The following is a 57,225-nucleotide window of genomic DNA, read 5'->3' as shown; positions in this document are numbered from 1 at the left end:
AGCCTTCTCGATGATCCGGCCGCACTTTCAGCGCGAGATGCTGGCCTTCGATCTGCGGCCTTCGGATTTTGCGGTGCTCAGCCTGATCTCCGCGAATCCAGGTCTGGCGCCAAAGCAGTTGGCCGAGGCGATCAACGTGTCGCCGCCCAATCTGGCGGCGGTGCTGGCGCGGCTGGAGGGACGTGAGCTGGTGGCTCGCGAGCGCGGCGCCACGGATCAACGCACCCAGTGCTTGCGACTCACGGCAACGGGCGAGGCGCACTATGCGGCGGCGGCCGACGTCGTCAGCCGCCTGGAAGCGCAAGCCACTGCGATGCTCGACGACACAGAACGTGCCGAGCTGCTGCGGCTGCTGCACAAGATCGCCGGCAAGTGAAGGCGACGGGGCCGGCCAGGCCGGCCCCGCGTCAGGCTCAGCGCACGGACAGCGTGTACGGGCCGTTGTCCTCGTCGATCGACGTGGCGTAGATCCTATATTCGCCTGGCTGCAGCGAGAGCGACAGACGCGCGTCGTAGTTGCCGCCGCTGTCGTCGTCTTCCTGATCCACGGTGTCGCCCACGATGCGCAGATACGAGTCGATTGTCTCGGAGCGCATCTCGATCGTGTAGCGCCCGGCGCGCGTCACGCGCAGACGGTACTCATCGCCCTCGGGTGAGGTGAGCTCGGCGCGCACCGTCTGGCCGACGGTGATGTCGCCGCCGCCAGGCTGCGGGGCTTCGCTCAGCGTGGTGGCCAGCGTGAAGAGGCCCGAACCGTTGTCGTAGCCGTTGGCCGTGATCGTGTAGGTGCCGGGCGAGAGCGTGCGCTCGATGCGGGCATCCGAGCCACCGCCGCTGTCATCATCGGTGGCGTGCACGCCCGGGCCGTCCAGCGTCAGGTAGCTGTCGATCGCGCTCGACTTCATGTCGATCACCACGCGCTGGCGCTCGGTGAGCCGCAGTTCGTAGCGCAGATCCTGGCCGCTGTAGAGGCCGGTCACGGTAGCGCCAGGTTGCAGCGGGCCGCCCTGCGACAGCTCCGTGCCGGCCGGCAGGGCCTGACGCTCCACGGACAGGCTGTACAGGCCCGCGTCGCCACGATCCAGGCCTGAGGCCTGGAGCTCATAGGTGCCAGCCTTCAGGAAGGCGGAGATCTTGGCGTCCGAGCCGCCGCCGCTGTCGTCGTCCTCCTGGGTCACGCCATTGCCCGAGAGTTTCAGGAAGGCATCGAAGTTCTGCGAGCGCAGATAGATGTCGTACAGGCCGTCTTCTTCGACCGCCAGTTGATAGGTGTTGTGGCCTCTGTTGGCGCTGTCGGCTGACGCCGACAATGCGCCCTCGAGCGTCTCGCCCGCTTTCACCGGACCGCTGTTGCGCACCTCGATGGCCTGCGTCACGACACGGAACGGGCCGTAGCGCGTGGCATCGGCACCGCTCACGCCCAGTTGATACTCGCCATCGGCCTCGGCCGTGTGGACGAGCGTGGTGCTGCGGCGCTGCGATCCGCTGCTGCTGCCACCGCAGCAGCCCGAGCTGCTCTCGCCAAACGACGAGTTTCCATTAGACACATTCAGTAGCTCACCCTCTTTATAGAGCGAGAGCACACCTTGCAGAGACCCTTCGAGAGAAATCTTCGTCGTCGTATTGCCCTTCAGGTTGACGGTGAGCACTGAGTAGCGGCTGCCATCGTTGATGTTCGTGGGGCTTTGTGTGGTCAATTCCCCGCGGAACGGCTCGCCCATGTTGACGACGGGCGGCTTGGCCGGCCCAGCCGCTGGGGTCTCCTTCTGCTGGCAAGCCGCCAGCGAGACAGCCAGCACGCTCAAGGCCAGGACGGTGGTTCGACGCAAGGAGGTAATCCCCATGATGACTCCGGAAGGTATGCAACTGAACATTGGTATTTTTCGAAGCGCGAGGGGCATGCCCTCAGCGCCCGCGCATTATCACGCCGGGATTTGTCAGACGTACCTCGGACCCGTTACCAAGATCCTTCATTGTGTGTCCGGAGTTTTCCTTGCAGCGGGGCTTGTCGGCATCTAGATCCCGTCACGGCGCAGTTCTTGCTGAACTTTACCTACCCGTCTGAGTCTGATATCTTATATCTTATATAAGACTACTGGAGCGCGACGCTGAGAACTACAATGCGCATAGTCGCAAGCGCGCGTCGACGATGGTAGATTTGACATGATTTCCTCTCGGAGCCCCAACATGCCGCACAACAGCTTCAGTACCCTCAAGTCCTTCAAGATAGGCGACAAGAAGACCGGGCAGTACTACTCCCTGCCGGCACTGGGCAAGGCCCTGGGTGTCGACATTTCGCGCTTGCCGGTGTCGATCCGCGTCGTGCTCGAAGCCGTGCTGCGCAACTGTGATGGCAAGAAGGTGACCGAAGAGCACGTGCGCCAGCTCGCCAACTGGCAGCCCAATGGCGTGCGCGAAGACGAGATCCCCTTCGTGGTGGCGCGCGTGGTGCTGCAGGATTTCACCGGCGTGCCCCTGCTGGCGGATCTGGCCGCCATGCGCAGCGTGGCCGCCAAGATGGGCAAGAACCCGAAGGCCATCGAGCCCCTGGTGCCCGTGGACCTGGTCGTGGATCACTCGGTCATGATCGACCACTTCGGCGGCCCCAAGGCGCTCGACTTGAACATGAAGCTCGAATTCCAGCGCAATCGCGAGCGCTACGAATTCATGAAGTGGGGCATGCAGGCCTTCGACACGTTCGGCGTGGTGCCCCCGGGCTTTGGCATCGTCCACCAGGTGAACCTGGAGTACCTGGCGCGCGGCGTGCACAACACGGCGGACAAGGTCTACTACCCTGACACGCTCGTGGGCACGGATAGCCACACCACGATGATCAACGGCATCGGCGTGGTGGGCTGGGGTGTGGGCGGTATCGAGGCCGAGGCCGGCATGCTCGGCCAGCCGGTGTATTTCCTGACCCCCGACGTCGTTGGCGTGGAATTGAAGGGCCAACTGCGCGAAGGCGTGACCGCCACTGACCTCGTGCTGCGCATCACCGAGATGCTGCGCCAGGAAAAGGTGGTGGGCAAGTTCGTGGAATTCTGTGGCGAGGGCACGTCCAGCCTGTCGGTGACGGACCGTGCCACCATCGGCAACATGGCGCCTGAATACGGCGCGACGATGGGCTTCTTCCCGGTGGACGACCGCACCATCGATTACTTCGTCAACACCGGCCGCACCAAGGACGAGATCGCCGCGCTGCAGGGCTACTTCAAGGCCCAGAAGCTGTACGGTGTGCCCAAGGCCAAGGACATCGACTACACCAAGCTGCTCACGCTGGATCTGTCCACGGTGGCACCCTCGCTGGCCGGCCCCAAGCGCCCGCAGGATCGCATCGAGATCGGGCACATCAAGAATACGTTCATCGATCTCTTCAGCAAGCCGATTGCGGACAACGGCTTTGCCCAGGCCCCCGAGAAGCTCGGCCAGGTCTTCCCCGCCGGCAAGAAGGGCAACCTGCGCAATGGCGACGTGCTGATCGCCGCCATCACCTCCTGCACCAACACCTCCAACCCCAACGTGATGCTGGCCGCCGGCCTGCTCGCGAAGAAGGCGGTGGAGGCCGGGCTCACGGTATCGCGCAAGGTGAAGACCTCGCTTGCCCCGGGCTCGCGCGTGGTGACGCACTATCTGGAGAAGACGGGTCTCCTGCCCTATCTCGAGAAGCTGGGCTTCAGCGTGGCGGCCTACGGCTGCACCACCTGCATCGGCAACGCGGGGGATCTGGCCCAGGAATACAACGACGCCATCGTCGAGAACGATCTGGTGTGCGCGGCCGTGCTCTCGGGCAACCGCAATTTCGAGGCGCGCATCCACCCGAACATCAAGGCCAACTTCCTCGCCTCGCCGCCCCTGGTCGTGGCCTATGCCATCGCCGGCAACATGACGGTGGACCTGATGACCGAGCCGGTGGGCCGCGGCCATGACGGCGACGTCTGGCTGGGCAACATCTGGCCGACCTCCGCCGAGATCCAGGCGCTGGTCACCAGCGCCATGACGCCCGAGGACTTCCGCAAGAACTACGCGCAAGTCCAGGGCAACCCGGGCAAGCTCTGGGAAAAGATCAAGGGCGTGAAGGGCGACACCTACAACTGGCCGTCGTCCACCTACATCGCCGAGCCGCCCTTCTTCGAGGATTTCTCGATGACGCCCAAGCCCATGCCGCCCGTGACCGGTGCGCGTGCCCTGGGCCTCTTCGGTGATTCGATCACGACGGACCACATCTCGCCCGCCGGTTCGATCAAGGAAACGTCGCCGGCCGGCAAATGGCTCAAGGAACACAACGTCCTGAAGCCCGACTTCAACAGCTACGGCTCGCGTCGCGGCAATCACGAGATCATGATGCGCGGCACCTTCGCCAACGTGCGCATCAAGAACCTCATGATCCCGGCGCGCGCGGATGGCACGCGCGTGGAAGGCGGCGAGACGCTCTTCCAGCCCACCGGCGAACAGATGTCGATCTATGACGCCGCCATGCGCTACATCGCCGAGGGTACGTCCACCGTGATCTTCGGCGGCGAAGAGTACGGCACCGGGTCGTCGCGCGACTGGGCCGCCAAGGGCACGCAGCTCCTGGGCGTGAAGGCCGTGATCGCCCGCAGCTTCGAGCGCATCCACCGCAGCAACTTGGTCGGCATGGGCGTGCTGCCCCTGCAGTTCAAGGGCGGCGACAGCGCGCAATCGCTCGGCATCACCGGCAGCGAGACCTACGACATCACGGGCCTGGAAAACGGCATTCGTCCGCAGCAGGACGTGAAGCTGCACATCCATCGTGCGGACGGCACCAAGCAGGAAGTGACCGTGCTGCTGCGCATCGATACGCCGATCGAGGTGGACTACTACCAGCACGGCGGCATCCTGCCCTTCGTGCTGCGTCAGCTGCTGGCCGATGCGGCCCAGGTGGACAAGGTTGCCTGAGTCGGCAGCCCCCCTGCCCGGCGCGTCTCCTCTGGAGAGCGCCGGGCCTGCGTGCCGCGTCACGGTCGTCTACACGGCCGATGACCTGGCGCGCGGGCAGTATCTCTTCTATCGCGCACAATTGCGGCGCCGGAGCACGTGGATCGCGTACGGAGCGCTCTGGGCCTTCGCGCTTGTGGTATTCGGGGCCCTGCAATGGCCCCTCACGGCTCCCGCCGTTGTCACCTTGCTGCTGATGGCCCTGCTGCTGCCGATTGTCATCGTCGGCCTACCTTGGCTCATCGTGCGTCTCACGGCGCGCTGGGGTGCGCGCCGCGCGCTGCGCAAGCAGATGACGCTGCCGGGTGGACACGAGTTTGCCTGGACGGCCGAGCGGCTGGCCATGCGCAGCCGCTACGGCACAGCCGACGTGCCGTGGAAGGATTTCGTGGACGTGGCGCAGAACGACGCGCTCTGGCTGCTCTTCATCTCGGATCGGATGTACTACCTGGTTCCGAGACGGGTGTTGTCGCCCGAGCAGATGGCCAGCTTCCAGCAGGCACTGGCCAGCGGGCGCGGCATGCCAACGTCGTCGCTGTCACCGGCAGAGCGCTGAAAGCACGTTCAGGCGCGCGCATGACGTGTTCCAGGCGCCGCAGACAAGCGGTATCGACCAGGCCCACATCGACACACCGCACCGACGTGCTTTGCGCATGTGCCGAGCGCTTCGTAAGCGCCCACGTGACGACGGCCGCCCGATCCCGGGCGGCCGTCGTGCATTCACGCCTGAATCAGCAACGCCAGGCCATCAGCCCGGCGCCCATCCTCAGACCTGCGTGACGAGCTTCGTGACGAGGTAGCCGTCGAAGGTCTCGCTGCCGCCTTCGCTGCCGATGCCGCTGTCCTTGATGCCGCCGAAGGGCAGCTCGGAGAGCGCAACGCCGAAGTGGTTGATGCCGATCATGCCGGCTTCCAGACCCGTCGACACCTGGTGTGCCGTCTGCAGGTTCGTGGTGAAGACGTAGGACGCCAGGCCGAACGGCAGGCTGTTGGCGCGCTTCAGCACTTCCTCGGTGGTCTTGAACTTCGTGAGCGGCGCGATGGGGCCGAAGGGCTCTTCGGTCATCAGGCGCGAATCGTCCGGCAGGCCGGCGATCACGGTGGGGGCGTAGAAGTAGCCCTTGCCGCCGCCCAGTTGCAGGCGCTCGCCGCCGGTGAGCACCTTGCCGCCCCGATCGTGGGCGTCGGCCACGAAGGACGCCATGGCGTCCACGCGGCGCTCGTGCGCGAGCGGGCCCATCTGCGTGCCCTTCTCCAGGCCGTCACCCACGCGGATCTTGCTCACCGCATCGACGAAGCGCTCGGCGAAGGCGTCGTACACGCCTTCCTGGATGTAGAAGCGCGTGGGCGAGATGCAGACCTGGCCGGCGTTGCGCGATTTGAACTTGGCCAGGTGCACGGCGGCGGTGTCGATGTCCGCGTCGTTGAAGACCAGTACCGGCGAGTGCCCGCCCAGCTCCATCGTGACGCGCTTCATGTGCTTGCCGGCCAGGGCGGCGAGCTCCTTGCCCACCGGCACGGAGCCGGTGAAGGAGATCTTGCGCACCACGGGCGATTCGATGAGGTAGCTCGAGACCTCGTGCGGCACGCCCCAAACGATGTTCAGCACGCCCGCGGGCAGGCCGGCGTCGTGAAAGAGACGGGCCATGGCGACCACGCCGCTCGGCGCATCTTCCGGGCCCTTCAGGATCAGGGTGCAGCCCGCGGCGATGGCAGCGGCGGCCTTGCGGATGGCCTGGTTGAACGGGAAATTCCAGGGGGTGAAGGCGGCGCACACGCCCACCGGCTCACGGATCACCATCTGGCGCACGTTCGGGTCACGCGAGGGCACCAGGCGGCCGTAGATGCGGCGGGCCTCTTCGGCGTGCCACTCGGCGTGCTCGGCGCAGCCCTGCACTTCGGCCACGGCCTCGGCAAGCGGCTTGCCCTGGTCCAGCGTCATGTTGCGCCCGATCTCCTGGGCACGCTCGCGCGCGAGCTCGCCCACCTTGCGCAGGATGCGCGAGCGCTCCAGCGGCGAGGTGCGGCGCCATTCGGCGAAGGCGCGCTCGGCGGACGCGATGGCGCGGTCCAGATCCTCGCGGCTCGCGTGCGGCAGCTTGCCGATGACCTCGCCCGTGGCGGGGTTCACGACGTCCTGAGACTTGCGGCCGTCGGCGACGAATTCGCCATCGATATAGAGTGCGAGGTTCTCGTATGCGGTCATGGTCTCTCCTTGTTCCTTGTGTCTGCGTGTCGTTCGCGGTGCGCGCAATCCGCCATCATGCAGAAATCGCCGGGCGTTGACAAACGCGGAGGCTGGGTTTTTGGACCTGCCGCGCGGCAGAGTACACTAAGCGGTTGACTCTAGAAGCCGCAACGATGCCTCGCACGCGCACCACCTCAGCCAGCCGTCCCCATCGCGACACCGAGCGCCTCGTGCAGCTCGCGCAGGCGTTGCACGCCTCCACCAGCCGCGTCGAAGACCGCTTCTGGGAGCGCCAGATCGAGACCACGCTCGAAAAGCTCTTCAAGGCGGGCCAGGATGCGCCAGTCGAAGGCGCGCTCGATCAGCTCCTCGGGGTGGAGGGCGGCGCCTATGACGTCCTCATCGAGATGTGCGAGACGCTGTCCGAATCCTTCGTCTTCGAGAAGGACGGCCAGCGCTACGAGGCGCTGCTCATCGTGGCGCCGCTCGCCGTCTGGACGCGCTACCAGATCCCCGCCAACAAGATCCGCCCCGAAGCCCTGGACGCGCTGCGCGCGCAGCTGCATGGTCACGTGCTGGCCCAGGATGCACAGCTGGCGCTCGTGCCCACGCTGCTGTCGGTCGACCAGATGCCGCGCACGTTCTCGGCCACCCTGCAATGGCTGCAACGCCTCACGATGCAGGCCATCGGCAAGAACACCACGCAGAAGGTCACCATCGCGCAGGATACGGAAATCGCCGGCATGCTGGCCGACAGCCGTTACCTCGCCGGCGTGGTGGTGGTGCCCGAAGGCGCGCCGATGTTCCGCTGGCAGGAAGCCCCGGACGATCCTCAAGCCACCCGCCTGGCCTGCCTCACCGGCTGGACGGCCCAGGCCGAGCCCACGCTCGCCAGCCTGCTGCCGGGCTGCGGCTTCGACATCCTGCTGCCGGACGCCTGGTATGTCGGCAACCGCGAAGCGGATCGCCGCGTGCGCCCGCTCTCGCTGCGCGCCGCCCTGGGCTGGCTCGAGACCGCTGCGGGCTTCCAGCCGGACGGCCTGCGCGCCGTCATCGCCGGCTGTGGCGAGCACCAGATCGACGAGTACCGCATCGGCTTCACGGCCCGCAACAGCAACGATGTGATCTATGGCTGCGTCTGGCCGCTCTTCGGCCGTGAAGACGCCGAGCCGGAGCTGCTGGGCGAGGAAGGCGCGCCCACCGGTGCCCTGGAAGAGATCGTGGGCCTTCTGAAGGCCCTGGGCATGACGGACATCCGTCGTCTGCCCGGCATCCTGCCGATGGAATTCTGCGAGGACTGCGGCGCACCGCTTTTTCCGGATCCCGTCGGGAACATGGAGCACGCCGAGCTACCGGAAGACGTGGACACCACGCCCAAACACTTTCACTGAACACGCATGCGCCCGGACGATGCCGCCGCCCCGCCGGACTCGCCACGACGCTATGCCGTCATTCTGAATACACGCTGGCACCAGGCCGCCCTCATTGCCAGCTTCTTTCTGGTGCCTGGCGGCATCATGGGTGGCGTGACGCTCGCTTTGAGCGTCCTGCGCTGGGAAGGCGCGGCGGCGGTCGTGGCGCTCGCGCTGTTGGGCGCGGTGCTCGGCGCCTTGCCGGTGCTCCTCGCCCGCCGTCTCATGCCACCCAGGCGCACCGTCGCCGTCTTCAGCGACCGAGTCGAATTCTCGGGCATGGACGCCCTGCCTTTCACGGCATTGTCCGGCTACGGCACCGATGACTACATCAAGCTGCATCGCCATTGCGGCGCCACACTACTCGTGTCTCACCAGATGCGCCACATCGCAGACTACGCGCCTTTGCGCCAAGCGCTGATCAGCGCGCTCGAGAACTGGCATGTCACGCACCCTCGCAGCGCCACACGCCTGCGCCGGCATCACTTCTACGGCTCGACGCGGGCACGCGCCGTGGGTGCCTTCCTGGTTGCCGCGAGCGTGATGCTGGGCGTCGCCTTGCTCGTCGTGCCCGGCGCGCCGGTGTCCGGCGCATTCATCGTGCTGTCGGGCTTGCTGTTCGGCGTGCGTCTCCTGATGAGCAAACCGCGTCTGGATCCGTAAAGCTGTCCGCAGCCGCCGTCATCTGACAGTAAAAAGGCCGCTCCATTGGAGCGGCCTTTCACGTACGACGATGGGCAGGGAAGACACCCCGCCCCTGAGGCTTACACGCGCTCGATGATGACGGCGATGCCCTGGCCGACGCCGATGCACATCGTGCACAGCGCGTAACGGCCACCGGTGGCCTCGAGCTGGTACAACGCCGTCGTCGCCAGACGCGCACCCGAGGCCCCCAGGGGGTGGCCGATGGCGATGGCGCCACCATTCGGGTTCACGCGCGGATCCTCATCGGCCAGGCCCAGATCACGGGTGACGGCCAGGCCTTGGGCGGCGAAGGCTTCGTTCAGCTCGATGACGTCCATCTGGTCCAGCGTGAGGCCGGCCTTGGCCAGCACCTTGCGCGTGGCCGAGATGGGGCCGATGCCCATGATGCGCGGCTCGACGCCGGAGGCGGCGGCCGCCACCACGCGGGCGCGCGGACGCAGGCCGAAGCGCTTGGCGGCGTCTTCCGAGGCGAGCAGCAGCGCGGCAGCGCCGTCGTTCACGCCGGAGGCGTTGCCGGCCGTCACGGTACCGTCGGGCTTGACGACGCCCTTGAGCTTGGCGAGTTGCTCGAGGGTGGTCTGCGGACGCGGGTGCTCGTCGGTGGACACGACCAGGGCATCGCCCTTCTTCTGCGGGATCGTGACGGGCACGATCTCGTTCTTGAAGAAGCCACGCTCATTGGCAGCGGCCCAGCGTTGCTGGCTGCGCAGCGCGAAGGCGTCCTGATCGGCACGATTGATGTTGAACTGCTCGGCCACGTTCTCGGCCGTCTCGGGCATGGAATGCGTGCCGAAGCGGGCCTTGAAGGCCGGGTTCACGAAGCGCCAGCCGATGGTGGTGTCTTCGACGCGGGCAGCACGCGAGAACGCGCTGTCGGCCTTGCCCATCACGAACGGGGCGCGGCTCATGCTTTCCACGCCGCCGGCGATGGCCAGCGAGAGCTCGCCGGACTTGATGCCACGGGCCACCACGGCCAGGGCGTCCAGGCTCGAGCCGCACAGGCGGTTGATGGTGCTGCCCGGCACTTCCTGCGGCAGACCGGCCAGCAGCAGCGACATACGCGCCACGTTGCGGTTGTCTTCGCCGGCCTGGTTGGCGCAGCCGTAGATCACGTCTTCGACGGCAGCCCAATCGACCGAGGCGTTGCGCTGCATGAGCGCGGCCAGCGGCACGGCGCCCAGGTCATCGGTACGCACGTGGGCCAGGCCACCGCCGTAACGGCCGATGGGGGTGCGCACGGCGTCGCAAATGAAAGCTTCCACGATAAGTCTCCTAGAGAAATCGGATGGGGGCCACGGCGCGCGTTATGCGCTCACCGTGTCACAGGCCGCGGCGGGATCGGTGTTCAGCGCTTCGATCTTCGCCTTCCAGACCTTGGGCCCGGTCTGGTGGACGGACGTGCCACGCGCGTCGACAGCAACGGTCACGGGCATGTCCTGCACTTCGAATTCATGAATGGCTTCCATGCCGAGGTCGTCGAACGCCAGCACGCGAGCCGAGCGGATCGCCTTGGACACCAGGTAGGCAGCGCCGCCCACGGCCATGAGGTAAGCCGCGCCGTGCTTGCGGATGGCCTCGATGGCCACCGGGCCGCGTTCCGCCTTGCCCACCATGGCGATCAAGCCGGTCTTCTCCAGCATCATGTCGGTGAAACCGTCCATGCGCGTGGCGGTGGTCGGGCCTGCGGGGCCGACGGCTTCGTCGCGCACGGCATCGACCGGGCCGACGTAGTAGATCGCGCGGTTGGCGAAATCCACCGGCAGCGATTCGCCCGCGTCGATCATCTTCTTCATGCGCATGTGCGCGGCATCGCGGCCAGTGAGCAGCTTGCCCGAGAGCAGCAGCGTCTGGCCCGGCTGCCACGAAGCCACTTCCTCGCGGGTCAGCGTGTCCAGGTTGACACGGCGCGACAGCTCCGTATCCGGGGCCCACGAAATGTCCGGCCAATCCGACAGCGCCGGCGGCTCGAGATTGGCAGCACCACTGCCGTCGAGCTCGAAGTGCACGTGACGCGTGGCCGCGCAGTTCGGGATCATCGCGATGGGCTTGGAGGCCGCGTGCGTGGCAAAGGTGTTGATCTTGATGTCGAGCACGGTGGTCAAGCCACCCAGGCCTTGCGCACCGATGCCCAGGGCATTGATCTTGTTGTAGAGCTCGACGCGCATGGCTTCGACCTCGTTGGACGGACCGCGCGCGAGCAGCTCGGACATGTCCAGATCGTCCATGAGCGACTGCTTGGCCATCAGCATGGCCTTCTCGGCCGTGCCGCCGACACCAATGCCCAGCATGCCCGGCGGGCACCAGCCGGCGCCCATCTTCGGCACCTGCTCGAGCACCCAGTCCACGATCGAATCGCCCGGGTTCAGCATGGCGAACTTCGCCTTGTTCTCGGAGCCGCCGCCCTTGGCCGCGACCTGCACGTCGATGGTGTCGCCCGGCACGAGCTCCACGCTCACCACGCACGGCGTGTTGTCGCGCGTGTTCTTGCGGGCAAAGATCGGGTCGTTCACGATCGAGGCACGCAGGGGATTGTCGGGATTCAGGTAACCGCGGCGCACGCCTTCGTCGCAGAGCTCCTGCACCGACTGCGTACAGGGCTCGATGCGCACGTTCATGCCGATCTTGAGGAACACATTGACCACGCCGGTATCCTGGCAGATCGGCCGACGGCCTTCAGCGCACATGCGCGAATTGGTCAGGATCTGCGCCATGGCGTCGCGCGCGGCAGGGCTTTGCTCGCGCTCATAGGCCAGGGCCAGATGCTGGATGTAGTCTTTGGGGTGGTAGGTGCTGATGAACTGGACGGCATCGGCAATGGACTGCACGAGGTCGTCGGCGCGGATGATGGTCATGGACGGACGAAGGGCGGACGAGGAAAACCCCCTAGTGTAAACGTCTCTGGCGAGACGTGTACGGCGTGGGCGGCCTGCCAGGCGCCATGGCGGGAGACGCCCTTTGGACGGCGCGGCGTCAGGCCGCCCCGGGCGCGCCCATGCTCAACAGCGAGGTGTAACTCACACCGTCGCGCTCGAGCTGTGTCGCAGTGGCCCGGTAGGCCCGCTCCACCACCCGATGCAGGGATTTCCAGTCGAGCAGGCTCACGTCGTCAGACAGCGATTCGACGAGATAGTCCGCCATGCCGCGCGAGTAGTGCGTCTGGTGCATGCTGCTGATGGTGGCCGTGCGCGACATGACGCTGAAGATGTTCACCGGCCCCTGGCGCATATCCCGCATCAGCCGCCAGGTGCTCATCGATTCGATGTTTTCCATCGAAGACACGAACTTGGCGTCGACATGCACGTTGGAGCCGATCACGCAGCCCCGCGCCATCTCGCGCATGACGTCGACGGGGAAATTGTTGGTGATGGCACCGTCCACGAGCACGTGGCCCTCGGCAATCACCGGCGGCAGGATGCCGGGCAAGGCCGAGGTGGCCCGCAATGCGCGCCACAGCGGGCCGGCGCGATGCACGTGCGAACGGCCGAGCGTCAGGTCGGACGACACACAGAAAAACGGCCGCCACATCCGTTCGATCGCGACGTCGCCAAACGCGCTCTTGAGCCGGCTCGCCACGAGACGCCCCCGGACGACGGAGACCAACGGCAAGGTGTAGTCGCGCATGGGGCTGCTCATGGCGAAGAGCTGATGCAGGCGCTCGAGGAAATCCTCGGTGCTCCAGCGGCAGGCGACCCCGGCGCCGATGATCGCCCCCATGCTGGTGCCGCCCGTCATGTCGATGGGAATGCCCGCTTCCTGAAAGGCCTTGACCACGCCCAGGTGCGCGAATCCTCGCGCGCCGCCGCCGGCAAACACCATCCCGACGGCACGGCCCACGACGAAGCGGGCAAGAAAGCGCAGATCGTCGGCGTCCCCCTCGCGGATGTGCAGGTGCGCCGCGATGTCCTCGCGTCCGGACCAGCGTTCTGGCATGACGACGCCAGCGGCGTCGGGCGGCTGCACGAGCACCAGATCGACGGTGGGCCGATGGCCGCGGCCGCAGAGCACGGTGATGTCGGGTTCGGGTAGCTCACGGCCATGTGCGGCCTGCAGCAGTACGACGCGATCGCAGTTAGCGATGGCCATGGCCGTCCAGGCGGGGTCCGTGGGCGATGTCACGAGCAACAAGACGTCGCTCACCGCCTCCATGGCAGTGAGAGTTTCACTGCCTGCGGGCCGGTTGTGCGGTGTGATCGTCTCGAGCGCCAGGCTCTGCCTGCCAAGATACGTGGCGATCTCCCCCACCAGGGATTCAAGCGCGAGCCCCTCGGACATGGCGACAAAGGCAATCACGCTGCACTCGGGCTTGCGAGCCTCGGGTCGGGCACCGTGGGCCAGGCGCAGCACCCAGCGATTGAGGTGACGGATCACCCCCAGCAAGCCGCGATGCGACGCCTCCAGGAACCGTACGAAGGTGGATTCCGGCACGCGCAAGGCGATGCTGTCGCGCGTTGCCACGACGCGCAAAGGCGCGGCCGCTCCGGCCAGCGCACCGAGCGCGCCGATGAGATCGCCAGGCGCGACCCGCGTCATGATGCCCTGCGCTTCCGGGGTCCACGCAGGCCAGGCGGTCAAGCTGCCGTTGCGCAGGAAGTAGACGTCCACGGACGTGCTCTCGCTGTCCATGACCACTTCCCCGCGTTCGAACGCCACCCACTCTGCACCCTCCAGGAGCAGCGCGAGCTCATGATCAGGGACTGCCTCGAAGGTCTCGAGAAACGCCAGCCATCGCAGGGCCTGGGCGCGGCCGGCTTCGTCGTCGAGGGCCTGCACCCCGCCGCGTACTCGCATGCTGCGCTCAAGCATCGAGAGCGTGACGTGCGGTGTCGGTGAACAGGGCATTGACGCCAACGACGCGGATCACGGACAAGGGCAAGACGGCGCTCCAACGGAATGAGGCAGATGTCGCGAGATGGATCCAGACACTTGCGTGCCTGCCCGCGGCGAGCTTGCGCGGCCAGGCGCTCGCGCATCAAGCGCACTGTATCAAAATGCGCATCAACGGATCACCATTCTGCCAGGTGCCTGCCCGAGCCTCGCTCGGGCAGGCGACCGCCGAATGTCAGTCGCGCTGCACGAGCTGGCGGGCCTTCTCGCCCTCCATCTTGCCGAGCTCCTCGGCCCGCGCACGAATCCAGCGGTCGGCGGACGCCGTGCCATCACGCGCCGCGCGCTGCTTGTATTCCGGCGCGAGCGCCTTGGCGTGATAGGCCATGCGCTCGTTCATGTAGCGGTCGACATCAGCCTGGGTGCGCAGCACGGGGCCATCGGCCGAGCGGCCGTTGCTGGCGTCGCGACGGGAACTGCTGCTGCTCGAATCGCGGCGCTGCGACGCGCTTGGCCGCTCGCGGTCGTTACCCTGACGAGTGGCCTCGATCGCGTTCTGGTAAGTGTTGTTGCTGAGCGCGCTGAAGCCCATACCCTGCCCGAGCATCAAGGTGGCGCCGGGGTCGTACTGGGCATGGACGGGAGCGGCAAGGACTAACGTAGCGCCCAGGACGAGGCTGGGCTTGATGAAGCGGTCGAGCATGGCTGTCTCCTGGCAGGCCGGCGCCCGAGGGCTGCCGGGATCATGAGGGACGGGCTGCGTGCTACCGGCCCGGTGACGCCGAGACTACCATGTCAGTTTCGCGTCAGCACGGCGGCGTCACACCTGCACGCCACCGGCAACACATGATTACTTCTCGACGAACGCGCGCTCGACGACGTAGTCGCCGGGCTGGCCCGTGCCGGGCGACACCTTGAAACCCAGGCCGTCGAGCAACGCGCTGACGTCGGCCAGCATGTGCGGGCTGCCGCACAGCATCGCGCGATCCGTTTCCGGGTTGAGCGCGGGCAGGCCGATGTCCTGGCACAGCTTGCCGCTCTTGATGAGATCGGTGATGCGGCCACGGTTGCGGAATTCCTCGCGCGTCACCGTCGGGTAATAGACGAGCTTGTCGCGCACGACATCGCCGAAGAACTCGTTGCCCGGCAGCTCTTCCTGGAGGAAGTCGGCATAGGCGAGCTCGCTCACCCAGCGCACGCCGTGCACGAGGATGACCTTCTCGAAGCGCTCATAGACTTCCGGATCCTTCACGATGCTCATGAACGGGGCGAGGCCCGTGCCGGTGCCGAAAAGGAAGAGATTCTTGCCCGGGTTCAGGTCGTCGGCCACGAGGGTGCCCACCGGCTTGCGGCTCACCAGGATCTCGTCGCCTTCCTTCAGGTGCTGGAGCCGCGAGGTGAGCGGGCCGTCCTGCACTTTGATGCTCAGGAATTCAAGATTCTCTTCGTAATTGGCGCTGGCGATGCTGTAGGCGCGCATCAGCGGCTTGCCGTTGACTTCGAGGCCGATCATCACGAAGTGGCCGTTGTGGAAGCGCAGCGCCGGGTCGCGGGTGGTCTTGAAGCTGAACAGCGTGTCGTTCCAATGGTGCACGCTCAGCACGCGCTCGGTATTAAAGGCTGCCATTCTTTATAACCAGAAGTGATAAGGATATAATTGAGAATCATTACTAACTGATTCGCGGTGTGCAACGATACCGCATCCCCGCCAGCAGGGAAAATGCCGGTTGCGAATGCGTCGCAACCACTCGGCCACGATGCCCATGGCGAGGATTTTTCACGTGGTCAGCCCTGCCCTTGCTGCAGGAGACTGGCCAGTCGGGGCAATTGCCGGCATGCCGTCTCGCCGGTCGCGCGCACCACGGTTTCCACCGTATCCCCACGCAACTCGGCCAGGGCCTGCGCAATGCCGGCCACTTCGCCCGGCGCATTGCGCGGGCGGGCGCCGTCGAGCCACGCAGGCGGGATGTCCGGCGCGTCGGTTTCCAACACCAGATGCTCCAGGCCGACACGCTCGGCGTGACGCCGGATCTGCAGCGCCCGCGTGAAGGTCATGGCGCCACCCACGCCCAGGGCCAGGCCCTGCGCGAGGAAACGATCCGCCTGCTGCTCGCTGCCATTGAAGGCATGCGCAATGCCGCCCGCCACGGGCACCTGGCGTACGTGCTTGTAGACGAGATCCTGCGAGCGTCGCACGTGCAGCAGCACCGGCAGGTCGAACTCCGCGGCGATGCGCAGTTGCGCGGCAAGAAAGCGCTCCTGCCGGGCGAGGGCCTCGCCGCTTGCGATCGCCTTCACGAAGAGGTCGAGGCCAATCTCGCCGATGGCGACGAAGCGCGGGTCGTCCATGGCCGCGCGCACGGCCGTGCGAAGCACATCGATCGCGTCGTCCTGGACCTCGCTCACGAACAAGGGATGGATGCCCAGCGCATACGCGCCGCCCTGCACCTGCGTGGCGAGCGTGCGCACCGTGTCGAAGTTCATCGGGGCGATGGCGGGGATGACGATGGCCGCCACCCCGGCCTCCCGCGCCGCATCGGCCACTGCCGCGCGGTCCGCCGCGAACTCGGGCGCATCCAGGTGGCAATGGGTATCGATGAGCACGGTCGTTATCCTTCGAGGACGCCCTCGGTCATGGCGAGCTGGCGGTGGGCCTGCGCGGCCAGTTGCGTGTCATGGGTGACGATGACGAACGCGGTCTTGAGCGACTGATTCACCTCGCACAGCAGCGCGAACACGTCGCGTGCCGTGTGCCGATCCAGGTTGCCGGTGGGCTCATCGGCCAGCACGCAGGCCGGCTTGGTGACGAGCGCACGTGCAATGGCCACGCGCTGACGCTCCCCCCCCGACAGTTGCCCCGGCGCGTGTTCCGCGCGGTGGCCCAGGCCCACTTGCTGCAGCAACTCACGCGCCTGCTCGCGCGCTTGCGCGCGCGGCATGCGGCGGATGATGAGCGGCATCGCCACGTTGTCCAGCGCCGTGAATTCGGGGAGCAGGTGGTGGAACTGGTAGACGAAGCCCAGGTATTGATTGCGCATCTGGCTGCGCGTGCCTTCGGACAGGCCGACCGCATCGCGGCCTGCCAGGCTCACGGTGCCGCTGGTGGGCGCATCGAGCAGCCCCAGCACGTGCAGGAGCGTGCTCTTGCCCGAGCCCGACGCGCCCACGATGGCGACCATCTCGCCAGGCCGCACGGTCAGCGTGGCACCGCGCAGCACGTCCACGGGCGCCCCGCCCTCGGTGTAGCGCTTGGTGATGTCGCGGGCGACGAGAACGGGATCAGTCATGACGCAGCACCTCGGCCGGTTGCAGGCGCGACGCGCGCCAGCTGGGATAGAGCGTGGCCACCAGCGCCAGCACGAGCGCGGTGATCCCGACCGTGATGATGTCGCCACTGCGCGGATCGGACGGCAGTTGCGAGATGAAGTAGATCTGCTGGGGCAGGAATTCGATGCCGAAGACGCGTTCGATGAAGGGCACGATCACATCGATGTTGTAGGCGATGAGCGTGCCGAGCCCCACGCCCGCCACCGTGCCGATGATGCCGATGAACGCCCCCTGCACGACGAAGATCCAGGCGACCGACCGGGGCGAAGCCCCCAGGGTGCGCAGGATGGCGATGTCCGACTGCTTGTCGTTCACGGCCATCACGAGCGAGGACAGCAGGTTGAACGCGGCCACGGCGACGATCAAGGCGAGGATGATGAACATCATGCGCTTTTCGGTCTGCACGGCCGCGAACCAGGTCTGGTTGTTCTGCGACCAGTCTGACACGCGCAGGCCCTGCGGCAAGGCGGCGGCGAGTTCCAACGTGACTTCGGGCGCGCGCAGCATGTCCGCGATGCGCAGGCGCACACCGCCCACGGCACTGTCCCGGAAGAGCTTGGCCGCGTCGTCCACGTTGATGAAGGCGAGCGAGGAATCGTACTCGTAGTGGCCGGAGTGGAATACGCCCGACAGCGTGAACTGGCGCATGCGCGGGGTGAAGCCTGCGGGCGTCACCGAGCCCTGCGGCGCCATCACCAGCACCGGCGAGCCCACCGTCAAACCCAGCGCACGGGCCAGGTTCTGCCCGAGCACGATGTTGAAGTTGCCGGGCTGCAGATCGTCGATCGTGCCCAGCACCATCTGGTCGGCGATCTCCGAGACGCCACGCTCTGCCTTGGGATCGACGCCGTTGACCTGCACGCCGCGCAGCACCTGATCGCGTGCGAGCATGGCCTGGGCCGACACATACGGCGCGCCGGCCTGCACGGCCGGATTCTTCTCGGCGATGCTGGCCAGCTCTTGCCAGTGCTCCAGCGCGCTCGTGCCACGGGCAAAGACTTCCACGTGGGGCAGCACCGACAGCATGCGGTCGCGCACCTCTTTCTGGAAGCCGTTCATCACGGACATCACGATAATGAGCGCCGCCACGCCCAGCGCAATGCCGGCCATCGAGGAAGCGGAGATGAAGGAAAGGAACCGGTCACGCCGGCGCCCGCCGCCGGCTCGCGTATAGCGCCAGCCGATCCAGAGTTCGTAGAGGTTTTTCACGAGCGGCATTATGGCAGACGGCGCCGTGGGAACGCCGCCCGGATCGTGACCAGATTCGACGGTGGCTGTCCGGCCGTGCGTGCACGGATCCTGACGAGCCCTCGCGCTGCCTGTCGAGCTGGGGACGCCCGCGTCACCAGCCTTGGCGCATCCCGCCTGCACCGGCTGGCGAACCCGCCTACAATCGCTGGCCATGATCCTGCTGCTCCCGAATGCCCTGCCGCCCGCCGGCGTCGCCACTGAACTCGCCCGCCGGCTGCCGGCTGCGGCGCCCACGCTGGCGGCTTGGCTGGCGTCGGCTATCCCGCGGATGCAGGCCGTGCCGCTGGCCGACGTCGGCTGCACGGCCGACCAGGCGTGGCGCCTGCAACACGCGGGCTACCGTCCGCCGGCAGACGCCCCGCTCGGGGCCGGCTGGCCACTGTTGACGGGCGAGGTTGCAGCGCCCGATCCGCACGCCCCCGTCTGGCTTGCGGATATCGCCCACCTGCGCGTGACCCAGCAGGGCGTGACACTCTTCGACCCGGCCGAGCTCGCGCTCACGCCCGCGCACGCCGAGGCCCTCCTCGCCACTGCCCTGCCCCTGCTGGCCGAGATCGGCATCCACGGGGAGCCGATCTCCACGGGGCGCGTGCGCATCCACCTGCCGGACGGCGTGACGCCCTACGCGCCGACCCCGGCTGCCGTGGGCGGCACCGACATCCAGGATCTGTGGCCGCAGGGCGCCGCCGCCCGCCCGTGGCGGCGTGCGCTCAATCTGGTGCAGATGGCCTGGCATGATCATCCGGTCAATGACGAGCGCCAGGCTGCCGGGCTCGTGCCCGTCAACGGCCTGTGGCTCTTCGGGGGCGGGCGTGCCGCGGATGTCGCCTCCCCTGAGAGCCAGGCGCCACTCACCGTGGACGATTCGCTCGACACGCCGGCGCGACGCGGCGACTTCGCTGCCTGGCTCGAGGCGCTCGCCCGGCTCGAGACAGAACGCCTGGCGCCGCTGCAGGCCGCGCTGGCACGCGGCGAACCCGAGCGCCTCATCCTCGTGCTCACCGGCGATGAACGCATCGCCACGCTTGACGTGACACCGCCGCGCGGCCTGCGCCGCTGGCTGCCCACCCGCCGCCAGGACTGGCAGGCCTGGTGGGCACCGCGCCCCGCGTCGCGGAACCAGGAGTCCTGATTTGCCTTTGCCCCGCCTCACCCTTCGCCGTGCTCAACCCGCTGCCCTGGACGCGCTGCTGCGCGCCGGCATCCATCCGCTGCTGGCCCGCCTGTGGGCTGCGCGGGGCGTGGAGCACCCGGATCACCTGCGGGCCGAGTGGGGCGCGCTCCTCGCGCCCGCCCAGCTCACGCACTGCGAGAAGGCGGCCATCGTGCTGGCCGACGCCATCGCGCGCGGCGATCGCCTGCTGGTCGTGGCCGACTACGATTGCGACGGCGCCACCGCGTGTGCCGTGGCCGTGCGCGCGCTGCGCGCCATGGGCGCCACCGTCGACTTCCTCGTGCCCAATCGCTTCGAGACAGGCTATGGCCTGTCGCCGGCGGTGGTGGCCCTGGCCGCCGTGCATCCAGCCGGCAAGCCCGACATGCTCGTCACCGTGGACAACGGCATCGCCAGCGTGGACGGCGTGGAAGCCGCCCGCGCGGCCGGCATGCAGGTGCTCATCACCGATCACCACCTGCCGGGCGACACCCTGCCGAATGCCCTGGCCATCGTGAACCCGAACCAGCCGGGCTGCGGCTTCGCCTCCAAGAACCTGGCCGGTGTGGGCGTGATCTTCTATCTGATGCTGGGCTTGCGCGCCGAGTTGCGCCGCCGCGGCGTCTATGCCCCCGATGGCGGCCCTCGTCTGAACGCCCTGGTCGACCTGGTGGCGCTGGGCACCGTGGCGGACGTGGTGCGCCTGGATGCCAACAACCGACTGCTCGTCATGCAAGGCCTGGCGCGCATGCGCAAAGGCCTCATGCAGCCCGGTGTGCGCGCCCTCTTTGCCGTCGCTGGCCGCGAGCCGCGCGCCGCGAGCGGGTTCGATCTGGGCTTCGCGCTTGGCCCGCGCATCAATGCGGCAGGCCGTTTGTCCGACATGGGCCTGGGCATCCGTTGCCTCATCACGGACGACGAGGCCGAGGCCCTGGCGCTGGCGCGCGAACTCGATGGCATGAACCGCGAGCGCCGCGACATCGAAGCGACGATGCGCGAACAGGCGCTCGCTGCCTGCGAAGGCATCGAGAGTCAGGAGCGCGCGACGCTGTGCGTCTACGACCCGGGCTGGCACCAGGGTGTCGTGGGCCTGGTGGCCTCGCGACTGAAGGAAAAATTCTGGCGCCCGACGCTGGCCTTCGCGCCCGCCGGCGACGGCGAGCTGCGCGGCTCGGGCCGATCCATCCCGGACGTGCATCTGCGCGACGCCCTGGATCTCGTCGCCAAGCGCCAGCCGGGCCTCATCCCGAAATTTGGCGGCCACGCCATGGCGGCAGGCCTCACGCTGGCCGAACTGGACTTGCCGATCTTCATCCCGGCCTTCGACGAGGCCGTGCGCGAGCTCACCGGACGCCACAGTTTCGAGCCGCTGCTCGAGACGGACGGCTCGCTCGAATCGGGCTATGCCAATGTCGACGTGGCCGGCATGCTGAATCGGGAGGTGTGGGGCTCAGGCTTTCCGGCACCCGTGTTCTCAGACACGTTCACCGTGCGCGGTCAGCGGCTCGTGGGCGGCAAGCACCTGAAGCTCGCGCTGGAGCGCGGTCACCAGCGCTTTGACGCGATCTGGTTCGGCCGCACTGAACTCCTGCCGGAGATGATCCAGGCAGCATACCGGCTGGAGTCGAACAGCTGGAACGGCATGGTGTCGGTGCAACTGGTGCTGGAGCACGCCGAAGCGGCGTGAGTGAGACGGCCCACGCTGCCTCGGCGTAAAGGTCTATTCCGCCTGCGCCGGCACCGGGCTCACGAAGAACACCTTCTTCACGAAGTGGTCCACTTCCCAGTGGCCCTTGTAGCCTTCCGGCATCACGAAAGGGTCGCCCATGCGCAGCGCATGCACGGTGCCATCCGGATCGACGAGACGCGCCTCGCCTTCGACGATGTAGCCGAATTCGATGTAGCCCGTCGTATCCGCGCGAAAGACGCCGGCCGTGCTTTCCCACACGCCAGCCTCGGCGCCGCCGCGCTCGGCCACGAAGCCCGTCGTGATGCGGAACTCCGTATCTCCTGAAACAGGACGACTGGGCTTGCGCACCACCGGATCGGTCTGCGGGCCGGCGCTGAAACGCACCAGGTGGGCGGAGGGAGACGACACAGGCGGTACCTCGTGAAAAGACAGTAGATAGATGGAACGGCCGGGACCAGACTCGGCGATCAGCCCGGTCCGAGATCCCGCACGGGCGCCTCTGGCGCCTGCTGCAGCTGATACCCCATCCACAGGCTGCGCGCGACGCGGCCGGCGAGCAGCTCTGCCCGCTCGGCCAGCACACGATTGGGCAAGGCGGCGCAGGTGTCGTGAAAGAGGCTCAGCCAACGCTGGAACAAGGCTTCCGTGAGGCCGGGCAGTGCCGCATGCTTCTGCATGGGCGAGCCGCTGAAGCGCGCGGTGCCGCGTAGCAGCGACGACCAGAAATCCGACAGCCGCACGAGGTGCGCGTCCCAATCGTCGACGTGGGCGGCGAAGATCGGCCCGAGCTCGGCGTCCGCCCGCACGCGATCGTAGAAGGCGCGCACGAGCTCGGTGATCTCCGCCTCCGAGCCCGCGGGGCTGAGCTGCAGATTCAAGGGGCGTGCGGCTTGCGCGCGCTCAACGGGCGTCATTCGACTCGGCGCTGTCGGCCAATGCAGGCTCACGTCCATAGGCCGCCACGAAGGCGCGCAGCACGGCCGTCGCGGCCTCGGTGTCCGCCACGCCACGCGCGAGCGCCGGGACGTCGGCCCCTTCGTCGGCCAGGCGCTCGCCCATCACGTCGACATAGGTGCGCATGATCGGCGCGTCGAATTCGGGATGGAACTGCACGCCCCAGGCATGCAGCGCGAAACGCAGCATCTGGTGGGCATCGTGGCCGTTGCGGGCCAGGATCACGGCACCGGGCGGCGGCGTCAGCACACTCTGTTCGTGGATGAAATGCGCGGGGAACGTCGTTGGCAACGCTGCGGCGAGCGGGTCATGCGCCGCCTCGGGCGTGCGCTCCACCTGCTGGGTGCCAGTTTCGCGGCCGGCCGGATTGAAGCCCACCTGCCCGCCCAGTGCCTCGGCCATCAGCTGGTGACCATAGCAGATGCCGAGCACAGGCAGATCGGCCGCCACCGCGCGGCGCAGCCATTCGGCCGTCTCCAGGCTCCAGGCGTCCCGGTCCGTCACGTTCGCGGGCGAGCCGTGATGATGGCCGCTGCGTACGTCGCCGGGTCCGCCAGCGTCTCGCCTGCATAGACTTTCACCACCGTCGTGCGCTCGGGCGCAAGCCCGGCCTGCGCCTGCACCATGGCGTCGAAGCCGCCGTGCGTGGCGCTGACAGCCTTCGGAGGATTGCCGGTCTGGAGGATCAGGAGGGGACGCAGGGACATGACGGGGAATGGATGACGGTGGGGGTGTACGGCGACATTAGCCTGATGAGGCGGCATGCGACGTGCCGCCCATGTCGGAATTCTAACGCTCGCCCCCTCGCCTCAAGCCTCTGCACGCGCGCGAGGTAAAATGTTCGGTTGACCCGAATCGTGAAGCGGCCGTACGTCTCGTGTGGCCCGAATCAATGAGGCGGTGCGCCTTGCGCGCGCCGTGCTCCGCACAGGAATCGCCATGGAAGCCGAACGCCAGAACCTACTCGCCGCCCGCCTGAACGACTACATCGAGCGCGAAAGGTCTCTTCGGAGCTATCTTTGACTACGCTGGCAAAACGGAACGCCTGCACGTCGTCAACGCTGAACTAGAAGATCCCGCGGTCTGGAACGATCCCAAGCATGCGCAGGATCTCGGCCGCGAGAAGAAGGCGCTCGAGGAAGTCGTCGTCACCCTGACCGAACTCGGCCAGGGCCTCGGGGATTCGCTGGAGCTCTTCGAGCTCGCGTCCTCCGATGACGACGATGCCACCCTCGAAGCCATCGAGGCCGATGCCGACGCTTTCCAGGCGCGCCTGGAAGGGCTGGAATTCCGCCGGATGTTTTCCAACCCGGCCGATCCGCTCAACTGCTTCATCGACATCCAGGCCGGCGCCGGCGGCACCGAGGCCCAGGACTGGGCGTCCATGCTGCTGCGCCAGTACCTGAAGTATTGCGAGCGCAAGGGCTTCAAGACGGAAGTGCTGGAAGAGTCCGAAGGCGAAATCGCCGGGCTCAAGTCGGCCACCATCAAGGTCGAGGGCGAGTACGCCTACGGCTACCTGCGCTCGGAAACCGGCGTGCACCGCCTGGTGCGCAAGAGCCCCTTCGATTCGTCGGGCGGCCGCCACACGTCCTTCGCGAGCCTCTTCGTGTATCCGGAAGTGGACGACACGGTGGAAATCGAGGTCAACCCGGCGGATCTGCGCATCGACACCTACCGCGCGAGCGGCGCGGGCGGTCAGCACATCAACAAGACCGATTCGGCCGTGCGGATCACCCACGTGCCCTCGGGCATCGTCGTGCAGTGCCAGAACGATCGTTCGCAGCACCGCAACCGCGCCGAAGCCATGGCCATGCTGCGCTCCAAGCTCTATGAGAAGGAAATGCGCGAGCGCATGGCCCAGCAGCAGCAGCTGGAAGATTCCAAGACCGATGTGGGCTGGGGCCACCAGATCCGCTCCTACGTGCTGGACCAGAGCCGCATCAAGGATCTGCGCACCAACGTGGAAATCTCGAACACCCAGAAAGTCCTGGACGGCGATCTCGATCCGTTCATCCAGGCCAGCCTGAAGCAAGGAGTCTGAGCGGATGACGCACACGGTGGCGATTCTGACGGGGGCCTCGCGCGGCCTGGGCGCGGCGCTGGCCTTCGGTCTGGCGCGTGAGGGCACGCACCTCATCACGCTCGCGCGCAATCTGCACCCGGATCTCGCCCGCCACGCGCTCTCACACGGCTGCACGCTGGACGAGCACACGGTCGACCTGGCCCACCCGGCCAGCGCCCAGGCAGCCGCCACCCGCGTGTTTGCCGGCATGCCGCGCAACGCGCAGCGTTATCTCCTCATCAACAATGCAGGCACATTGGGGCCGGTCGGCCCCGTGGGCCTGCAGCAGGCCGACGCCATCGCCGCCGCGCTGAACCTGAACGTGACTGCGGCCATGGTGTTCACCGGCCACTTCCTGCACGCCACGCGCGGGCTCACGGCGAACCGGCGCATCCTGCACATCTCCTCCGGTGCCGGGCGCAATCCGGTGTCGGGCTGGAGCGTGTACTGCGCCTCCAAGGCGGCGCTGGACATGCATGCGCGTGCCGTGAAGGCCGAACAGGGCCAGCAGGGCGCGCGTATCGTCTCGCTCGCCCCGGGCGTGGTGGACACCGCCATGCAGGAACAGATCCGCGCCACGCCGGCCGAGGATTTCCCCTCGCTGACGCGATTCCAGACCCTCCACGCCGAAGGCCAGCTCGCTGCGCCCGCTGACGTGGCCAGCCGCATTCTCACTTACCTCGAGCGGGACGACTTCGGTGCCACCGACGTCGACGACATCCGCCACTATTGATTCTCAGCCTCGCATCATGACCGACACTTCCGCGCCGTCCGCGCCGCTCGACGAGAACCGCCTGATCGCCGAACGGCGCAGCAAACTCGCCAAGCTGCGTGAGGCGGGCCCCGCCTTCCCGAACGATTTCACGCCCTCCGCCCGCGCCGCTGGGCTGCATGCCGAGCACGGCGAGAAACCGCAGGAAGCGCTCGAGGCCGAGGCCATCGGCGCGAGCGTGGCCGGACGCATGATGTTGAAGCGCATCATGGGCAAGGCGAGCTTTGCCACGCTGCAGGACGGCACCGGCCGCATCCAGGTCTACCTGGATCGCGGCGTGCTGGGCGACGAGCCCTACGCGGCCTTCAAACAGTGGGACATCGGCGACATCGTCGCCGTCGAAGGCACCGTCTTCAAGACGAACAAGGGCGAGCTCTCCATCAAGGCGTCCAGCGTGCGTCTGCTGTCCAAGTCGCTGCGCCCCCTGCCGGACAAGTTCCATGGCGTGGCCGACACGGAGCTGCGCTATCGCCAGCGCTACGTCGATCTGGTCATGACCGAAGACACGCGCCGCACCTTCCAGGCGCGCAGCAAGGCGATGTCCACCGTGCGCCAGCTGATGACGGACGCGGGCTTCCTGGAAGTCGAGACGCCCATGCTGCACCCCATTCCGGGGGGCGCCGCGGCCAAGCCCTTCGTCACGCATCACAATGCGCTGGACATGCAGATGTTCCTGCGCATCGCGCCCGAGCTGTATCTGAAGCGCCTCATCGTGGGCGGCTTCGAGCGGGTGTTCGAGATCAACCGCAGCTTCCGTAACGAAGGCGTGAGCCCGCGGCACAACCCCGAATTCACGATGATGGAGTTCTACGCGGCCTACGTGGATTACCGCTGGCTGATGGACTTCACCGAAACGCTGCTGCGCGAAACGGCCATTGCCGCCACGGGCAGCGCCGTGCTGACCTACCAGGGCCGCGAGCTGGACCTGTCCAAGCCCTTCCATCGCCTGACGATCTGCGAAGCGATCCTGAAGTACGCCCCGCAGTTCACGCAATCGCTGCTGGACGACGTGGACGTGCTGCGCGCCGAACTGAAGAAGCGCGGCGTGGACGTGACGGCCGCCCCGCTCGCCAATGCCGGCGTGGGCGCCCTGCAACTCGCGCTCTTCGAGGAAACCGCCGAGTCGCAGCTGTGGGAGCCGACCTTCATCATCGACTACCCCGTGGAAGTCTCGCCGCTCGCGCGGGCATCGGACACCCAGCCCGGCATCACCGAGCGCTTCGAGCTCTTCATGGTGGGCCGCGAGCTGGCCAACGGCTTCTCCGAGCTCAACGATCCGGAAGACCAGGCCGAGCGCTTCCAGGCGCAGGTCGCCGCCAAGGATGCGGGCGACGAGGAAGCCATGTTCTACGACGCGGACTACATCCGTGCCCTGGAATACGGCATGCCCCCCACGGGCGGCTGCGGCATCGGCCTGGATCGCCTGGTGATGCTGCTCACCGACAGCCCGAGCATCCGCGATGTGATCCTCTTTCCACATCTGCGCCGGGAAGACTGAGTCTGGTGGGGCAGGCTGCGCACGCGCGGCTTGCCCGTTCCCCCGCGTGCCTGTCAGTTCTCGACGGTCACGCCCGTCACCCTCACCGTCTCGCGCCACTTGCCGACTTCGTCCAGCACGAACTGGCGGAACTGCGCGGCGTCCAGGCCGTTCGTGCTGTCGGCGCCGAGCTTCTCCAGGCGTGCCACCGTCTCGGGCGCGCCCATGATCGCATTGACCTCCTGGTTGAGCCGGGTGACGATCGCGGGCGGCGTGCCGGCCGGCGCGTAGAGGCCTACCCAGTTCTGCAGGTCGTAGCCCGGATAGCCCGACTCGGCCACCGTGGCCACGTCGGGATACAGCTTGCTGCGCTGCGCACTGGTCACTGCCACCGCCCTCACCTTGCCGGTGTGCACCAGATCGCCCACGCTCACCGTATCGACGAAGGCCGCCGGGATGTGGCCGGCCATCACGTCCACCATGGACGGTCCATTGCCCTTGTAGGGCACGTGCGACATCGCCAGGCCAGTGCGATGTCGGAACATTTCGCCCGACAGGTGCGTGGCACCGCCCGTGCCGGCCGAACCATACGAGATGCTGGGCTGCTGCTTGCCCCAGGCCAGGAACTGCGCGAGATCCTGCGGCGGCAAGGCCGGGTTCACCACCAGCAGATTCGGCATGGTGATGAGCAGCGAGATCGGCGCGAAGCTGCCCACCGGCTCGTACTGCACGTTGCGCTGCAGGGTCGGCGCCATGACGTGCCCTGTGGCACTGATCAGCAAGGTGTAGCCATCGGCCGGCTGTGTGGCGACGTATTCCGTGCCCACCTGCCCGCCAGCGCCCGGGCGGTTGGCGACCACGACCGGCTGGCCCAGGCGCTTGCCCAGGCCTTCGGCCAGGATGCGGCCCACGAGATCCGTCGCCCCGCCGGGCACGAACGACACCACGATCGTCACCGGCTTGGCGGGCCAGGACTCGGTGGCACTGACAGGAGAAGCGCCCAACGCGGCCAACAGGCCGACGAGGGCAATGCGTTGCAACGGGGGGAAGGTCATGCCGGTCTCCTGGCTGCGCCCGGCAGGCCAGCCGGGCGATGGCGCGTGGCGCTCTCACGGCACCTTCGCGGTGGACGTCGTGTCCAAAGGCATCCTAGTGGGCGGCCCGAGAGCGGTCCAATACCGGTTGCGTGGCGGGCCATAGCAAACCGATATCACCCGAGCGAGCCTCGCGGCGCCCCGCGTGGCACCTGACAGGCGGCCGCCCCGGTGTAAGATCGCCCGCACCGTCACCTCGCCTGTCCACCATGACCGCCGTACGCCCTCTGATCTGCGCCCTCGCCGCCACGCTCGCCCTCGCCAGCCCCTCGGCCTTTGCCGCGGCAGACTGCGGCCCGCTGCTTCCGATCGTGCAGGCCACCTACGCCGGTCTGTCGCCCCTGCCCTCGCCGGCGGATCACCCCGAGAACGACCGCTACCGCGTCTCGGACAATCGCGTGCTGGACATCGCCCGCGACGGCCCGGACAGCTACAACGCGCATGTCGTCACCTGCAAGCCGTGGCCCGCGCGCGATGACCTCCTGCTGGTGGTCGTGCCCCTGCTGGACCCGAGCGTGGACAGCGACGTCGAGCACAAGGCGGATCTCGACGTGCTGGTGGTGGATGCGGCCACCAGCGAACGGCGACAGTTCTATCGCCTGGCCGATGCGGCGTCCGACGACGCGATGATGCTGCGCGACATCACGATCGACACCGCGCGCTACAACGTCTCGCAGAACAACCGCGCCTTTGGCGTGCGCGTGACACGCGAAAACAACTCGCGTGCCAACCCGGCATCGGAGACCACGCTGTATCTTTTTGACCGCCCCCGCGGTGACACGGGGCCGCTACGCCTCGTCATGAGCGATCTCGTGGTCAACGCGGAATACGGCGAATGGGACACCAACTGCGCAGGCGAATTCCACAGCATGTCGGTGACGCTCTCGATGGCGCCCACGGCCACGCGCGGCATGCAGGACATTGTGCTGCGCAGCGAATCCGAGACGAACGTGAACAAGCCCAAGGGGCAGGACTGCATGACGCGTACGCAGAAACACCGCACCGAGACCGAGACGCTGCAGTTCGATGGCAAGCAGTACCCGGTGCCGGTGCAGCTGCACCGGCTGGCGGGCTGAGCGCTGAAGGGCCTCAGCCGGCCGGCAACAGCTTCTGCCAGAACTGCGCCGTGCCCTGGGCCGGGTCCAACGTGTACTGCGCAAAGCCGAATCGTGCGTAGGCTGCCTGGGCGATCGTATTGCCCGAGAGCACTTCGAGCGTGAGCTTGCAGGCGCCAATCTCGCGGGCCAGCACTTCGGCAGCCTGCATGAGCGCACGCGACACCCCGTGACCGCGATGCTCGGCCAGCACCGCGAGGTCATGGATGTTGAGGATGGGTTGGCAGGCAAATGTCGAGAAGCCCTCGAAGGCATTGAGCAGGCCGACGGGCACGTCATCTCGGTAAGCGATGAGAACATGCGCGCCAGGACGCCCGTTCAGCGCAGCCGGCAGGCGCGCCCGGGTGTCCGCCGACAAAGGCTCGCCTCCGCCCATCGGATCGCGCGCATAGGCATCCAGAAGGTCGACGAGGGCCTGCGCATGCGCAGACTGGGACAGATCGGCAGGGATGACACGCAAGGACACAGCAGGACTCCGGGATGAGACAGGCACGCATCCCGAGGTGGCGCCTGGGGGCTGCCCTTGGCGGGCTGCGGCCACGAGATGCGCAATGATTCAGATCACGCGCTGACGCTGCACCCCCAACCCCTGCACCGACAATTCCATCACGTCACCGCGCCGCAGGTAGCGCGGTGGCTTCATGCCCATGCCGACCCCGGGCGGGGTGCCTGTCGTGATGATATCGCCCGGCATCAGCCGAAGATAGCGCGAGAGGTCCGCCACGATCTGCGCCACGTCGAAGATCATGGTGCGCGTGTTGCCCCGCTGCATGACTTCGCCATTGACCTTCAACCACAAGTCCAGCGCGCCCGGATCCGGCACGTCATCGGCGCTCACCAGCCACGGGCCCAGCGGGCCGAACGTGTCGTGGCTCTTGCCCTTCGTCCACTGCGTGCCGCTGCGGTGCATCTGCCAGTCGCGCTCGGACACGTCATTGACGACGAGATAGCCGAAGATGAGATCGCGCGCCTGCTCAACACTGACGTTGCGCGCCTCGCGGCCGATCACCACGCCCAGTTCCACCTCCCAGTCCAGCGCCTCGCACCCGGCCGGCAGGATGACGTCATCCGTCGGCCCGCAGATGCTGGTGTCGGCCTTGAAGAACACGATAGGCTCGGTAGGCACGGGCAGGCCGGCCTCGGCCGCGTGATCCGCGTAGTTCAGGCCGATGCCCAGGAATTTTCCGGGCTGCGACAGTGGCGGGCCCAGGCGTGGTTCGCCACCCACCGTGGGCAGGTCAGCCCAGTCGGCAGCCGCGGCCACGAGGCTGCCGTCGGCCAACGTGTGTGGCGTGATGTCGGCCACGCGTGCAGACAGGTCACGCAGGCTGCCGTCCGGCGCAATGAGGCCGGGGCGCTCTTCACCGGCTGCGCCGAATCGAATGTATTTCATGGTTCAGGTCTCGCGAAGCAAAGAAAGAGCAATTCCAGCGATCCTACATCGGCGAAGGTACGATAGACGCCATGAAAGACATTCGCCATCTCGTCACCAACGATGCCTGACACCCTTCCCGCTTTGCGTATCGGCATCGCCGGCCTCGGCAATCTTGGCGCGGGCGTCGCCCGACTGCTGGCGTCCGGCCTGCCCGGGCTGCATCTGGCCGCGGCGTCCGGCCGTGACGTCGGCGGCACGCGCGAGAGGCTCGCTGCCCTTGGTCTCCCCCATGTCGAAGCCGTGTCATTGGCAACGTTGCCAGATGCCGTGGACATCGTCGTGGAGTGCCTGACGCCCGACGCTGCGCCGTCCCTCATCGATGCCACGCTCGCCGCAAACCGCAGCATCGTCGTGGCCAGCATTACGGCGCTGCTGTTGGCGCCCGAGCTTCAGGCGCAGGCGCGCTCACCCAATGCCCGCATCCTGGCGCCCACCGGCGCCATCCTGGGTCTGGACGTGATCCGCGCAGCGGCGCTGGGTCGCATCGACAGTGTCACTGTTCGCACGCGCAAGCCGCCCGCATCGCTCGGCGCCGACGTGCCGGCCGACGTGGCCACTTGCCTCTTCGAAGGCAACGCCCTGGACGCCGTGCGCGCCTACCCACGCAACGTCAACGTGGCCGCGGCCGTCGCCCTGGCGGGCATCGGCGGCGAGCGCACGCAGGTGGAGATCTGGTCCGATCCGGCCGTGACGCGCAACACGCACGAAGTCGAGCTGGAGAGCGACACCGCAAGCGTGCGCATGCAGGTGAGCAACCTGCCCAGCCCGGACAACCCCAAGACCAGCCTCATCACGGCGCAGAGCATCGTGGCGGCGTTGCAGTCGCTGTTGGTGCCGGTGCGCATCGGCAGCTAGGGGCCGCGCCATGGGGGCGCGGTGGGATAATTGGCCCTCCGCGCCCGCGCCTTGCCACGCTGCCCGCCCATGGTCGATCTCAAGCTTCTGGAAGATCTCGTCGCGCTCGAGCAGACGGGCAGTTTCGTGCGCGCGGCCGAACGCCGGCACGTCACCCATCCCGCCTTCGGGCGCCGCATCAAGGCGCTGGAATCCTGGGCCGGCGCGCCCCTGGTCGAGCGTCAGCGCATCCCGGTTCGCCTCACGCCCCAAGGCGAAGCCTTGCTGCGCACCGGCAGCCAGATGCTCGAACAGATGGAGCAGGTGCGACATCGCCTGCGCAGCACCGGCCCGGCCGCAGACCCGGTATTGCGGGTGGCCACCGGGCGCAGCCTGGCACGTACGCTGGTGGCGGACTGGATCGTGCGCCTGCGCCGCAAGCCGCGGCCGGTGCTGGCGCCCAACAGCCAGGTGGACCTCACCACCGGACGCGTGAACGACTTGGCCGCCCTGCTCGAAGGCGGCAAGACGGACCTGCTGTGCGCCTACGCGCATTCGGCCATCACGGAACTGCTGAGCCCAGCGCGCTACCGCTACCTGACGTTGGCCGCCGACAAGCTGGTACCGGTGAGCCAGGTCGATCGCCGCGGCCGGCCACGCTTCGGCCTGAGCGACAGCCCGGCGGCGCCGCTCATTGCCTACGTGGGCGGCCTGGCCCTCGAACGCATCCTGGGCGATCGCCTGGAGGCGCGTGCCTATGCCCTGCGGCCCTTTCTGCGCTGTGATTCGCCGGATGCCGCTCACGGCGCGGCGCTCAAGGGCCTGGGCGTGGCCTGGCTGCCCTGGTCCATGGTGGCGGGCGATTGCCGGCGCGGTGCGCTGGCCGTCCTGGGCGGACGTGGCGATGAGATCGTCTTCGAAGTGCGGATGTATCGCAGCCGCCAGCGCCTATCGGACGTGGCCGAAGCCGCGTGGGCACTGACCGAGTCCGGCCACTGAGTCCACGCCCGATCGTGGTGCATCGAGAGCCACGGTCCAGCCAGCACGCGCTGGCGTGGTGCAATGTGCCGAATCCGCACGGCGATGTGCCGATTCGGCACGGGTAGATCCGGGCTCGATGCGCACAATGCGGGCATCTGGCGCGTTTGGCCGCCACGCATTCCAGGAGCCTGTCATGACCCTTTTCCCGACGTCGCACCGACTCGGCGTGCTTGCCTGTGGGGCGTTTGCCCTGACGAGCCTGCCGCTCGCCCACGCGGCCGATGCCTACCCCACCCGACCGATCAGTCTGGTCGTGGGCTACCCCGCCGGGGGCAGCGTGGACCTCACGGCACGCCTCTTTGCCGAGGCGCTCACCGAACGACTGGGCCAGAACGTCATGGTCGAGAACGTCGGCGGCGCGGGCGGCTCGATCGGCGCACAGCGTGTGGCGCGGGCCAAGGCCGACGGCTACACCCTGCTGCTGGGCTCGACCAACGAGATCGTGGTGGCGAGCATGATCAACAACGCCGTCAACTATGACAGCGCACGTGACTTCGCCTCGCTGGGCATCATCGGCTCGCAGCCCATGCTGCTGGCAGCGTCCAAGAACGCCGGGGTGAGCACCGCAGCCGAGTATCTGGAGAAACTGCGGTCTGCCGCACCCGGCACGTATCACTTCGGGTCGTCCGGGGTGGGCACCACGCTGCACCTGGCGGGCGAGATGATCAATGCGTCCACCGAGACCGAAGCCACGCACGTGCCGTATCGCGGCGTCGCCCCCCTGGTGACGGACCTCATGGGCGGGCAGCTCACCTTCGGCATGCTGGTACTCTCGTCCGGCCTGCCACCGGCGCGCAACGGCAACATCGTGGCGCTGGGCGTGACCGAAGCCAAGCGCTCGCCCATCGCGCCCGAGATCCCCGCACTGGCCGAAACGCCGGGGTTCGAGGACGTGGACATCAACATCTGGTTCGGGCTGTATGCCCCGAGCGGCGTACCCGAGCCTGTGGCCGAGACGCTGCGCGCCGCGCTCAAGGACATCGTCCAGGACGACACGTTCGGTCAGAAGTTCGCCACGGCCGGTGGCGACCTGGCCGCGCCGGACATCGACGCTGTCAGCTTCCTGCAGGCGGAAACCGAGAAGTACGGCGCCCTGGTGAAGGCCTCGGGGATCGAAGCCCAATGAACGTGAACTCCGCAGGACACGACATGTCATTCCAACTCGCGTATCCGGACATCACCGAGGAGCGCCGGGGCAACACCGGCACACCCGGCGTGTGGCACTTCGATGCCGGGGTGGCTGGCCCCGCCGTCATGATCTCGGCGCTCATGCACGGCAATGAACTGTGCGGCGCCTGGGCGCTCAAGGCCCTGCTCGCAGCCGGCGTGCGCCCGCGCCGGGGCAGCCTCACGCTGGTGTTTGCCAACCTGGCGGCATTCGACCGCTTCGATCCGACCCGCCACGACGCCTCGCGCTTCGTGGAGGAAGACATGAACCGGGTGTGGTCGACGGATCGCCTGGCCGATGGCAGCACCCTGGAGCGCGCACGCGGCGCCGAGCTGCAGCCGTGGGTGGCGCGCGCCGACTGGTTGCTCGATCTGCACTCCATGCACGAGCCGGGCGTGCCGCTGTGCCTGACGGGCATGCTGCCGCGCAATATCGAGTTGGCGCGCCGCATGGCCACCCCGCGACACGTGATCGTGGACGCGGGCCATCGCGACGGCACGCGCCTGCGCGACTACGGGCAGTTCGGCGATGCCCAGGGCGATGCTCGTGCCCTGCTCATCGAATGCGGCTTTCACGGAGACCCGGCCTCGGTGGACGTGGCGCACGACCAGGTCGCGCGCTTTCTCCTGGCCGCGGGCAGCGTGGATCCCGCCGACGTGCCGGCCGGGTGGATCCAGGCGCCGCTGGGCGAACAGCGCGTGCTGCAGGTGACCGATGCCATCGTGGCACCGTCGATGCAGGTGCGTTTTGCCGAGCCCTGGCAAGGCATGGAAACCTTCGCCAGCGCAGGCAGCGTGATCGGCTGGGCCGACGAGCAGCCGATCCTCACGCCCTACGACGACTGCACGCTCGTGATGCCGTCGCTGCGCCAGCTGAAGCCGGGCGTGACCGTGGTGCGGTTGGCCCGCGACTATCCTGGCTGACGTTCCACCGTCCGCGTCAGCGCAGCGCCGCCAGGGTCCACAAGGCGAAGATCATCGCCAACGGCAGCACGAAGACGAGTGGCACGAGCCGGATGCGGTCTGGGGGCAGGCCGCGCGCGCGGCGGATGCCCGCGTATGCGCCATACAGCGCCGCATAATATGCGATGCCCAACCCCGCGATCCACACGCCGTCCATGACTCTGTTTCCGGTCTCGATGTCCGGCGGAATCTTAGCTGCGGGGCCTCCTCTTGGCGCGCCGTCAGGCGATCAGGCGGCCGGCAGCTTGGCCACGACCTTGATCTCGAACTGAAAGCCCGCGAGCCACGTCACGCCCACGGCCGTGGCCGTGGGATGGGGCGCCGGGCCCCAGTACTCGCGCGCCACTTCCCAGGCCTCTTCGAAGATCTTCTCGGGGTTCACCATGAACACCGTGGCATCGATCACGTCATCGAAGGTGCAGCCGGCGGCAGCCAGGATGGCGTTGAGATTCGCGAAGGCGCGTCGCACTTCACCTTCCAGCGTGGGCTCGGGCGTGCCGTCTTCGCGGCTGCCGACTTGCCCGGCCACGAAGAGCAGGCCATCGGCCTTGACGGCCGGTGAGTAGCGGTGACGCTCGTAGAGGGCGTGACGGCCTTCGGGGAACACGACTTCACGGGTAGGCATACGGATCTCCTGTCGGGCCAGGGCGGCCCTGTGTTGACATGGGTCGACTGTACGCACCCGCACCGAGGCGATAAACCGCCAAGTGCAGCCTGGACTGTTTGTAGAATCCAAACAATCGCATCGTCGCCCGGCGTACTGCGACGCCCTTCCCCGCCCCTTCCGGAGTGATTCGATGGACCGATTCGACGCCATGCAGGCTTTCGCCCGTGTCGTGGAGACCGGCAGCTTCACCCGCGCCGCCAGCACGCTGCACATGAGCAAGACCACCGTGACCCAGCTCGTGCAACAGCTGGAGGCACGTCTACGCGTGAAGCTCCTGCATCGCACCACCCGCAAGGTCAACGTCACCGCCGACGGCGCGGCGTACTACGAGCATGTCGTGCGTCTGCTGGGCGACCTGGACGATGCCGAGACCAGCCTGAGCGCAGCGGCCACCGTGCCGCGCGGGCGCCTGCGCGTGGATGTGCCCAGCCCCCTGGCGCGATTCATCCTCATCCCCGCCCTGCCCGCCTTCCAGGCAGCCTATCCCGACATCCAGCTGGATCTGGGGGTGAGTGATCGCAAAGTGGACCTGATCGACGAGAACGTGGACTGCGTGATCCGCGGCGGCCAGATCACCGACGAATCACTCGTGGCCAAGCCCATCGGCGCGCTTGGCCTGGGCGTCTATGCCGCCCCAGGCTACCTGGCGCACGTCGGCATGCCCCAGCATCCGAAAGACTTGATCGAAGCGCCGCACCGCGTCATCGGCTTTCTGCGGGATCGTCGCGGCAAGCCGATGTCGTGTGTGATGCAACGCGGCGATGAACGCATCGAGATCCTGGGCCGGCACACGCTGTGGGTCGATGATGGCAACGCCTATCTGGCCGCCGGCGTGGCAGGACTGGGCGCCCTCTGGTTGCCGCACTACATGGCCCGTGAAGCCGTGGCGAATGGCGAACTCGTGCCATTACTGACCGATTGGACACTCGACCCCATGCCGCTGTTCCTGGCCTATCGGCCCAACCGGCACGTGAGTGCGAAATTGCGCGTGTTCATGGAGTGGGTGGCTGGTGTGGTCGATGAGGCGGTGAACGTGCCAGAACCCAGGACACCGCAGACAGCGGGGACGGCGCCGCGCGCTCGCCATGGGCGCGCGGCCCGCCCCACCTGAGCGACGCTACCCCGCCCGCGCCAGGATGCCGCGCGCCCGCGCGATCACGGGCGCGTCCACCATCTTGCCGTCCACCTGGAAGGCGCCCAGCCCGGTTCGCTCGGCTTCGGCGACGATCTTGCGCGCCCAGGCCACGTCGGCCTCGGGCGGCAGGTAGGCGTCGTGCACGCCCTTGACCTGGGCCGGATGGATGCACAGCATGCCGCCGAAGCCCAGGCCGCGGGCGTGCTGGGCATAGCGGCGCAGGCCGTCGGCATCATCGAAGGCGGTGAAGACGCCGTCGATGGGGGCGCCGATGCCGGCGGCGCGGCTGGCCAGTGCGATCTGGCAGCGGACGTGGTCGAGCATCACGGATGCGCCCGGGCTGGCGGCATCCATGTCCAGGTCCACCCCGAAATCCAGCGTGCCGAAGGCGATGTGCGCCACGCCGGGGGCGCGGGCAATCTGGGTGACGTTGGCCACGCCCAGCGCACTTTCGATGATGGGCCAGACGGGCTTGCCGGGCTTGGCCGCCGCGGCGATCTGCGCGGCGGACTCGGCCTTGGGCAGCATCACGGCGACGACGCCGGCGTGCTCGGCGCACAAGGCGATGTCGGCGGCGAACTGGGGGGTGTCGGCGCCATTCACACGCACCAGGACGCGGGCCTCGGCATTCGCGCGCAGGAAATCCGCGAGCGCGGCGCGCGCGCTGTCCTTGGCGTCGGCGGCAACGGCATCCTCGAGATCCACCACGACGTGATCGGCGCCGGCGGCCAGCGCCTTCGGGATACGCTCAGGGCGCGTGGCGGGGACGAAGAGCGCGGTACGGGCACGTGAGGTCATCACACCGCTCCTGCCGCGCGCAGCGCAGCGATGCGATCAGCGTCGTAGCCCAGGCCGGCCAGGATGGCGTCAGTATGCTGGCCCAAGGCCGGCACGCCGTTCATCACGGGCTCGTAGGCATTGCTCGATGCAGGCGGCAGCAAGGCCGGCAGGCGACCGGCAGGGCTGTCGATCTCGCGCCAGCGCTCGCGCGCCTGCAACTGCGGGTGCGCCCAGACGTCGCGCATCTCGTTCACGCGGGCGTTGGCGATGCGGGCCGCCTCCAGCCGGTCGATGATCTGCTCGGCCGTCATCGTCGAGAACTCGGCGACGATGCGCTCGCGCAGGGCCTCGCGGTTTTTCACGCGCAGGGTGTTGTTGGCGTACTGGGCATCGTCGGCCAGGGCCGCATCGCCCAGCACCTGCTCGCAGAAGATCCGCCACTCGCGCTCGTTCTGCAGGCCCAGCATCACACTGCCACCGTCGCCCGCCGGGAACGGCCCGTACGGATAGATGGTGGCATGCGCCGCGCCGGCACGCACGGGGGGCGCGGCGTCTTCGAACGCGTAGTACATCGGAAAGCCCATCCACTCCACCATGCTCTCGAGCATGGAGACGTCGATACGGCTGCCCTTGCCGGTGCGACCGCGCAGGAGCAGTGCTGACAGGATGGACGAGTACGCATACATGCCGGCGGAGATATCGGCGATCGAGCAGCCTGCCTTGGCCCGCTCGTCGGCCGTGCCCGTCACGGACAGAAAGCCGCTCTCGCTCTGGATGAGGAGGTCATAGGCCTTCTTGTCCTGGTACGGGCCACCCTCGCCATAGCCGGAGATGTCGCACACGATGAGGCGCGGATAGCGTTCATGCAGGGCCTCAAAGGACAACCCCATGCGCGCGGCCGCGCCGGGTGCGAGGTTCTGCACCAGCACGTCGGCCGTCTCCAGCAGTTGCTCGAGCACCGCACGGGCGTCGGGCTGCTTCAGATCCAGGCCCAGGCTCTCCTTGGAGCGGTTCGTCCAGACGAAGTGCGAAGCGAGACCGCGCACGCGTTCGTCGTAGCCGCGGGCGAAGTCCCCGCCTTGCGGGCGTTCGACCTTGATGACGCGCGCGCCCTGGTCTGCCAGCTGGCGAGTGCAGAACGGCGCGGCGATGGCGTGCTCGAGACTGATGACGGTCAGGCCGTCGAGCGGCCGGGAAGCGTCGGGTACCGGTGACGTCAAAAGGCTCTCCTTCAGGCGGGCGTGAACCGCAGTTCGGCGGTGTGGGCCAGGCCCTTGTCGTTGGCGGCCCACAGCTGGGCTTCGCCCGGCGCGGTGATGCGGCCGGCCACCTCGAAGGGCGCCGGCGCGATCAGGGGGCGCAGGCCACGATACGTGAGGCGATCGATGCGGGCCGTGGGATTGGCATCGGCGAACGCCTGCAGTTGCAGCGTCGCCAGCATGGGCCCATGCACGACCAGGCCCGGATAGCCTTCGGCCTGCGTGACGTAGGGGTGGTCGTAGTGGATGCGATGGGCGTTGAAGGTGACGGCCGAGTAGCGGAACAGCAACGTCTCGGTCGGCTTCACGGCTTGGCGCCACTGTGCCTCGGGGACGGGATCGTCGTTGGACAGCTTGGGCGGCGATGGCGCCCGATAGACGATGTTCTGGCGCTCGCGGATCGCGAGGTGCCCATCCTGCATGATCTCGTGCAGCAAGGTCACGAAGAGCAGCGAGCCGGTGCGGCCGGTCTTCTCGCGCACGTCTTCGATGGTGGTCTTGCGGCTCGCGTCGCCATCCACGCGCAGCGGGACGAGGAACTCGACGTCGCCCCCCGCCCACATGCGGTTGCGGTCAGCCGCGGGCGGCAGGAACCCGCCGCGCGCCGGATGGCCGTCCACCCCCAGGCCGGATTCCGGCGCGGGATCCTGGAAGTAGGCCCAGTGCCACAGCGGCGGCAGGGCCTCGCCGCGCGCGGGCGCGGGGCGATCCAGCGTGATCGCGATCCGCGCCGCGAGGTTGCGCGTCATCGTGTCGTCGAACTGCTGGCTGCGGCCGATCCAGGCGGTCGGGTCCGGTGTGCCGTCGCTCATTGCATGGCCTCCGAGAAGCGTGCCGTCTGGTAATCCACATCACCAAAGATCGGGTTCACCATCGTGAGGCGCTTGAAGTAATCGCCTACCTCGAGCTCATCGGTCATGCCCATGCCGCCGTGCAGCTGCACGGCCTCCTGGCCGATGAAGCGGCCGGCCTGCGCCACCACCACCTTGGCGCCCGCCACCATGCGGCGGCGGCGTGCGGCGTCTTCCTCGGTGAGCGCGGCCACGGCCACGCAGGCCATGGACATCGCGAGTTCCTTCTGGATGACCATCTCGGCCACCCGATGCTGCAAGGCCTGGAACTTGGCGAGCGGCACGCCGAACTGCTTGCGCTGACGCAGATAATCGACGGTGATCTCGACCAGGCGTTCCATGGCGCCGGCGGCATGCGCGGCCAGCGCGGCAATGCCGTGGTCCAAGCCCGTCTCCAGCGCTGCGGCACCCTGCCCGGCCGCCCCGATACGGGCGCTGGCGGGCAGGCTCACGTCGGTGAAGACGAGATCGGCGGCGCGCACGCCATCCATCGTGGGATATGTCTTGACGGTGACACCCGCGGTGTCGGCAGGCACCAGGTAGAGGCTCGCGGCCCCATCGGCATCGGCCGCGCTCACGATCCAGGCCTGGGCCGCAGCGCCGTGCCAGACCAGCACCTTCTCGCCGTTCAGGCGCACGCCATCGCCCTGGGCGGCGGCCGTGAGCTTGGCAGGCTGCGCCGCGAAGCGACGATCACGCTCCAGGTAGGCGAGGCTCACGATGGCCTCGCCGCTGGCGATGGCGGGCAGCCAGCGCTGCTGTTGCTCGTCGTTGCCGTGCTGGCTCAGGATCGCGGCGCTCACCACGGCGCTGGGGATGACCGGCTCGCCCGACAACGCGCGGCCCAGCTCCAGGTGCACGGGCAAGAGGCTTGCGGGCCCTTCGCCAAAGCCGCCGGCCTCGGCAGGCACCGTCAGGCCCAGCACGCCCAATTCGGCCAGCGTCGTCCAGTTGGCGTCATCAAAGCCCTTGCCCTCGCGTTCGGCCGCCCGGCGACGCGTCTGCGTCCAGCCTTCGGCAGCGTAGCGGCGCAGGCTGTCGGCCAGCATGCGTTGTTCTTCGGTGTATTCGAAATCCATGCCTTACCTCTTCAGCCCAGGACGATCTTGGCGATGATGTTCTTCTGTACTTCGGTGCTGCCGCCATAGATGGTGGTCTTGCGCATGTCGAAGTAGCCTGCGGTGTTGCCGGGCGCGAAGGCCGGGCCGGGGCCGCTTTCCTCGGCGTCGGCGTGCATCCACGCGGGCGAGTACGGCCAGGCCTGGGGGCCTGCGACTTCCATCTGCAGCGTGGCGAGCGCCTGCTGGATCTCCGAGCCACGGATCTTCAGGATGGACGCCTGGGTGGACGGATCCGTGCCGACGGCGGCCGTGGCCACGCGCAGCAGCAGCATCTCGAGCGCCATGATGTCCATCTCGATACGCGCGATGCGGTCACGCAGGCGCACGTCCTCGATCAGCGGACGGCCATCGTTGCCCACGCTCTCGCGGGCGTGGGCCTTCAGCATCGCCAGTTCACGATTGCAGTGCCCCAGGCCGGCGATGTTGGTGCGCTCGTGGCCCAGCAGGTACTTGGCATACGTCCAGCCCCGGTTCTCTTCGCCGACCAGGTTGCCCACGGGCACCTTGACGTTGTCGAACCAGACTTCGTTGATCTCGGCCCCGCCATCGAGCGTGACGATGGGGCGCACCGTGACGCCCGGCGTCTTCATGTCGATCAACAGCATCGAGATGCCTTCCTGCGGCTTGGATTCGGTATCCGTACGCACCAGGCAGAAGATCCAGTCGGCGTGCTGACCCAGGGTGTTCCAGGTCTTCTGGCCGTTCACCACGTAGTGATCGCCCTCGCGCACGGCGCGGGTCTTGAGCGACGCCAGATCGGAGCCTGCGCCCGGCTCGGAGTAGCCCTGGCACCACCAGTCTTCCATGTTGAGGATGCGCGGCAGGAAGTGATCCTTCTGCGCCTGGCTCGCGTACTTCATCAGGACGGGGCCGATCATGGTGAGACCGAAGGGCAGCAGACGCGGGGCGCCCGCGCGGTAGCTCTCCACTTCGAAGATCAGCTTCTGCAACGGCGTCCAGCCCGTGCCGCCATATTCCTTGGGCCAGCTGGGCGCGCCCCAGCCGCGTGCCGTCAGCGCCTTGTGCCAACGGATGTAGTCGGTCTTCTCCAGACGCTGGTGGCGGGACGCCTTTTGCGCGATGTCCGCGGGCAGCTGCTCGCGCAGGAATGCGCGCACTTCCTCGCGAAAGGCGATGTCCTCTTCCGTGTACGTGAAATCCATGGGGTCTCGCTGGTCGGTGACGGATCGGGCACGCAGGCCCGGATTGCCAGCCAATCTAACAAATGCGGGCCCGGACCGAAAACACGCTTTTACGAAAGGGAAGCTTCCGGGAAGCCGAATGCCGCGCCACCACCGTTCACGCAGGCCAGAGACGGCCTTAGCGAAATCGGAATGGTCCGCTGGCGGGTGCGCTGGCTAGACTGCATCGGCTCTCAATCCGTCTTCCTGGATGTCCATGCCCCAACTGCCCGCCTTCACCGCCATTCACGATGTGCCCGCCTACTGGGCCGCGCAGCGACCCGACGCCATCTGCCTGTACGACACCGCAGGCGTGGTGCGCTATGGCGAGCTCTGGGCGCGCGTCATCGCTATGGCGGACTGGCTGGCGGCGCAAGGTGTGGATGCGGGCGATCGCGTGCTGGTCTCGGCCGAGAACTGCGTCGAAGCCGTCGCGGTGCTCTTTGCCTGCAGCGTGCGCGGCGCCTGGCCCATCGTGGTCAATGCGCGCCTGAGCCCTCGGGAGCTCACCGTGATCACGGACCACGCCCAGCCGGCGCTGCGCCTGTACACCGTGCGCGTATCGGACGCGGCCCAAGCCCACGCGGACACGGCGGGCGCGCAGCCCGTGCCGCTCGCGGACTTCGCCGGCCTGCGCTTTGCCCGGCCGGACGTCGCCCCTGAGCGCGAAACCGGCGAGCACCAGCGTGCCGTGGCCGCGCTCATCTACACGTCGGGCACCACGGGGCCCCCAAGGGCGTGATGGTCTCGCACCGCGGCCTGCTGCACTTTGCACGGGTGTCTGCCGAATCGCGCAGCCTGTCGCCCGAGGACATCGCGTTCGCCGCCCTGCCGCTCTCGCACATCTTCGGCCTGGCCACCGTGCTCATGGCCACGGTGTACGCGGGCGCAAGCCTGTACCTGCGTCCGCGCTTCGATACGGCAGACGTCTTTGCGGCGCTGGCGGACCCTGGCATCACGATGCTGCAGGGCGTGCCCACAATGTTCAATCGCATCCTTGCCACCGCACCCGAGCCGAGCGCCCTGCGTGCGCCGCGCCTGCGCTACGTCTACACCGGCGGCGCGCCGCTGGATCCCACCTTGAAGCGCGATGTGGAGGCCTACTTCGAGTTGCCCCTGCACCACGGCTACGGCATCACCGAGTACGCGGGTTCGCTCTTCGTGACGCGTGAAGCGTCCCCCCGCGCGGATTGCAGCGCAGGCTACGCGGTCGATGACGTCGAACTGCACATCGGCTCGCTGGACGAGCCCGCCAAGCCCGCCGGCGAGCGCGGCGACGTGCACGTGCGCGGCCCCGGCGTGATGCTGGGCTACTACCGCAACCCGGAACAGACGGCCATCGCCATCCGTCCGGGCGGCTGGCTCGCCACGGGTGACATCGGCTATCTCGCCGAGGACGGCGCTCTCTTTCTCGTCGGACGCAGCAAGGATCTCATCATCCGCTCGGGCTTCAACGTCTACCCGATCGAGGTCGAATCTGTCATCAACGCGTTTCCGGGCGTGCGCCAGAGCGCCGTCCTGGGCCGTGCGGAGCCCGACGGCAACGAAGCCGTGGTGGCCTTCATCGAAGCCCTGCCCGGCCAGACGGTGGATCACGCCGCGCTGGCCGTCTACCTGCGCGAACACCTGGCGCCCTACAAGCGCCCGGCCCAGTTCCTGAACATCGACAGCATCCCCACCACCCTGAGCGGCAAGATCCAGAAGCAGCCCCTGCGTGCCCATCTGGCCTGACGTGCGCGCGCCTCGACGCGCGCCATGACAACAAGAGAACAACACCGAGGAGACACCATGAACCGACTCACCGCCCTGGCCGGCGCCCTGCTGCTGGCCGCCATCGGCAGCACGCCTGCGCTCGCCCAGGACTACCCCCAGCGCCCGATCTCCCTGCTCGTGGGCTATGCCCCTGGCGGGCCCGTGGATTCCGGTGCGCGCATCTTCGCGCGCTACCTGAGCGAGAAAATCGGCCAGACCGTGCTGGTGGACAACCGCGCGGGCGCAAGCGGCATGATTGCGGCCGAGGCCACGCGCAAGGCGCCGACGGACGGCTACACACTGAACTTCGTCGCCAGCCCGACGCTGACCATCACGCCGCTCGTGCAGCGCAACGACACGTTCGACCCACGCAAGGATTTCACGCCGGTCGGCCTGGTGGCGGATTACACCAACGTGCTGCTGGTGGGCCCGGACTTCCCGGCCAAGGACGTGAACGAACTCGTGAGCTACGCACGTGCCAATCCCACCAAGGTCAGCTTCGGCTCGGCCGGTGTCGGCGCGTCCAACCACCTGTCGGCCGAACTGATGCGCCAGAAGACCAAAACGGACATGCTGCACGTGCCCTATCGCGGCAACGCCCCCGCCATGGTGGACGTGATGAGCGGCAAGGTGAGCTTCATGTTCGACATCAGCAGCACGGCCAAGGGCTTCGTCGACGGCGGCAAGGCACGCGCGCTGGCCGTGACCTCGCGCGAGCGCAATCCGCAGCTGCCGAACGTGCCGACGATGATCGAGGCGGGCGTGCCGGACTTCGAGGTGGTGGGCTGGTATGCCGTGATCGGCCCCAAGGACATGCCGCCTGCGGTCGTCGAGCGTCTCACCAAGGCCATGGCCGAGGTGCGCGCCGAGCCTGCCTTCCAGCAGGCCATGGCCCAGGGCGGCCACACGCTGCATGACCCAGATCCGAAGGCGCTGCAGGCCCGCATCGAGAGCGATTACGCGCTCTGGCAGAAGGTCATCGAAACCGGCGGCATCACCGCCAACTGATCTGCCCCCCTCGCTCACCTGCGGTTCGCTGCCCCCGAGGGGGGATTTCCCCCCGCCTTGGGGCGGCCCGGCGGCGGGGGAGCCCTCCAACGCTCACCGGCGGTTGTGTGCCCCAGTGGGGCACGCGTCGCGCATCACCTGTTCCGGAACGCTCATGTCATCGATCACCCGTCGTCATCTTATTGCCGCAGGCGCGGCGCTGCTCGCCAGCGCGGCCCTGCCGGTCCATGCCGCTGCCGCCTACCCGGATCGGCCGGTCAGCTTCGTCGTCCCCTTCCCGCCCGGCGGGCCGGTGGACACCACCGCGCGGTTCGCCACGCAGCCGCTGGCGCAGATGTGGCCACAGCCGGCCATCATCGACAACAAGGCGGGGGCTGGCGGCATCGTGGGCGCCCAGGCGGTGGCCAAGGCCAAGGCGGATGGCTACACCTTCCTCTTCGCGGCCATCCACCACTCCGTGCTGCCGAGCCTGCGCTCGGACCTGACCTACGACGTGCAGAAGGACTTCGTGCCGGTGGGCATGGCGGCCACCTTCCCGATCTTCCTGGTCGTGCACCCATCGCTGCCCGTGAACTCCGTGCAGGAGCTCATCGCCTATGCCAAGGCCAACCCGGGCAAGCTCTCGTTCAGCTCGTCCGGCACGGGCGGCGGCACCCACCTGGCGGGCGAACTCTTCAATGCCATGGCAGGGGTGAGCATCCAGCACGTGCCGTATCGCGGCAGCGCGCCGGCCATGGCCGATCTCGTGGGCGGTCAGGTGCAGGTGATGTTCGCCGATGGCCCGAGCGCCGTGCCTCACGTGCAATCGGGTCGTGTCCGTGCGCTGGGGGTGGGCTATCCCCAGCGCTCGCAGATGATGCCCGACGTCCCGACCATCGCCGAATCCGGGCTGCCGGGCTACGAGGCGTACTCGTGGACAGCCGTGCTCGCGCCCACCGGCACGCCGCAAGCCATCGTGGACAAGGTCAACGCCGATCTGAACACGGTGCTGCGCGACCCGGCCAATGCCAAGCGCATCCTCGACGCGGGCGCTGAAGTGAAGCCGGGCACGCCGGCCGAGCTGGGCACGTTTCTTGGCGACGAGATCCGCAAGTGGGGTGAGGTGATCCGCAACGCCAACATCAAGATCGAGAACTGATCTGGGGCGCGCGCGGGCACGTGCCCGCGCCGACCGATGCGGCGCTGACCTGCGCCGGCCAGGTTACGGCCGACGCAGCAACGACGCCAGGAAATCCAGGAAGACCTGGGCCGCGCGGGCACGGTGCGCGAGGGCAGCAAGGCGTAAATGGGGATGGGCGGCAGGTGCCATTCCGGCAGCACGCGCTCGAGTGTGCCGTCCTCGCCCATCGGATTGAGCGCGTGGTGGTTGGGAATGGGTGCAATGCCCACGCCTTTGCGCGCCAACGAGCCCATGATCCCGATGTTGTTCACGGCGATGCGACTCTGCACGGCCACCTCCCGGGTCTGATTGCCCCGACGCAGCCGCCAGCGCTGCATCTCGTCGCCGCGAAACGGCTGAACGCACTGGTGGTGGACCAGATCCTCCGGTGAGCGGGGGCGGCCATGGCGATCCAGATACGCGGGCGAGGCAAAGAGCCAATGGTCCAGCATGAGGATCGGCCGCGACACGAGTCCGCTATCCGGCTGCTCGCCAAAGCGCAAGGCGATGTCGAAGGGATTGTCCACGGCATCAATGCGCTGCATGCCGACGTCGATATCGCACAGGATGTCCGGGTAGGCCGCCGAGAAGGCCGGCAGCAGCTGGGGTAGTACGAGCGCGGCGAAACTCGCGGGGATCGAGAGTCTGAGTTGCCCCTTGGGCTGGGATAACCCGTCGGCCAGCGTCTCGTGGGCGACCTGCGCCTGCTCGATCAATGGCAGGCAGCGCTCGAAGTAGCGCTCGCCCATGTCGGTGAGCTCCATGCGCCGCGTGGTGCGATTGAGCAGGCGCATGCCGAGTTCTGCCTCCAGGCGGCGCAGCCGGCGCGACACCGTGGACGCAGGCTCGTTCAGGTGCTCCGCCGCACGCGTGATGCTCTTGCGGCGCGCCACTTCGATGAAGAGCGCAATGTCGTCCAGTTGCACGGCCATGGTGGCGATTCCCCCGTTCACAAGCCCTGAATTATCCCACCTGTGCAAAAGTGATTCCAGATTTCCCTCTTTTTCGGCAAGGTCATGGCGACCATACTGCATTCACGACGACATCAACGCAGTCCTCCGCTGCCGAGACACCCGAGTCGCCACCGTTGAACAGAACAAGGAATGCACACCATGAAGAACGCCACCATCGCCCTCGCCCTTGCCGCCGCTTTCTCGACCAGCGCTGCGTTTGCGGCCACCGAAGCGCCCGCCGCCAAGACCCGCGCCGACGTCGTCGCCGAGCTGCAGCAAGCCTACGCCAATGGCGAACTGCCGGTGGGTGAGATCACCCGCTTCCAGACCCCGGAAGGCTCTGCCGCCAGCCGCGCGCAAGTGGTGGCAGAACTGCGTGACGCCCGTATCGCCGGCCAGCTGCCGCAGACGAGCATCGACTACCCGCCCGCGCCTGTCGCCCAAGCGGCCGCCCCCACCCGCGCGCAAGTCGTGCAGGAACTCCAGGCCGCCCGCGCCCACGGCGAACTGGACGGCATCGGCTACTGATCTGTCCGCCTGGGGGCTTGCCCCCCCAGCACCCCGCCCGCGTCCCGGCCTGCCCGGTACGCGGGCATTCCGTCGTGTGGCCACTGCACGTGGATCCCACGGGTAACGCCAACCCGGGCAGCCCTTGCGCCCCGCTATACTTTTCGCTGATCCGCGGTGCCCAAGCCGCCGCGTCCAACGAGAGTCCGCGTGTCCCCTCCCCCCTCCCAGACTGGCATCACGCTCATCCAGGGCAATCATCCCGAAACGCTGCGCGACCTGCTGGTGTCGTGGATGACGCGCTACCCCCTGGCGCCACTTGAGCGCGAGACGGTGCTGGTGCAGAGCAATGGGATCGCGCAGTGGCTCAAGCTGGCGCTCGCGGCGGACCCGAGCGCGGACGAGCCGGGCTGCGGGATCGCGGCCGGGCTCGACTTTCTCCTGCCCTCACGCTTTCTGTGGCAGGCCTATCGGGCCGTGCTAGGCCGCGCAGCGGTGCCGGAGACCTCGCCCTTCGACAAATCGCGTCTCACCTGGCGGCTCATGCGGCTCTTGCCGGACGTGATGACGCAGGCGGTCTATGCGCCGCTGCACCGCTTCCTGCGCGCCGACACGGATTGCCGCAAGCGTTATCAGCTGGCCGAACGCCTGGCCGATCTCTTCGACCAATATCAGGTGTATCGCGCCGACTGGCTCGCGGCCTGGGCGCGTGGTGAGGACATCCTCATCCCGGCACGCGGCGCGCATCAACCGCTGCCCGCCACCCAGCAATGGCAGGCCGCCTTGTGGCGCGCCCTGCTGGCAGACGTGGCCCACGGGCCGGACGTGGCCGCGGGCGCTTCCGTGGCCGGCCGCGCCGCCGTGCACGAGACCTTCCTCGAGGTGGCCCGTACCCACACCGGCCCAAGGCCCGCAGGATTGCCGCGGCGCATCGTCGTCTTCGGCATCTCCAGTCTGCCGCGGCAATCGCTGGAAGTGCTGGCCGAGCTTGGCCGCTGGAGCCACGTGCTCATGGCCATGCACAACCCCTGCGAGCATTACTGGGCCGACATCGTGGCGGACAAGGACCTGCTGCGCGCGGCGGCGGCGCACCAGTCGCGCCGATCCGGCATGCCGCTGGACGTCCCTGAGGACGCGCTGCATCTGCACGCTCAGCCGTTGCTGGCCGCCTGGGGCAAGCAGGGGCGTGACTTCATTGCCCTGCTGGACGAGTACAGCGCAGAGCGCCCCGATGTGAACTTCCTGCCGCAGTTCGTGGCGGGTGAAGGCACGACGTTGCTGGGCCAGCTCCAGCGCGACATTCTCGAGTTGCGCCCGCTGCACGAAACGCAGGAGGCCTGGGGGCCCGTGGACCCCACCCAGGACCGCTCCATCCGCTTTCACGTCGCCCACAGCGCACAACGCGAAGTGGAGATCCTGCACGATCAGCTGCTGGCGGCCTTCAATGCCGACGAGAGCCTGCGCCCGCGCGACGTGATCGTGATGGTGCCCGACGTCGACGCCTATGCACCGCACGTGCAGGCCGTGTTCGGTCTGCTCGACATGAACGACCCGCGCTACATTCCGTTCAGCCTGGTCGACCAGAGCCGGCGCCAGGCGGATCCGTTCGTGAACGCCGTGCAGACGCTGCTCGCGCTGCCGCAGTCGCGCGTGGCCGTGAGCGACGTGCTCGACCTGCTGGACGTGCCCGCCGTGCGCGCCCGCTATGGGATCGCCGATGGCGACCTCGCCCAGCTGCAGGCCTGGATCCGGGGCGCGAACATCCGGTGGGGGTTGCACGCGGCCCAGCGCGCCAGCCTGGACCTGCCCGCCGTGGCCGAAAGCGACGCACACCACACCTGGCATTTCGGCCTGCGCCGGATGTTGCTGGGTTATGCCGTCGGCATGCAGGCCGAACCCTGGCTGGACGTCGAGCCGTATGGCGAAGTGGGGGGGCTGGATGCGGCGCTCGTGGGCCCGCTCCTGCGCCTCATCGAGCGACTCGAGGCGACCTGGCGACTGCTGGCCGAGCCCGCGACGCCCCCCGTTTGGGTGGAGCGCCTGGGCGCTCTGCTCGCCGATTTCTTCGACACGACGGCGGATGCCGATGCCGAGTACACGCGGGTGCAGCTCGAAGCGGCACTGCAGGATTGGCAGCAGCATTGCGAGGAAGCCGGTGTCACAGAAGCCCTGCCCGTGACCGTGGTGGGCGAACACTGGCTCGCCCAGCTCGGCACGGATACCTTGTCGCAGCGCTTCTTTGGCGGCACCGTCACCTTTGCCACGCTCATGCCGATGCGCGCGATCCCGTTTCGCCACGTCTGCCTGCTTGGCATGAACGACGGCGAATTCCCGCGGCTGCGCGTGCCGATGGATTTCGATCTGATGGGCCGGGATTACCGCCCGGGCGACCGCTCGCGCCGCGAGGACGATCGCTACCTCTTCCTGGAAGCGCTGCTGTCTGCGCGAGAATGTCTGCACATTTCCTGGGTGGGACGGAGCATCCATGACAACACCGAGCGCTCGCCCTCGGTCCTGGTCGGGCAGCTGCGCGATCATCTCGATGCCGGCTGGACGCTGAGGCCATCGACCGGTCACGATGCCCCCAAGAAAGTGTCGGAAGCGCTGACCGTGACGCACCCCTTGCAACCCTTTGCCACGAGCTACTTCCCGCCTGTGCCGGCGGACGATGCCGATTCGTCCGGCCTCTTTACCTACGCTCGCGAATGGCGCGAACGCACCGGCGCAGACACCGGCTTGTTGCCCGACGACGCTGACCGGGTGCTTGCGCCGGCCCTGCGCGAAGAGCCGCTGACCCTGCGCGAGCTCGCGGATTTCCTGCGCGAGCCCGTCAAGGCGTTCTTTCGTCAGCGGCTGTCCGTGGGCTTCGAGGTGCCGGACCCGGCGGCCGAGGATCACGAGCCCTTTGCCCTGGACGGCTTGCAACGCTGGCAGCTTCAGGACGAATTGCTGCAGGCGCAGGCCCAGGCACTCGCCCAGGGCGAAGACTTCGTGGTGGCACGCGAGGCGCAACTGGCGCGGATGGCACGCCGCGGCGAGCTGCCCCCGGGCGGATTTGGCCCGGCCACCGCGCGCGAGCTGGCCGCCCCGATGGACGACGTGTTCGCCCGTTATCAGGCAGCCCTGGCCCGCTGGCCGCTGGCGGCGCCGGACGAGGCCGTGCAGCTGGAGACGCGCGCCCCGGACGAGCCGGTGGCACTGGCCGACTGGCTCACCCTGTTGCGCACCGCACCGGAAGGTACTCGCGGGCGCGTGCTGCTCGAGAGCAGCGATCTCGTGAAGAACGGCCAGTACCGGCGCGAACGCGTCGTGCGCCACTGGGTGACGCATCTGGCCGCGCACCTGCACGGCGAAGCACTCACCACGGTGGTCATCAGCAAGGTGGGCGACGTCGAACTCGCGCCGCTCGATCCGGACGAGGCCCGCCAGCACCTGCGCGCCCTGCTGCTCGCCTGGCGCGAGGGCATGCGCCGGCCGCTGCCGCTCGCCACCCGCACGGCCTTTGCCTGGCTGCATGGCGAGAATCCCGACAAGGCACGCGCCGAGTACGAAGGCGGCTACGCCCAACCCGGCGAGGTGCAGACCGACGCCTACCTGGCGCGGGCCTATCCCAATTACGCACAGCTCGTTGGCACCGGCGAATTCGCCGATCTGGCGCAGCGCCTGCTCAAGCCGCTGTACCTCGCGGTGTTTGCCGAGAAAGCGTCCGGACGCGGGCGTTCGGGGGGCCAGGCATGAGCGCCCCGACCAACCGCAATGGCGTGCCCCGCACCGAAGGCGGCGCACCGCTCGACATTCCGCATTTTCCGCTACACGGCAGCCGGCTCATCGAGGCCAGCGCCGGTACCGGAAAGACGTTCACCATCGCCATGCTGTATGTGCGGCTGGTGCTGGGCCATGGCGGTGAGAACGCGCACGCGCGCCCGCTCACGCCGCCCGAGATCCTGGTCGTGACGTTCACGGAGGCCGCGACACAGGAGTTGCGCGAACGCATCCGGAAGAATCTTGCCGGGGCTGCCACACTGTTTCGCATCGATCCCGACCTCCCCGAGTTCAAGGACGACGCTCGCGATCCGCTGCACCAGATCCGCAACAGCTATCCGCCCAGCCAGTGGGCCGCCTGCGCCCGCAAGCTCGCGCTTGCCGCCGAATGGATGGACGAGGCAGCCGTCTCCACGATCCATGGCTGGTGCCATCGCATGCTGCGCGAGCACGCGTTCGACAGCGACAGTCTCTTCACCCAGAAGCTCGAGACAGACACCACGGATCTGCTTGCCGAGGTGGCCCGCGACTATTGGCGCAGCTTCATGCTCGCCCTGCCCGAAGCCGCGGTGGAAGAGGTGCGGCGCTGGTGGCAAGATCCGGCAGCCCTGCTCGCCGAGGCGCGCCGCCTGGCGGCCCACGTGGCGGACCTGCCGGCGGTGACGGCCCCGGCCCTCGCAATCAGCGAAGCCGCGGCCGAACGCACGCGTGTGCTCTCGGCGCTCAAGGCCACTTGGCGCGACCTCGTCGAGGATCTGCAGACGCTCTGCGATGGCGCCGTGGCGGCCAAGCAGGTGGATGGCCGCAAGCTGCAGGCACGCTATTACCAGCCGTGGTGCCAGACCTTGCGCGACTGGGTGGAAGACGCGGGACTCGTGCGCCCGGACTTGAAGACTGGCTGGGCGCGTCTCACACCCACCGGCTTTGCCGAGATCTGGAAGGACGGCACGCCGCCGGATCACCCCGCCCTGCAAGGCATCGCGGATCTGGCCGTGGCGCTGGACGGCCTGCCGGATGCACGCCAGGACGTGCTGCGTCACGCCGCGTGCTGGATCACTGAACGCTTCGACGCCGAGCAGGCGCGCCGCGCGCAGATGGGCTTCGACGATCTTCTCGCCCGATTGCATGACGCGCTGCACGGTGCCAACGGTGAGCGGCTCGCCGACATCATTCGGCGGCAGTTTCCGGTGGCCCTGATCGACGAATTCCAGGATACGGACCCCGTGCAATACCGCATCTTCGATGCGGTGTATCGCGTGGCCGATCCCGTCCCCGGCACGGCGCTGGTGCTGATCGGTGATCCGAAGCAGGCGATCTACGCCTTTCGCGGCGCCGATATCTTCACGTATCTGGGCGCGCGCCGTGCCGTGGACGGGCGCCTGTACACCCTGGGCCGCAACTTTCGCTCGACGCCCGACATGGTGGGCGCGGCCAACCGGCTGTTCGACGCAGCCGAATCGCGCAGCACCGGTCGCGGCGCCTTCCTCTTTCGCGCCGGCACGGGTAACCCCGTGCCCTTCCTGCCCGCCGAATCGGCCAATCGCCTGAAGCACGTGTTGCGCATCGACGGCGCTGCGCCCGACACTGCACTCACCGTATGGTGGGCCGATGCTCCCGCCGATGGCAAGCCGCTCGCCAAGACAGCGTATCTCGCGCAGATGGCTGCAGCCAGCGCGGCCGAGATCGTGCGCCTGCTCAATCTCGGGCGGCAAGGCAAAGCCACGATCGCGCCGATGCACGACGGCATGCCGGACGAGACCAAGGTGAAACCACTGGGACCCGGCCACATCGCCGTGCTGGTCAACAACCGCCGGGAAGCCGATGCCGTGCGCGAAGCACTGGCCGCACGCGCCGTGCGCAGCGTCTATCTCTCGGACAAGGATTCGGTGCTGCAGAGCCCGCAAGCCGTGGAGATCCAGCTGTGGCTGCTCGCGTGCGCCGAGCCTGACGATCCGCGCCGGCTGCGCGCCGCGCTCGCCACCGCTACCCTGGACCTGGGCTGGGACGTGCTCGATGGCCTCAATCGCGACGAGCTCGCGTGGGAAGCGCGGGTGATGCAGTTCCGTGGCTATCGCGAGTGCTGGCGCCGCCAGGGCGTGCTGCCCATGCTGCGCCGGCTGCTGCATGACTTCGACGTGCCGGGCCGCCTGCTGGGCGAGGCGCGCCCGGGCATCAACGGCGAGCGCGTGCTCACGGACATTCTGCACCTGGCCGAGCTGCTTCAGCAGGCGAGCGCGCTCATCGACGGCGAACACGCGCTGATCCGCCACCTGGCCGAGCAACGCGCCGATGCCGAGCGCGGTAACGGCGGCAGCGATGCCCGCCAGATTCGCCTGGAAAGTGACGCCGATATCGTGCAAGTGGTGACGGTGCACAAGTCCAAGGGACTGGAGTACCCGTTGGTCTTCCTGCCCTTTGCCGCCGCGTGCCGGCCCATCGATCCGGGCGACGATCCGCCCTGGGTCTGGCATGACGACACCGGACGTGCCCGGCTCGCCCTCACCGCCAGCGACGAGGTGATCGCGCGTGCCGATGCCGAGCGTCTTGGCGAGGACGTGCGCAAGCTCTACGTGGCCCTCACGCGGGCGCAGTTCTGCACCTGGATGGGTGTGGCGCCGCTTGCGGATCTGCACCGCAGTGCGGTGGGCTATCTCCTCGGCATTGATGCCATGCCGGCGCCGGGCACGCTCGGCGAATGTCTGCGCGAGGCCTACGCCGACGCGTCGGGTGTCGCCATCGCACCGCTGCCGCCCGCTGACACGACCCGGTTGCTGCCGGCCGCCGCGCCCGAGGCGAGCGGGCCGGCCCGCCGCCCGGTGCGATCGGTGCGCGAGACGTGGTGGGTGGCAAGCTACTCGGCGCTGGCCTCCCGCGAGGAAGATGGCACGCAGGTGGCCGAGACCGCGACCGAAGACGTGTTGCGTGAACTGCTCGCAAGCCCCGACACCGACACGCTCGAGGACGAGGACGCACAGAACGCAGAGAAAGACGCACCAGCCAGGGCTGCCGTGTCACAGGGGGTGCTCCATACGTTCCCGCGCGGGGCGCACGCGGGTACCTTCCTGCACGATCTGCTGGAGTGGGCGGCTGCCGAAGGCTTCGAGCGCATCGCAGCCCATCCCGAGCGGGTGCGCGACACGGTGGCGCGGCGTTGCCAGCTACGCGGCTGGGAGGCTTTCGTCGAGCCGCTCACCACGTGGCTGCTGGGGCTCATGGATACACCGCTCGCCCTGCCGACGCATGCCGGAGCTGCCGTGGCGCCCGTGCGGCTGTCGGCGCTGACGGAAACCGTGGCGGAAATGGAATTCTGGTTGTCGGCGACTCAGGTGCCGGCCGAGGCCATCGACCGCCTGGTCACGCGGCACACTTTGGGCGGCGCTGCACGCCCTGCCCTCATGCCACGACAGTTGAACGGCATGCTCAAGGGCTTCATCGACCTGGTGTTCGCGCACGAGGGCCGCTACTACGTGGCGGACTACAAATCGAACTGGCTGGGCGAGGACGACGCGGCCTATGCCCGTGAAGCCATGGCGCGTGCGGTGCTCGAGGCCCGCTACGACCTTCAATACGTGCTCTACACCTTTGCGCTGCACCGGCTGCTGAAATCCCGGCTCGCCGACTACGACTACGACGAGCACGTGGGCGGTGCGGTGTACGTGTTCCTGCGCGGCACCCTGGCGCCAGGCCAGGGGCTGCACGTGGAGAAGCCGCCGCGCGTCCTCATCGATGCGCTCGATGCGCTCTTTGCCGGACGCGCGCGCGGCTAGCCGCCTCAGTTGGCGGGATCCAGGCGCACCAGCACAGCGTCGCCCCGGTACACCGGCGTGGCCTTGTAACCGGCCGCGCTGACCTGGTCGAAGCGGCCATGGACGCTGCCGGCACGCAGCACCGTCACGAACTCGCCAGCCTTGGGCGTATAGCCCTCGGCGAACGACAGGGACAGCGTGCCTGCCAGTGCGGCGGCATCGCGCGCTTGCAGACGGCCCACGTCACCGGCGCCCAGGCGCAGCGCGAGCGTACCGGCGCTGGTCTGCGTGTAGCTGCTCTCGACCCGGACCGGGGCCTTGGCGCTCACGGCCAGCGTGCCCGCACCGACGTAGACGGCGCCTTGGCCAAGCGCCGTGGCGCTCGCCGCCTCGAGTCGGCCGCCAGCCACTTCGGTGCCGCCCGTGTAGGCGTTGGCACCGGTGAGCGTGAGCGTGCCCGAGCCCTGCTTGGTGAGTTTGCCGGCCCCGGCAATGTCGTTGCGCCAGGCGTCACGCGCGTGGAAGGTGCCGCGCTCGGCCTGCATGTCCACCGTCACGTCGCCATCGAAGGCGCCGTAGCCGTCGGCCGCGGCAAAGAAGTTCAGGCGGCCATAGCCTTCGGCATCGTCGAGGATGGGATAGCCCGAGGGCAGCGCGGTGGTCTTGAGCACCACGCGGCGCTGCTCGGCGGACAGGTAGGGCTGGCGCGTTTCCAGCACCACTTCGGCGCCCTTGGGGACGACGGCGGGACGCGTGGTGTCGGCGATCGGCGTGAAGTCGAACGTCAAACGATGGCGGTAGTCCTGGCGGTTGCGCTCGACGTCGGTGAAGCGATCCACCGTGGCATCGCCGGATTGCGCGAAGGCGCGCAGCGCGTCCGGCGTGGCGGCACCCACCGACGCCATGAGCGTCTTCTGCGCCTGGGCCAGTGCGGCGGCGCGCTGTTCCGGCGTGTTGGCGTTGATGTTGGCCACGGCCGAGGCCTGACCCAGGATGCGGCCGCTGATCACGTCCAGCGGCGAGTGCATGCCGGCGACGATGCGGCTCTCGCCCAGCTCCAGGCCACGGGCCAGCAGTTCCTGGAAGCGCTCGGGCACCAGGTAGGCCATGGCGACGGCGTTGCGCACGGACTCGGCCGTGTGGCCGCTCGGATAGCCGCCATCGGTGGCCGGCGTGCTGCTGCGCGCGGGCAGCAGCGAGGGCAGCACGCGCACGTCGCTGCTCCAGCGCCAGGGGCGCGCGTACTTGAAGAAGCGTTTGGTGGGCTCGGTCGACGCACTCGCCCCCATGCTCTGCACGAAGGCGATCGCCAGACCGAACTCGGGATTGGCGTCGCCGCTCACGCCCGTGTTGTTGCCCTGATCGTCATAGCGCTTGGACATCGCATCCGGCGCCACCTCGTTGATCGTGGTGGTCTGGCGCGCCGCCTTGCGCCAGGCCGCGGTGAGCGGGCCCAGTCCGTCGGTGACGCTGTAGTTCTTGCCGCGGCGATCGTCCAGGTAGGCCAGCACGGCCTGCTCCGGGGTGACACGTGCCGTGGTGCGCACCACGAAGTCGATGTTCTCGCGATGCACGGCAGCGTTCTTGACCGTGCCGTCCGTCACGTCACCGGGAATGCCGCTCCAGTCCGAGGCGACGATGGCCGGAAAGCCGTCGCGCGCATCGGCCGTGACACCTGCGTCCACCAGGCGCTTGCGCGGCTCCCAGATGTCGAGGAATCCGGAGAGCACGCGCGCGCCTGCGTTGGTCTCGAGCGTGGCATAGCGCGGATCGCCGCGCTCGTTCGTGGGGGCGTTGTCGACGAAGGCCGGCACCGTGGACACGGGCGCGGTATCGGCACGGCCCAGGCCGGCCGGCGGGCCAGGTGGGACGAAACTGTCTTCGTCGTCACCGCCACCGCAGGCGGCCAGCGCGAGCAAGGTGGCCAGGGATACCGCACGCAGGGCATGCGGGAACGGACGGGGCGCGCGAGGAGCGGGAGAGATCAACATCAGGTGGGGACTCAAGTATCGAGAGAGGCGCCACTATCCCCTGTCCGCATGACTTCGTCGTGACAGCCGCATGACACGGCCTGGCGGATGCGCACATGGACAACGGGCAGGCAAACCGCCGGCGCGCTATCGTACGGACTCGCCTGCTTTACGTGATTCCATGCTCGCCTCGCTGACCGCCCCTGACCTGCTCGCCCTGCTCAACGACTGGGCAGACCGCGGCTGGCTGCGCGCCCTCGATGCCGCGTTCGCACGCTTTCTCGCGCAGGAGGTGCCCGACGCCCCGGTACCTGCGCTGCTCGCGGCAGCGCTTGCCAGCCATCAGCTCGGACGCGGCCACGCCTGCCTGGATCTCGCCGCCACGCTGCAGGATCCAGCGCTCGCGCTGTCGTTGCCGCCCGAAGGCGCGCGGTTGCCGCTCGCCGAGGAAGCCGTGCCGCTGCCCGACGCCGTGCTCGAGGGGCTGACGCTGGAGCGTTGGCAGGCGGCGCTGACGCACCCCACCCTGGTGGCCGCAGGCGTGGGTGCCACGCCGCTCGTGCACCGCGACGGACGACTCTATCTGCGACGCTACTGGCAGTACGAGCAGGATGTGCGCGAAGGACTCGCCCGGCGGCTTGCGGTGCCCGCGCCGACACGCGCACTGCCCGAGGCCGCCCTGCGCCATACGCTGGACGTGCTCTTCGCCGGGCGCCCGACGGGCGACACCGACTGGCAGCGCGTGGCGTGCGCCCTTGCCGCACGCAGCGGGTTTGCGATCATCACCGGCGGCCCAGGCACGGGCAAGACCACCACGGTGGTGCGGCTGCTCGCGCTCTTGCAAGGCCTGGCGCTGAGCACGCCTCACCCCGACGCCGAGCCGCGCCCCTTGCGCATCCGGCTCGCGGCCCCCACCGGCAAGGCCGCTGCCCGGTTGAACGAGTCGATCGC

Annotated in this window: 47 protein-coding genes and 2 pseudogenes (2 of these 49 only partly in view); 23 read left to right on the top strand and 26 right to left on the bottom strand. The window is 68.0% G+C overall.

Features of this window, described 5'->3' with window-relative positions:
- A protein-coding gene (locus IMZ29_RS09930; RefSeq protein ID WP_216183267.1) for a MarR family winged helix-turn-helix transcriptional regulator crosses the window boundary here: on the top strand, window positions 1-376 show its 3' portion. The gene continues 89 nt to the left of window position 1, outside the view; 376 of the gene's 465 nt are visible here — the last part of the coding sequence; the start codon falls outside the window, past its left edge; its stop codon occupies window positions 374-376.
- Window positions 377-413: 37 nt separating this feature from the next.
- Here IMZ29_RS09930 and IMZ29_RS09925 read toward each other — a convergent pair whose 3' ends face one another.
- The gene (locus IMZ29_RS09925) at window positions 414-1,844 is read right to left on the bottom strand and encodes a hypothetical protein (RefSeq protein WP_216183264.1); all 1,431 of its coding nucleotides are present in this window, start codon (window positions 1,842-1,844) and stop codon (window positions 414-416) included.
- 343 nt (window positions 1,845-2,187) lie between these two features.
- Here IMZ29_RS09925 and acnA point away from each other — a divergent pair, with 343 nt between their 5' ends.
- Both acnA and IMZ29_RS09915 read left to right on the top strand, forming a co-directional pair.
- A complete protein-coding gene (acnA, locus tag IMZ29_RS09920; RefSeq protein WP_216183263.1) occupies window positions 2,188-4,917 on the top strand; it encodes an aconitate hydratase AcnA in 2,730 nt (909 codons plus the stop codon).
- Window positions 4,910-5,512, top strand: a complete 603-nt coding sequence (locus IMZ29_RS09915) for a YcxB family protein (protein WP_216183261.1) — start codon at window positions 4,910-4,912, stop codon at window positions 5,510-5,512. The genes acnA and IMZ29_RS09915 overlap by 8 nt, the downstream gene beginning before the upstream one ends.
- 210 nt (window positions 5,513-5,722) lie before the next feature.
- On the opposite strand, the gene IMZ29_RS09910 is transcribed toward IMZ29_RS09915, so the two are convergent.
- The gene (locus IMZ29_RS09910) at window positions 5,723-7,162 is read right to left on the bottom strand and encodes an NAD-dependent succinate-semialdehyde dehydrogenase (RefSeq protein ID WP_216183259.1); all 1,440 of its coding nucleotides are present in this window, start codon (window positions 7,160-7,162) and stop codon (window positions 5,723-5,725) included.
- A gap of 155 nt (window positions 7,163-7,317) precedes the next feature.
- On the opposite strand from IMZ29_RS09910, the gene IMZ29_RS09905 reads away from it, so the two are divergent.
- Window positions 7,318-8,535, top strand: coding sequence for a DUF2863 family protein (locus IMZ29_RS09905; RefSeq protein ID WP_216183257.1), 1,218 nt, complete (start codon window positions 7,318-7,320; stop codon window positions 8,533-8,535).
- A 6-nt stretch (window positions 8,536-8,541) separates the two neighbouring features.
- The gene (locus IMZ29_RS09900) at window positions 8,542-9,219 is read left to right on the top strand and encodes a hypothetical protein (protein ID WP_216183255.1); all 678 of its coding nucleotides are present in this window, start codon (window positions 8,542-8,544) and stop codon (window positions 9,217-9,219) included.
- 101 nt (window positions 9,220-9,320) lie between these two features.
- Here the strand turns inward: IMZ29_RS09900 and pcaF are convergent, their stop codons facing one another.
- The 8 genes from pcaF to IMZ29_RS09860 all read right to left on the bottom strand — a co-directional run bounded on the left by pcaF (window position 9,321) and on the right by IMZ29_RS09860 (window position 18,630).
- Window positions 9,321-10,526, bottom strand: a complete 1,206-nt coding sequence (gene pcaF / locus IMZ29_RS09895) for a 3-oxoadipyl-CoA thiolase (protein ID WP_216183292.1) — start codon at window positions 10,524-10,526, stop codon at window positions 9,321-9,323.
- A 39-nt stretch (window positions 10,527-10,565) separates the two neighbouring features.
- Complete coding sequence (locus IMZ29_RS09890; RefSeq protein ID WP_216183254.1) at window positions 10,566-12,113, bottom strand: fumarate hydratase; 1,548 nt, start codon at window positions 12,111-12,113, stop codon at window positions 10,566-10,568.
- A 118-nt stretch (window positions 12,114-12,231) separates the two neighbouring features.
- Window positions 12,232-14,049, bottom strand: coding sequence for a patatin-like phospholipase family protein (locus IMZ29_RS09885; protein WP_216183252.1), 1,818 nt, complete (start codon window positions 14,047-14,049; stop codon window positions 12,232-12,234).
- 271 nt (window positions 14,050-14,320) lie between these two features.
- Window positions 14,321-14,788 carry a hypothetical protein gene (locus IMZ29_RS09880; protein WP_216183294.1) on the bottom strand — a complete coding sequence of 156 codons (468 nt, stop codon included), beginning with the start codon at window positions 14,786-14,788 and terminating at the stop codon, window positions 14,321-14,323.
- 147 nt (window positions 14,789-14,935) lie between these two features.
- A complete protein-coding gene (locus tag IMZ29_RS09875; RefSeq protein ID WP_216183250.1) occupies window positions 14,936-15,712 on the bottom strand; it encodes a ferredoxin--NADP reductase in 777 nt (258 codons plus the stop codon).
- A 158-nt stretch (window positions 15,713-15,870) separates the two neighbouring features.
- On the bottom strand, window positions 15,871-16,689 hold the full coding sequence (locus IMZ29_RS09870) for a TatD family hydrolase (protein WP_216183248.1): 819 nt from the start codon (window positions 16,687-16,689) through the stop codon (window positions 15,871-15,873).
- Between the two features lie 5 nt (window positions 16,690-16,694).
- Window positions 16,695-17,372, bottom strand: a complete 678-nt coding sequence (gene lolD, locus IMZ29_RS09865; protein WP_216183246.1) for a lipoprotein-releasing ABC transporter ATP-binding protein LolD — start codon at window positions 17,370-17,372, stop codon at window positions 16,695-16,697.
- Window positions 17,365-18,630, bottom strand: coding sequence for a lipoprotein-releasing ABC transporter permease subunit (locus tag IMZ29_RS09860; RefSeq protein ID WP_216183245.1), 1,266 nt, complete (start codon window positions 18,628-18,630; stop codon window positions 17,365-17,367). The genes lolD and IMZ29_RS09860 overlap by 8 nt, the downstream gene beginning before the upstream one ends.
- Window positions 18,631-18,814: 184 nt before the next feature.
- Here IMZ29_RS09860 and IMZ29_RS09855 point away from each other — a divergent pair, with 184 nt between their 5' ends.
- Together IMZ29_RS09855 and recJ are read left to right on the top strand one after the other, a co-directional pair.
- Window positions 18,815-19,795: a hypothetical protein gene (locus IMZ29_RS09855; RefSeq protein ID WP_216183243.1), complete on the top strand. Its 981-nt coding sequence runs from the start codon at window positions 18,815-18,817 to the stop codon at window positions 19,793-19,795.
- A gap of 1 nt (window position 19,796) precedes the next feature.
- Window positions 19,797-21,503 (top strand): single-stranded-DNA-specific exonuclease RecJ, encoded by a 1,707-nt coding sequence (recJ, locus tag IMZ29_RS09850; protein WP_216183241.1) that lies wholly within the window; start codon window positions 19,797-19,799, stop codon window positions 21,501-21,503.
- A gap of 33 nt (window positions 21,504-21,536) precedes the next feature.
- On the opposite strand, the gene IMZ29_RS09845 is transcribed toward recJ, so the two are convergent.
- From IMZ29_RS09845 to IMZ29_RS09830, 4 genes are read right to left on the bottom strand one after another with little or no spacing between them, the layout of a single operon-like run.
- Window positions 21,537-21,914, bottom strand: a complete 378-nt coding sequence (locus IMZ29_RS09845; RefSeq protein WP_216183239.1) for a cupin domain-containing protein — start codon at window positions 21,912-21,914, stop codon at window positions 21,537-21,539.
- A gap of 59 nt (window positions 21,915-21,973) precedes the next feature.
- A complete protein-coding gene (locus IMZ29_RS09840; protein WP_216183237.1) occupies window positions 21,974-22,420 on the bottom strand; it encodes a group III truncated hemoglobin in 447 nt (148 codons plus the stop codon).
- Entirely contained in the window at window positions 22,407-22,964 is a 558-nt protein-coding gene (locus IMZ29_RS09835) for a glutamine amidotransferase (protein ID WP_216183235.1), read from the bottom strand. Before IMZ29_RS09835 ends, IMZ29_RS09840 begins: the two co-directional genes overlap by 14 nt.
- The gene (locus tag IMZ29_RS09830) at window positions 22,961-23,167 is read right to left on the bottom strand and encodes a type 1 glutamine amidotransferase family protein (protein WP_216183233.1); all 207 of its coding nucleotides are present in this window, start codon (window positions 23,165-23,167) and stop codon (window positions 22,961-22,963) included. Before IMZ29_RS09830 ends, IMZ29_RS09835 begins: the two co-directional genes overlap by 4 nt.
- A 232-nt stretch (window positions 23,168-23,399) precedes the next feature.
- On the opposite strand from IMZ29_RS09830, the gene prfB reads away from it, so the two are divergent.
- The 3 genes from prfB to lysS all read left to right on the top strand — a co-directional run bounded on the left by prfB (window position 23,400) and on the right by lysS (window position 26,795).
- Window positions 23,400-24,504, top strand: a protein-coding gene (prfB, locus tag IMZ29_RS09825; RefSeq protein ID WP_216183231.1) for a peptide chain release factor 2 whose coding sequence is annotated in 2 segments (ribosomal slippage) — window positions 23,400-23,480 and window positions 23,482-24,504 — 1,104 coding nt in all. Because the reading frame shifts where the segments join, the coding sequence is not laid out codon by codon here.
- A gap of 4 nt (window positions 24,505-24,508) precedes the next feature.
- A complete protein-coding gene (locus IMZ29_RS09820; protein ID WP_216183229.1) occupies window positions 24,509-25,258 on the top strand; it encodes an SDR family oxidoreductase in 750 nt (249 codons plus the stop codon).
- 16 nt (window positions 25,259-25,274) lie between these two features.
- Window positions 25,275-26,795 carry a lysine--tRNA ligase gene (lysS, locus tag IMZ29_RS09815; protein ID WP_216183227.1) on the top strand — a complete coding sequence of 507 codons (1,521 nt, stop codon included), beginning with the start codon at window positions 25,275-25,277 and terminating at the stop codon, window positions 26,793-26,795.
- A gap of 53 nt (window positions 26,796-26,848) precedes the next feature.
- On the opposite strand, the gene IMZ29_RS09810 is transcribed toward lysS, so the two are convergent.
- Window positions 26,849-27,829 carry a Bug family tripartite tricarboxylate transporter substrate binding protein gene (locus IMZ29_RS09810; protein WP_216183226.1) on the bottom strand — a complete coding sequence of 327 codons (981 nt, stop codon included), beginning with the start codon at window positions 27,827-27,829 and terminating at the stop codon, window positions 26,849-26,851.
- Between the two features lie 248 nt (window positions 27,830-28,077).
- Between IMZ29_RS09810 and IMZ29_RS09805 the strand changes: the two genes are divergently transcribed.
- Entirely contained in the window at window positions 28,078-28,944 is an 867-nt protein-coding gene (locus IMZ29_RS09805; protein ID WP_216183224.1) for a PA3715 family protein, read from the top strand.
- A gap of 13 nt (window positions 28,945-28,957) precedes the next feature.
- Here IMZ29_RS09805 and IMZ29_RS09800 read toward each other — a convergent pair whose 3' ends face one another.
- The gene (locus tag IMZ29_RS09800) at window positions 28,958-29,449 is read right to left on the bottom strand and encodes a GNAT family N-acetyltransferase (protein WP_371820198.1); all 492 of its coding nucleotides are present in this window, start codon (window positions 29,447-29,449) and stop codon (window positions 28,958-28,960) included.
- Between the two features lie 90 nt (window positions 29,450-29,539).
- Window positions 29,540-30,376 carry a fumarylacetoacetate hydrolase family protein gene (locus tag IMZ29_RS09795; RefSeq protein WP_216183222.1) on the bottom strand — a complete coding sequence of 279 codons (837 nt, stop codon included), beginning with the start codon at window positions 30,374-30,376 and terminating at the stop codon, window positions 29,540-29,542.
- Between the two features lie 102 nt (window positions 30,377-30,478).
- Here IMZ29_RS09795 and IMZ29_RS09790 point away from each other — a divergent pair, with 102 nt between their 5' ends.
- The 4 genes from IMZ29_RS09790 to IMZ29_RS09775 all read left to right on the top strand — a co-directional run bounded on the left by IMZ29_RS09790 (window position 30,479) and on the right by IMZ29_RS09775 (window position 34,384).
- Entirely contained in the window at window positions 30,479-31,273 is a 795-nt protein-coding gene (locus tag IMZ29_RS09790) for an aspartate dehydrogenase domain-containing protein (protein WP_216183220.1), read from the top strand.
- 69 nt (window positions 31,274-31,342) lie between these two features.
- Entirely contained in the window at window positions 31,343-32,251 is a 909-nt protein-coding gene (locus IMZ29_RS09785; RefSeq protein WP_216183288.1) for a LysR family transcriptional regulator, read from the top strand.
- 175 nt (window positions 32,252-32,426) lie between these two features.
- Window positions 32,427-33,419 carry a Bug family tripartite tricarboxylate transporter substrate binding protein gene (locus IMZ29_RS09780; protein ID WP_216183218.1) on the top strand — a complete coding sequence of 331 codons (993 nt, stop codon included), beginning with the start codon at window positions 32,427-32,429 and terminating at the stop codon, window positions 33,417-33,419.
- A gap of 23 nt (window positions 33,420-33,442) precedes the next feature.
- Window positions 33,443-34,384, top strand: coding sequence for a M14 family metallopeptidase (locus tag IMZ29_RS09775; protein WP_216183216.1), 942 nt, complete (start codon window positions 33,443-33,445; stop codon window positions 34,382-34,384).
- A 16-nt stretch (window positions 34,385-34,400) separates the two neighbouring features.
- Here IMZ29_RS09775 and IMZ29_RS09770 read toward each other — a convergent pair whose 3' ends face one another.
- Together IMZ29_RS09770 and IMZ29_RS09765 are read right to left on the bottom strand one after the other, a co-directional pair.
- Complete coding sequence (locus IMZ29_RS09770) at window positions 34,401-34,580, bottom strand: hypothetical protein (RefSeq protein WP_216183214.1); 180 nt, start codon at window positions 34,578-34,580, stop codon at window positions 34,401-34,403.
- A 72-nt stretch (window positions 34,581-34,652) separates the two neighbouring features.
- Window positions 34,653-35,048 carry a Rid family hydrolase gene (locus tag IMZ29_RS09765; protein WP_216183212.1) on the bottom strand — a complete coding sequence of 132 codons (396 nt, stop codon included), beginning with the start codon at window positions 35,046-35,048 and terminating at the stop codon, window positions 34,653-34,655.
- Window positions 35,049-35,220: 172 nt separating this feature from the next.
- Between IMZ29_RS09765 and IMZ29_RS09760 the strand changes: the two genes are divergently transcribed.
- Entirely contained in the window at window positions 35,221-36,201 is a 981-nt protein-coding gene (locus IMZ29_RS09760; protein WP_216183210.1) for a LysR family transcriptional regulator, read from the top strand.
- Window positions 36,202-36,207: 6 nt separating this feature from the next.
- Here the strand turns inward: IMZ29_RS09760 and IMZ29_RS09755 are convergent, their stop codons facing one another.
- From IMZ29_RS09755 to IMZ29_RS09735, 5 genes are read right to left on the bottom strand one after another with little or no spacing between them, the layout of a single operon-like run.
- Entirely contained in the window at window positions 36,208-37,023 is an 816-nt protein-coding gene (locus IMZ29_RS09755; protein WP_253207004.1) for an HpcH/HpaI aldolase/citrate lyase family protein, read from the bottom strand.
- Window positions 37,023-38,225, bottom strand: a complete 1,203-nt coding sequence (locus IMZ29_RS09750) for a CaiB/BaiF CoA transferase family protein (protein WP_216183205.1) — start codon at window positions 38,223-38,225, stop codon at window positions 37,023-37,025. The genes IMZ29_RS09755 and IMZ29_RS09750 overlap by 1 nt, the downstream gene beginning before the upstream one ends.
- Before the next feature lie 11 nt (window positions 38,226-38,236).
- Window positions 38,237-39,076, bottom strand: a complete 840-nt coding sequence (locus IMZ29_RS09745; protein WP_216183203.1) for an HTD2 family dehydratase — start codon at window positions 39,074-39,076, stop codon at window positions 38,237-38,239.
- On the bottom strand, window positions 39,073-40,194 hold the full coding sequence (locus IMZ29_RS09740; RefSeq protein ID WP_216183201.1) for an acyl-CoA dehydrogenase family protein: 1,122 nt from the start codon (window positions 40,192-40,194) through the stop codon (window positions 39,073-39,075). Before IMZ29_RS09740 ends, IMZ29_RS09745 begins: the two co-directional genes overlap by 4 nt.
- 11 nt (window positions 40,195-40,205) lie before the next feature.
- Window positions 40,206-41,399, bottom strand: coding sequence for an acyl-CoA dehydrogenase family protein (locus IMZ29_RS09735; protein WP_216183199.1), 1,194 nt, complete (start codon window positions 41,397-41,399; stop codon window positions 40,206-40,208).
- Window positions 41,400-41,634: 235 nt separating this feature from the next.
- Here IMZ29_RS09735 and IMZ29_RS09730 point away from each other — a divergent pair.
- From IMZ29_RS09730 to IMZ29_RS09720, 3 genes and pseudogenes are all read left to right on the top strand, one after another.
- A pseudogene (locus IMZ29_RS09730) lies at window positions 41,635-43,148 on the top strand (class I adenylate-forming enzyme family protein).
- A 57-nt stretch (window positions 43,149-43,205) separates the two neighbouring features.
- Window positions 43,206-44,177 carry a Bug family tripartite tricarboxylate transporter substrate binding protein gene (locus IMZ29_RS09725; RefSeq protein ID WP_216183198.1) on the top strand — a complete coding sequence of 324 codons (972 nt, stop codon included), beginning with the start codon at window positions 43,206-43,208 and terminating at the stop codon, window positions 44,175-44,177.
- 154 nt (window positions 44,178-44,331) lie between these two features.
- Entirely contained in the window at window positions 44,332-45,315 is a 984-nt protein-coding gene (locus tag IMZ29_RS09720) for a tripartite tricarboxylate transporter substrate binding protein (protein ID WP_216183196.1), read from the top strand.
- A gap of 176 nt (window positions 45,316-45,491) precedes the next feature.
- On the opposite strand, the pseudogene IMZ29_RS09715 reads toward IMZ29_RS09720, so the two are convergent.
- Window positions 45,492-46,268: pseudogene (locus tag IMZ29_RS09715) on the bottom strand (LysR family transcriptional regulator); the annotation flags it as partial.
- A 180-nt stretch (window positions 46,269-46,448) separates the two neighbouring features.
- On the opposite strand from IMZ29_RS09715, the gene IMZ29_RS23070 reads away from it, so the two are divergent.
- The 3 genes from IMZ29_RS23070 (at window position 46,449) to recB (ending at window position 54,325) form a co-directional block, all read left to right on the top strand.
- Entirely contained in the window at window positions 46,449-46,817 is a 369-nt protein-coding gene (locus tag IMZ29_RS23070) for a DUF4148 domain-containing protein (protein WP_216183194.1), read from the top strand.
- Between the two features lie 189 nt (window positions 46,818-47,006).
- The gene (gene recC / locus IMZ29_RS09705) at window positions 47,007-50,534 is read left to right on the top strand and encodes an exodeoxyribonuclease V subunit gamma (RefSeq protein WP_371820196.1); all 3,528 of its coding nucleotides are present in this window, start codon (window positions 47,007-47,009) and stop codon (window positions 50,532-50,534) included.
- Entirely contained in the window at window positions 50,531-54,325 is a 3,795-nt protein-coding gene (gene recB, locus IMZ29_RS09700; RefSeq protein WP_216183190.1) for an exodeoxyribonuclease V subunit beta, read from the top strand. Before recC ends, recB begins: the two co-directional genes overlap by 4 nt.
- Before the next feature lie 5 nt (window positions 54,326-54,330).
- Here the strand turns inward: recB and IMZ29_RS09695 are convergent, their stop codons facing one another.
- Window positions 54,331-56,295: a phosphatase PAP2 family protein gene (locus IMZ29_RS09695; RefSeq protein WP_216183188.1), complete on the bottom strand. Its 1,965-nt coding sequence runs from the start codon at window positions 56,293-56,295 to the stop codon at window positions 54,331-54,333.
- Window positions 56,296-56,455: 160 nt separating this feature from the next.
- Here IMZ29_RS09695 and recD point away from each other — a divergent pair, with 160 nt between their 5' ends.
- Window positions 56,456-57,225, top strand: partial view of an exodeoxyribonuclease V subunit alpha gene (recD, locus tag IMZ29_RS09690; RefSeq protein ID WP_216183186.1) — the start only. It continues 1,315 nt past the right edge of the window; the window shows 770 of its 2,085 coding nt (coding positions 1-770); the start codon lies at window positions 56,456-56,458; the stop codon falls past the right edge of the window.

This window comes from Verticiella alkaliphila, from assembly GCF_018904615.1.
GTDB classification, from domain to species: Bacteria; Pseudomonadota; Gammaproteobacteria; order Burkholderiales; family Burkholderiaceae_B; genus Verticiella; species Verticiella alkaliphila.
Note: the sequence above shows the minus strand (reverse complement) of the source record. Positions and strands in the feature narration are given on the sequence as shown.

What these genes read in the sequence shown, in the direction of transcription:
- IMZ29_RS23070 (WP_216183194.1), top strand. Translation starts at nt 46,449, where the DNA reads ATGAAGAACGCCACCATCGCCCTCGCCCTTGCCGCCGCTTTCTCGACC.
- IMZ29_RS09735 (WP_216183199.1), bottom strand. Translation starts at nt 41,399, where the DNA reads ATGGATTTCACGTACACGGAAGAGGACATCGCCTTTCGCGAGGAAGTG.
- IMZ29_RS09785 (WP_216183288.1), top strand. Translation starts at nt 31,343, where the DNA reads ATGGTCGATCTCAAGCTTCTGGAAGATCTCGTCGCGCTCGAGCAGACG.
- IMZ29_RS09695 (WP_216183188.1), bottom strand. Translation starts at nt 56,295, where the DNA reads ATGTTGATCTCTCCCGCTCCTCGCGCGCCCCGTCCGTTCCCGCATGCC.
- IMZ29_RS09740 (WP_216183201.1), bottom strand. Translation starts at nt 40,194, where the DNA reads ATGGATTTCGAATACACCGAAGAACAACGCATGCTGGCCGACAGCCTG.
- IMZ29_RS09885 (WP_216183252.1), bottom strand. Translation starts at nt 14,049, where the DNA reads ATGCGAGTACGCGGCGGGGTGCAGGCCCTCGACGACGAAGCCGGCCGC.
- IMZ29_RS09775 (WP_216183216.1), top strand. Translation starts at nt 33,443, where the DNA reads ATGTCATTCCAACTCGCGTATCCGGACATCACCGAGGAGCGCCGGGGC.
- IMZ29_RS09900 (WP_216183255.1), top strand. Translation starts at nt 8,542, where the DNA reads ATGCGCCCGGACGATGCCGCCGCCCCGCCGGACTCGCCACGACGCTAT.
- IMZ29_RS09805 (WP_216183224.1), top strand. Translation starts at nt 28,078, where the DNA reads ATGACCGCCGTACGCCCTCTGATCTGCGCCCTCGCCGCCACGCTCGCC.
- IMZ29_RS09780 (WP_216183218.1), top strand. Translation starts at nt 32,427, where the DNA reads ATGACCCTTTTCCCGACGTCGCACCGACTCGGCGTGCTTGCCTGTGGG.
- IMZ29_RS09720 (WP_216183196.1), top strand. Translation starts at nt 44,332, where the DNA reads ATGTCATCGATCACCCGTCGTCATCTTATTGCCGCAGGCGCGGCGCTG.
- IMZ29_RS09790 (WP_216183220.1), top strand. Translation starts at nt 30,479, where the DNA reads ATGCCTGACACCCTTCCCGCTTTGCGTATCGGCATCGCCGGCCTCGGC.
- IMZ29_RS09755 (WP_253207004.1), bottom strand. Translation starts at nt 37,023, where the DNA reads ATGACCTCACGTGCCCGTACCGCGCTCTTCGTCCCCGCCACGCGCCCT.
- IMZ29_RS09840 (WP_216183237.1), bottom strand. Translation starts at nt 22,420, where the DNA reads ATGACGCCCGTTGAGCGCGCGCAAGCCGCACGCCCCTTGAATCTGCAG.
- IMZ29_RS09810 (WP_216183226.1), bottom strand. Translation starts at nt 27,829, where the DNA reads ATGACCTTCCCCCCGTTGCAACGCATTGCCCTCGTCGGCCTGTTGGCC.
- lolD (WP_216183246.1), bottom strand. Translation starts at nt 17,372, where the DNA reads ATGACTGATCCCGTTCTCGTCGCCCGCGACATCACCAAGCGCTACACC.
- IMZ29_RS09875 (WP_216183250.1), bottom strand. Translation starts at nt 15,712, where the DNA reads ATGGCAGCCTTTAATACCGAGCGCGTGCTGAGCGTGCACCATTGGAAC.
- IMZ29_RS09860 (WP_216183245.1), bottom strand. Translation starts at nt 18,630, where the DNA reads ATGCCGCTCGTGAAAAACCTCTACGAACTCTGGATCGGCTGGCGCTAT.
- IMZ29_RS09820 (WP_216183229.1), top strand. Translation starts at nt 24,509, where the DNA reads ATGACGCACACGGTGGCGATTCTGACGGGGGCCTCGCGCGGCCTGGGC.
- IMZ29_RS09910 (WP_216183259.1), bottom strand. Translation starts at nt 7,162, where the DNA reads ATGACCGCATACGAGAACCTCGCACTCTATATCGATGGCGAATTCGTC.
- IMZ29_RS09905 (WP_216183257.1), top strand. Translation starts at nt 7,318, where the DNA reads ATGCCTCGCACGCGCACCACCTCAGCCAGCCGTCCCCATCGCGACACC.
- IMZ29_RS09725 (WP_216183198.1), top strand. Translation starts at nt 43,206, where the DNA reads ATGAACCGACTCACCGCCCTGGCCGGCGCCCTGCTGCTGGCCGCCATC.
- IMZ29_RS09855 (WP_216183243.1), top strand. Translation starts at nt 18,815, where the DNA reads ATGATCCTGCTGCTCCCGAATGCCCTGCCGCCCGCCGGCGTCGCCACT.
- IMZ29_RS09760 (WP_216183210.1), top strand. Translation starts at nt 35,221, where the DNA reads ATGGACCGATTCGACGCCATGCAGGCTTTCGCCCGTGTCGTGGAGACC.
- IMZ29_RS09925 (WP_216183264.1), bottom strand. Translation starts at nt 1,844, where the DNA reads ATGGGGATTACCTCCTTGCGTCGAACCACCGTCCTGGCCTTGAGCGTG.
- IMZ29_RS09890 (WP_216183254.1), bottom strand. Translation starts at nt 12,113, where the DNA reads ATGACCATCATCCGCGCCGACGACCTCGTGCAGTCCATTGCCGATGCC.
- IMZ29_RS09795 (WP_216183222.1), bottom strand. Translation starts at nt 30,376, where the DNA reads ATGAAATACATTCGATTCGGCGCAGCCGGTGAAGAGCGCCCCGGCCTC.
- IMZ29_RS09745 (WP_216183203.1), bottom strand. Translation starts at nt 39,076, where the DNA reads ATGAGCGACGGCACACCGGACCCGACCGCCTGGATCGGCCGCAGCCAG.
- lysS (WP_216183227.1), top strand. Translation starts at nt 25,275, where the DNA reads ATGACCGACACTTCCGCGCCGTCCGCGCCGCTCGACGAGAACCGCCTG.
- recB (WP_216183190.1), top strand. Translation starts at nt 50,531, where the DNA reads ATGAGCGCCCCGACCAACCGCAATGGCGTGCCCCGCACCGAAGGCGGC.
- IMZ29_RS09880 (WP_216183294.1), bottom strand. Translation starts at nt 14,788, where the DNA reads ATGCTCGACCGCTTCATCAAGCCCAGCCTCGTCCTGGGCGCTACGTTA.
- IMZ29_RS09770 (WP_216183214.1), bottom strand. Translation starts at nt 34,580, where the DNA reads ATGGACGGCGTGTGGATCGCGGGGTTGGGCATCGCATATTATGCGGCG.
- IMZ29_RS09830 (WP_216183233.1), bottom strand. Translation starts at nt 23,167, where the DNA reads ATGTCCCTGCGTCCCCTCCTGATCCTCCAGACCGGCAATCCTCCGAAG.
- acnA (WP_216183263.1), top strand. Translation starts at nt 2,188, where the DNA reads ATGCCGCACAACAGCTTCAGTACCCTCAAGTCCTTCAAGATAGGCGAC.
- IMZ29_RS09765 (WP_216183212.1), bottom strand. Translation starts at nt 35,048, where the DNA reads ATGCCTACCCGTGAAGTCGTGTTCCCCGAAGGCCGTCACGCCCTCTAC.